General features: G+C 60.8%; 52 protein-coding genes and 2 pseudogenes. 27 read left to right on the top strand and 27 right to left on the bottom strand.

From position 1 onward, the window contains the following. Positions 1–66 precede the first annotated feature (66 nt). Both ACSQ3Z_RS32030 and ACSQ3Z_RS32035 read right to left on the bottom strand, forming a co-directional pair. Positions 67–1,092: an RcgR family putative quorum lactone hydrolase gene (locus ACSQ3Z_RS32030; protein ID WP_436175223.1), complete on the bottom strand. Its 1,026-nt coding sequence runs from the start codon at positions 1,090–1,092 to the stop codon at positions 67–69. Further along, entirely contained in the window at positions 1,082–2,695 is a 1,614-nt protein-coding gene (locus ACSQ3Z_RS32035) for an RcgA family putative transporter (RefSeq protein ID WP_436175435.1), read from the bottom strand. The genes ACSQ3Z_RS32030 and ACSQ3Z_RS32035 overlap by 11 nt, the downstream gene beginning before the upstream one ends. 338 nt (positions 2,696–3,033) lie before the next feature. Here ACSQ3Z_RS32035 and ACSQ3Z_RS32040 point away from each other — a divergent pair, with 338 nt between their 5' ends. Further along, complete coding sequence (locus tag ACSQ3Z_RS32040; RefSeq protein WP_111542654.1) at positions 3,034–3,378, top strand: hypothetical protein; 345 nt, start codon at positions 3,034–3,036, stop codon at positions 3,376–3,378. On the opposite strand, the gene ACSQ3Z_RS32045 is transcribed toward ACSQ3Z_RS32040, so the two are convergent. The 3 genes from ACSQ3Z_RS32045 to ACSQ3Z_RS32055 are packed head-to-tail and all read right to left on the bottom strand — an operon-like array spanning position 3,375 to position 4,683. Then, entirely contained in the window at positions 3,375–3,539 is a 165-nt protein-coding gene (locus ACSQ3Z_RS32045) for a hypothetical protein (protein ID WP_164753924.1), read from the bottom strand. The genes ACSQ3Z_RS32040 and ACSQ3Z_RS32045 overlap by 4 nt on opposite strands. Beyond that, complete coding sequence (locus ACSQ3Z_RS32050; RefSeq protein ID WP_095776128.1) at positions 3,536–4,084, bottom strand: thermonuclease family protein; 549 nt, start codon at positions 4,082–4,084, stop codon at positions 3,536–3,538. Before ACSQ3Z_RS32050 ends, ACSQ3Z_RS32045 begins: the two co-directional genes overlap by 4 nt. Further along, a complete protein-coding gene (locus ACSQ3Z_RS32055) occupies positions 4,081–4,683 on the bottom strand; it encodes a hypothetical protein (protein ID WP_436175224.1) in 603 nt (200 codons plus the stop codon). Before ACSQ3Z_RS32055 ends, ACSQ3Z_RS32050 begins: the two co-directional genes overlap by 4 nt. Before the next feature lie 138 nt (positions 4,684–4,821). Here ACSQ3Z_RS32055 and ACSQ3Z_RS32060 point away from each other — a divergent pair, with 138 nt between their 5' ends. The 15 genes from ACSQ3Z_RS32060 (at position 4,822) to tnpC (ending at position 20,265) form a co-directional block, all read left to right on the top strand. Continuing rightward, positions 4,822–5,424 carry a lytic transglycosylase domain-containing protein gene (locus ACSQ3Z_RS32060; protein WP_436175225.1) on the top strand — a complete coding sequence of 201 codons (603 nt, stop codon included), beginning with the start codon at positions 4,822–4,824 and terminating at the stop codon, positions 5,422–5,424. A gap of 12 nt (positions 5,425–5,436) precedes the next feature. Beyond that, positions 5,437–5,751 carry a TrbC/VirB2 family protein gene (locus tag ACSQ3Z_RS32065; RefSeq protein ID WP_023720448.1) on the top strand — a complete coding sequence of 105 codons (315 nt, stop codon included), beginning with the start codon at positions 5,437–5,439 and terminating at the stop codon, positions 5,749–5,751. Positions 5,752–5,754: 3 nt separating this feature from the next. Then, positions 5,755–6,048 (top strand): type IV secretion system protein VirB3, encoded by a 294-nt coding sequence (locus tag ACSQ3Z_RS32070; protein WP_006339854.1) that lies wholly within the window; start codon positions 5,755–5,757, stop codon positions 6,046–6,048. Next, positions 6,045–8,447, top strand: a complete 2,403-nt coding sequence (locus ACSQ3Z_RS32075; protein WP_436175226.1) for a VirB4 family type IV secretion/conjugal transfer ATPase — start codon at positions 6,045–6,047, stop codon at positions 8,445–8,447. Before ACSQ3Z_RS32070 ends, ACSQ3Z_RS32075 begins: the two co-directional genes overlap by 4 nt. Before the next feature lie 40 nt (positions 8,448–8,487). After that, the gene (locus ACSQ3Z_RS32080) at positions 8,488–9,588 is read left to right on the top strand and encodes a transglycosylase SLT domain-containing protein (protein WP_436175227.1); all 1,101 of its coding nucleotides are present in this window, start codon (positions 8,488–8,490) and stop codon (positions 9,586–9,588) included. A 9-nt stretch (positions 9,589–9,597) separates the two neighbouring features. Beyond that, a complete protein-coding gene (locus ACSQ3Z_RS32085) occupies positions 9,598–10,332 on the top strand; it encodes a type IV secretion system protein (protein WP_436175228.1) in 735 nt (244 codons plus the stop codon). A 182-nt stretch (positions 10,333–10,514) separates the two neighbouring features. After that, the gene (locus ACSQ3Z_RS32090; protein WP_436175229.1) at positions 10,515–11,558 is read left to right on the top strand and encodes a type IV secretion system protein; all 1,044 of its coding nucleotides are present in this window, start codon (positions 10,515–10,517) and stop codon (positions 11,556–11,558) included. An 83-nt stretch (positions 11,559–11,641) separates the two neighbouring features. Further along, positions 11,642–12,349 (top strand): virB8 family protein, encoded by a 708-nt coding sequence (locus ACSQ3Z_RS32095; RefSeq protein ID WP_436175230.1) that lies wholly within the window; start codon positions 11,642–11,644, stop codon positions 12,347–12,349. Then, positions 12,346–13,143: a TrbG/VirB9 family P-type conjugative transfer protein gene (locus tag ACSQ3Z_RS32100; RefSeq protein ID WP_436175231.1), complete on the top strand. Its 798-nt coding sequence runs from the start codon at positions 12,346–12,348 to the stop codon at positions 13,141–13,143. Before ACSQ3Z_RS32095 ends, ACSQ3Z_RS32100 begins: the two co-directional genes overlap by 4 nt. Next, positions 13,143–14,606 carry a type IV secretion system protein VirB10 gene (gene virB10, locus ACSQ3Z_RS32105; RefSeq protein WP_436175232.1) on the top strand — a complete coding sequence of 488 codons (1,464 nt, stop codon included), beginning with the start codon at positions 13,143–13,145 and terminating at the stop codon, positions 14,604–14,606. The genes ACSQ3Z_RS32100 and virB10 overlap by 1 nt, the downstream gene beginning before the upstream one ends. Next, complete coding sequence (gene virB11, locus ACSQ3Z_RS32110; protein WP_436175233.1) at positions 14,603–15,628, top strand: P-type DNA transfer ATPase VirB11; 1,026 nt, start codon at positions 14,603–14,605, stop codon at positions 15,626–15,628. Before virB10 ends, virB11 begins: the two co-directional genes overlap by 4 nt. A gap of 13 nt (positions 15,629–15,641) precedes the next feature. Further along, positions 15,642–17,789 carry a type IV secretory system conjugative DNA transfer family protein gene (locus ACSQ3Z_RS32115; RefSeq protein WP_436175234.1) on the top strand — a complete coding sequence of 716 codons (2,148 nt, stop codon included), beginning with the start codon at positions 15,642–15,644 and terminating at the stop codon, positions 17,787–17,789. A 140-nt stretch (positions 17,790–17,929) separates the two neighbouring features. Next, complete coding sequence (gene tnpA / locus ACSQ3Z_RS32120) at positions 17,930–18,310, top strand: IS66-like element accessory protein TnpA (RefSeq protein WP_436175436.1); 381 nt, start codon at positions 17,930–17,932, stop codon at positions 18,308–18,310. Then, on the top strand, positions 18,307–18,663 hold the full coding sequence (gene tnpB / locus ACSQ3Z_RS32125; protein ID WP_023709031.1) for an IS66 family insertion sequence element accessory protein TnpB: 357 nt from the start codon (positions 18,307–18,309) through the stop codon (positions 18,661–18,663). Before tnpA ends, tnpB begins: the two co-directional genes overlap by 4 nt. Positions 18,664–18,732: 69 nt before the next feature. Beyond that, positions 18,733–20,265 carry an IS66 family transposase gene (tnpC, locus tag ACSQ3Z_RS32130; protein ID WP_436175235.1) on the top strand — a complete coding sequence of 511 codons (1,533 nt, stop codon included), beginning with the start codon at positions 18,733–18,735 and terminating at the stop codon, positions 20,263–20,265. Between the two features lie 551 nt (positions 20,266–20,816). Here tnpC and ACSQ3Z_RS32135 read toward each other — a convergent pair. The 4 genes from ACSQ3Z_RS32135 to ACSQ3Z_RS32150 form a co-directional block, all read right to left on the bottom strand. Then, the gene (locus ACSQ3Z_RS32135; protein WP_436175236.1) at positions 20,817–23,117 is read right to left on the bottom strand and encodes a P-loop ATPase, Sll1717 family; all 2,301 of its coding nucleotides are present in this window, start codon (positions 23,115–23,117) and stop codon (positions 20,817–20,819) included. Between the two features lie 202 nt (positions 23,118–23,319). Then, positions 23,320–23,511 (bottom strand): hypothetical protein, encoded by a 192-nt coding sequence (locus ACSQ3Z_RS32140; RefSeq protein ID WP_436175237.1) that lies wholly within the window; start codon positions 23,509–23,511, stop codon positions 23,320–23,322. Between the two features lie 250 nt (positions 23,512–23,761). Beyond that, the gene (locus tag ACSQ3Z_RS32145) at positions 23,762–24,397 is read right to left on the bottom strand and encodes a LysE family translocator (RefSeq protein WP_436175238.1); all 636 of its coding nucleotides are present in this window, start codon (positions 24,395–24,397) and stop codon (positions 23,762–23,764) included. A gap of 44 nt (positions 24,398–24,441) precedes the next feature. Next, on the bottom strand, positions 24,442–25,578 hold the full coding sequence (locus ACSQ3Z_RS32150; protein ID WP_436175239.1) for a trans-sulfuration enzyme family protein: 1,137 nt from the start codon (positions 25,576–25,578) through the stop codon (positions 24,442–24,444). 87 nt (positions 25,579–25,665) lie between these two features. On the opposite strand from ACSQ3Z_RS32150, the gene ACSQ3Z_RS32155 reads away from it, so the two are divergent. Together ACSQ3Z_RS32155 and ACSQ3Z_RS32160 are read left to right on the top strand one after the other, a co-directional pair. Then, positions 25,666–26,331, top strand: coding sequence for a helix-turn-helix domain-containing protein (locus ACSQ3Z_RS32155; protein WP_436175240.1), 666 nt, complete (start codon positions 25,666–25,668; stop codon positions 26,329–26,331). A gap of 31 nt (positions 26,332–26,362) precedes the next feature. Continuing rightward, complete coding sequence (locus ACSQ3Z_RS32160) at positions 26,363–27,001, top strand: FMN-binding negative transcriptional regulator (protein ID WP_436175241.1); 639 nt, start codon at positions 26,363–26,365, stop codon at positions 26,999–27,001. Between the two features lie 255 nt (positions 27,002–27,256). On the opposite strand, the gene ACSQ3Z_RS32165 is transcribed toward ACSQ3Z_RS32160, so the two are convergent. After that, positions 27,257–29,476: a relaxase/mobilization nuclease domain-containing protein gene (locus tag ACSQ3Z_RS32165; protein ID WP_436175242.1), complete on the bottom strand. Its 2,220-nt coding sequence runs from the start codon at positions 29,474–29,476 to the stop codon at positions 27,257–27,259. Next, entirely contained in the window at positions 29,473–29,880 is a 408-nt protein-coding gene (locus ACSQ3Z_RS32170) for a plasmid mobilization protein (protein WP_436175243.1), read from the bottom strand. Before ACSQ3Z_RS32170 ends, ACSQ3Z_RS32165 begins: the two co-directional genes overlap by 4 nt. Before the next feature lie 503 nt (positions 29,881–30,383). Between ACSQ3Z_RS32170 and ACSQ3Z_RS32175 the strand changes: the two genes are divergently transcribed. Next, entirely contained in the window at positions 30,384–31,064 is a 681-nt protein-coding gene (locus ACSQ3Z_RS32175) for a division plane positioning ATPase MipZ (RefSeq protein ID WP_436175244.1), read from the top strand. Further along, positions 31,061–31,468 carry a hypothetical protein gene (locus tag ACSQ3Z_RS32180; RefSeq protein WP_436175245.1) on the top strand — a complete coding sequence of 136 codons (408 nt, stop codon included), beginning with the start codon at positions 31,061–31,063 and terminating at the stop codon, positions 31,466–31,468. The genes ACSQ3Z_RS32175 and ACSQ3Z_RS32180 overlap by 4 nt, the downstream gene beginning before the upstream one ends. 117 nt (positions 31,469–31,585) lie before the next feature. On the opposite strand, the gene ACSQ3Z_RS32185 is transcribed toward ACSQ3Z_RS32180, so the two are convergent. Further along, positions 31,586–31,927, bottom strand: a complete 342-nt coding sequence (locus ACSQ3Z_RS32185; RefSeq protein WP_436175246.1) for a hypothetical protein — start codon at positions 31,925–31,927, stop codon at positions 31,586–31,588. Between the two features lie 57 nt (positions 31,928–31,984). Then, the gene (locus ACSQ3Z_RS32190; protein WP_006205585.1) at positions 31,985–32,308 is read right to left on the bottom strand and encodes a DUF736 domain-containing protein; all 324 of its coding nucleotides are present in this window, start codon (positions 32,306–32,308) and stop codon (positions 31,985–31,987) included. 323 nt (positions 32,309–32,631) lie between these two features. Between ACSQ3Z_RS32190 and ACSQ3Z_RS32195 the strand changes: the two genes are divergently transcribed. Further along, positions 32,632–32,940, top strand: a complete 309-nt coding sequence (locus tag ACSQ3Z_RS32195) for a DUF736 family protein (RefSeq protein WP_436175247.1) — start codon at positions 32,632–32,634, stop codon at positions 32,938–32,940. A gap of 59 nt (positions 32,941–32,999) precedes the next feature. Here ACSQ3Z_RS32195 and ACSQ3Z_RS32200 read toward each other — a convergent pair whose 3' ends face one another. From ACSQ3Z_RS32200 to ACSQ3Z_RS32225, 6 genes are all read right to left on the bottom strand, one after another. Beyond that, on the bottom strand, positions 33,000–33,533 hold the full coding sequence (locus ACSQ3Z_RS32200) for a hypothetical protein (protein WP_436175248.1): 534 nt from the start codon (positions 33,531–33,533) through the stop codon (positions 33,000–33,002). Between the two features lie 290 nt (positions 33,534–33,823). Next, the gene (locus ACSQ3Z_RS32205; protein ID WP_137935457.1) at positions 33,824–34,243 is read right to left on the bottom strand and encodes a hypothetical protein; all 420 of its coding nucleotides are present in this window, start codon (positions 34,241–34,243) and stop codon (positions 33,824–33,826) included. Continuing rightward, the gene (locus ACSQ3Z_RS32210; RefSeq protein ID WP_057143280.1) at positions 34,233–34,493 is read right to left on the bottom strand and encodes a type II toxin-antitoxin system prevent-host-death family antitoxin; all 261 of its coding nucleotides are present in this window, start codon (positions 34,491–34,493) and stop codon (positions 34,233–34,235) included. The genes ACSQ3Z_RS32205 and ACSQ3Z_RS32210 overlap by 11 nt, the downstream gene beginning before the upstream one ends. 63 nt (positions 34,494–34,556) lie before the next feature. Further along, positions 34,557–35,498, bottom strand: coding sequence for a DUF2493 domain-containing protein (locus ACSQ3Z_RS32215; RefSeq protein WP_436175249.1), 942 nt, complete (start codon positions 35,496–35,498; stop codon positions 34,557–34,559). A gap of 247 nt (positions 35,499–35,745) precedes the next feature. After that, positions 35,746–36,801 (bottom strand): DUF7146 domain-containing protein, encoded by a 1,056-nt coding sequence (locus ACSQ3Z_RS32220; protein ID WP_436175250.1) that lies wholly within the window; start codon positions 36,799–36,801, stop codon positions 35,746–35,748. A 12-nt stretch (positions 36,802–36,813) separates the two neighbouring features. Beyond that, a complete protein-coding gene (locus tag ACSQ3Z_RS32225) occupies positions 36,814–41,346 on the bottom strand; it encodes a strawberry notch-like NTP hydrolase domain-containing protein (protein ID WP_436175251.1) in 4,533 nt (1,510 codons plus the stop codon). Positions 41,347–41,531: 185 nt separating this feature from the next. Between ACSQ3Z_RS32225 and ACSQ3Z_RS32230 the strand changes: the two genes are divergently transcribed. Then, complete coding sequence (locus ACSQ3Z_RS32230) at positions 41,532–42,725, top strand: DUF1173 domain-containing protein (RefSeq protein WP_436175437.1); 1,194 nt, start codon at positions 41,532–41,534, stop codon at positions 42,723–42,725. 36 nt (positions 42,726–42,761) lie between these two features. On the opposite strand, the gene ACSQ3Z_RS32235 is transcribed toward ACSQ3Z_RS32230, so the two are convergent. Then, the gene (locus tag ACSQ3Z_RS32235; RefSeq protein ID WP_436175252.1) at positions 42,762–43,445 is read right to left on the bottom strand and encodes a transposase; all 684 of its coding nucleotides are present in this window, start codon (positions 43,443–43,445) and stop codon (positions 42,762–42,764) included. Positions 43,446–43,689: 244 nt separating this feature from the next. On the opposite strand from ACSQ3Z_RS32235, the gene ACSQ3Z_RS32240 reads away from it, so the two are divergent. Then, on the top strand, positions 43,690–44,148 hold the full coding sequence (locus ACSQ3Z_RS32240; protein ID WP_436175253.1) for a hypothetical protein: 459 nt from the start codon (positions 43,690–43,692) through the stop codon (positions 44,146–44,148). 183 nt (positions 44,149–44,331) lie between these two features. Here ACSQ3Z_RS32240 and ACSQ3Z_RS32245 read toward each other — a convergent pair whose 3' ends face one another. From ACSQ3Z_RS32245 to ACSQ3Z_RS32260, 4 genes are all read right to left on the bottom strand, one after another. Then, positions 44,332–44,979, bottom strand: coding sequence for a DUF1419 domain-containing protein (locus ACSQ3Z_RS32245; protein ID WP_436175254.1), 648 nt, complete (start codon positions 44,977–44,979; stop codon positions 44,332–44,334). Between the two features lie 84 nt (positions 44,980–45,063). Continuing rightward, on the bottom strand, positions 45,064–45,468 hold the full coding sequence (locus ACSQ3Z_RS32250) for a hypothetical protein (protein ID WP_436175255.1): 405 nt from the start codon (positions 45,466–45,468) through the stop codon (positions 45,064–45,066). A 103-nt stretch (positions 45,469–45,571) separates the two neighbouring features. Continuing rightward, positions 45,572–47,722: a ParB/RepB/Spo0J family partition protein gene (locus tag ACSQ3Z_RS32255; protein ID WP_436175256.1), complete on the bottom strand. Its 2,151-nt coding sequence runs from the start codon at positions 47,720–47,722 to the stop codon at positions 45,572–45,574. Between the two features lie 285 nt (positions 47,723–48,007). Further along, complete coding sequence (locus tag ACSQ3Z_RS32260; RefSeq protein WP_436175257.1) at positions 48,008–49,204, bottom strand: DUF932 domain-containing protein; 1,197 nt, start codon at positions 49,202–49,204, stop codon at positions 48,008–48,010. Between the two features lie 372 nt (positions 49,205–49,576). Here ACSQ3Z_RS32260 and ACSQ3Z_RS32265 point away from each other — a divergent pair, with 372 nt between their 5' ends. From ACSQ3Z_RS32265 to ACSQ3Z_RS32275, 3 genes are all read left to right on the top strand, one after another. Then, positions 49,577–49,819, top strand: a complete 243-nt coding sequence (locus ACSQ3Z_RS32265; RefSeq protein WP_436175258.1) for a DUF982 domain-containing protein — start codon at positions 49,577–49,579, stop codon at positions 49,817–49,819. A 303-nt stretch (positions 49,820–50,122) separates the two neighbouring features. Further along, positions 50,123–50,803, top strand: a complete 681-nt coding sequence (locus tag ACSQ3Z_RS32270) for a hypothetical protein (protein ID WP_436175438.1) — start codon at positions 50,123–50,125, stop codon at positions 50,801–50,803. 247 nt (positions 50,804–51,050) lie between these two features. Then, positions 51,051–51,515: a MucR family transcriptional regulator gene (locus ACSQ3Z_RS32275; RefSeq protein ID WP_436175439.1), complete on the top strand. Its 465-nt coding sequence runs from the start codon at positions 51,051–51,053 to the stop codon at positions 51,513–51,515. 131 nt (positions 51,516–51,646) lie between these two features. On the opposite strand, the gene ACSQ3Z_RS32280 is transcribed toward ACSQ3Z_RS32275, so the two are convergent. Beyond that, the gene (locus ACSQ3Z_RS32280) at positions 51,647–51,859 is read right to left on the bottom strand and encodes a cold-shock protein (RefSeq protein ID WP_095777381.1); all 213 of its coding nucleotides are present in this window, start codon (positions 51,857–51,859) and stop codon (positions 51,647–51,649) included. 428 nt (positions 51,860–52,287) lie between these two features. On the opposite strand from ACSQ3Z_RS32280, the pseudogene ACSQ3Z_RS32285 reads away from it, so the two are divergent. Next, a pseudogene (locus tag ACSQ3Z_RS32285) lies at positions 52,288–53,154 on the top strand (3-oxoacyl-[acyl-carrier-protein] synthase III C-terminal domain-containing protein); the annotation flags it as partial. Between the two features lie 180 nt (positions 53,155–53,334). On the opposite strand, the pseudogene ACSQ3Z_RS32290 reads toward ACSQ3Z_RS32285, so the two are convergent. Together ACSQ3Z_RS32290 and panB are read right to left on the bottom strand one after the other, a co-directional pair. Further along, positions 53,335–54,169, bottom strand: a pseudogene (locus ACSQ3Z_RS32290) (4-phosphopantoate--beta-alanine ligase). After that, positions 54,169–55,008, bottom strand: coding sequence for a 3-methyl-2-oxobutanoate hydroxymethyltransferase (panB, locus tag ACSQ3Z_RS32295; RefSeq protein WP_436175440.1), 840 nt, complete (start codon positions 55,006–55,008; stop codon positions 54,169–54,171). Before panB ends, ACSQ3Z_RS32290 begins: the two are co-directional and overlap by 1 nt. Positions 55,009–55,951 lie beyond the last annotated feature (943 nt).

Below are 55,951 nucleotides of genomic sequence, written 5' to 3' on the forward strand. Positions count from 1 at the left end.
TCATCACCTTAGTGTCGTGATGCCCACCAGAGAATTTGCTGGTGAACTGACCGGCCAACGCCAAACTCATGCTTGCCGGGCAGACTTGTCAGCACGCGACAGAAACCGCTTCAAGCTCAAACCGGCCAACAAAATGTATGGCGGCATGGCGAGCGAATAATGACCACAGTTTAATTCCAAAATATTTGGCCTAGCTCCGGCGTCCTTCAGCCTCTGCATGAACCTCTCCGATAGCTCTGGCAACACCACTTTGTCTCTCTTAGCCAACACAACGTGAAGACCGAGATCAGGCCGTGCCAAACTATCTGCGTAATTCTCCAAGTTAAGTGGACCCCAAGCCCTTCTGAGCTCGGTCAGCTTAATCGCTGGCTCGAGACTAGCACGTATCAATCGTGTCGCGCGACCCGTCCAAACCATATCCGCTAGACTCCCCGCCGTGAGAAACAACGAGGCTTTCGACACAGCCGAGTCGTGCGCCGCGAGAAGGCCCGCAACCCAGGAGCCTAAGCTCATACCGAGAACTGAAATCTCTCGATAGCCTTCGATCTTCAACCAACGTATGAGCTTTCGCCCATCTAACACTGCCTGCCTTACAGATTGAATCGTTCGACCGAGATTAGGGCTAAGCATATAGTCAGCGTGCGCGGAGCCGGGACGGCTGCGCTCGAAGTGATAAGGCATAGCGATCTCGACAACCGTGATGCCACGTTGCGAGAAAAAGTTGGCGATCTGACGATTCCGGAAGGTTGCATTCCAATGGTGAAAAATCACCATCGCCTGATCGAACGACCCGCTTTCTGTGATTTTCGCCGAGACGACATTGTTCTGTTCGATATCAGTAGATATGTCCGATGGAAATTTGAGCCACCCATCTAGCCTTTCAAACCCCTGAACACTCACATTCGGGTCATCGAAAAAGGCTGGATCAGCCACGGCTTGGTCCGCAAGGGCACAGAATTCCTCGATACTTGCTATCTTATCCGCACCTGGAAAGGCGCGTTCCGCGTCAAGGGCGAAATCGGTTGATTTCTTCCCTTCCTCACCGCGTCGCGCCCGCCGCTCATCCCAATGATCAAGCCAACTATGATACACTCTGATTGTTTCCCAACTTAATCGCTTGCCGTCGCCCCAACCCTGGATCAAACAAGCCATATATTGCGAACAGCACTCCAACGCCCAGAAGGATCGAAAAGCCAGCAAATGCATCGATCAGCAAGTAGCTAGCCACGAGTAACGCTACGATCGCTGACATCTTACACAAAGACATACGAAACCGAGGTTCGACACCTACACGGATGGAGCCGTACAGAAATACAGCACAGGTCGAAATAGCGATAAGAAGGCTACTATAATGGGTCGGCCTACGGTAGCTGATCACGGCGCTCACATCATTTCGCCCATAGAAGGCGGAAGACATATCGCCGACCAACCACGCCACAATATTCTCCCCACGCGATGTCAGGTAAGCACTCTGGAGCTTCATGACTATGGCGATCAGAAGCCCCAAAACAGTACACCGAAAAATCGCGCGCATAACCCTGAGGCTGGCTTCATGGAAGCCGTATTGATAATCCACCTCGGGCGGATTACTCGCTGCTTTTCCAATTTTCCAAAGATCATGGATCACTGTATAAAGCAAAATTAGACCTACGAAGAACAGATAAAAACATAGGCACATGTATAGGTAAGCGAGCCCCGTGAACACGATCGCTTCCGGCACCGATATAACTTCAGGGCGCACAATCGCTAACGAGCCCCAGTCCGTCGCATAGCTGCCACCACCTTTGAGCAACGGGATTAAAGACACGCCGATCCACTGAAAAAGGCCGGCGAATACCACACAAATCAAAAGAACCGCCCAATATGAATACGAAGAAGCTTGTACGCTGCGCGCCCAGGCATCGTCGCTTTCCATCTTGTCGCCCTGCGCTACAAGCTTTGGGCGGCCTTCATCCTTCCAAAAGGTCACCAGCTCTGTCACGAAGGCAAAAAACAGTGGCAAAAATACCATGAAGACGAATGTCCAATTCGCTGTCCAAAGAAACCCAACCTGCTTGACGACGCCATCCGCCCGGCCATATGTCACGCTGTGAATCCCCGTAAGATACGACAAAAACCCAAGAGCGGTGACACCCGCAAACACCGACGCCGGTAAATTCAGGGGAGATCCGCGACTAAAAAACGCCTCCGATTTCCTCGCCAAACTAAAACGCCGGCTCGGCCCCTTGGGGTCAGTATCCCGTGTCAGCACTGCTGGGGAGTCTGTCTCGTCGTCGAAGGTCGCAGTCAGTGCCGTATCTGGAATCTCCTGTGCAACGCTGCTTCCGGCTGTCTTCCATCCTCGTCTCTTGATCGATAGCCGCGATTGCGCCGTACTAAGCTCTATCTGCCATTCGCTAGTTGCGACCGGATCATCGCATCCAAGAATCCTCGCCAGCCAACGAATGTTGGCAGTGCTAATGCCCTTCTCGTTCTCTTGAAACCAAAGCTGCACCGTTCGTAGATCGACCCCAACCCGGTTGGAATCAATCTGTGAAATCGCCTCTGCAAGGAGCTCGGGCGTCCATGGGCCGGCAGGAAACCCGTCTTTGCCCAACAGTCGACCCGCGCCCGCCGCCGCCAATCGTTTGAATAATTCTTTGAAATCACTCCCGTCTCTGGGCGGAGGGAGAAATAACTTTCCGTTCTTAAACAACAACTTATAGGCTCTAGTTTCGTTCCGCTTCGCTAGGCTTCGTATCTTATCGTGCCTTCGTGCTCAATCAACGCTTTTATCAACTGGATTTGGCCGGCACGGGAGACGATCGATGACTGGTGACCCGCTGGAGAGGCTGCACACGGTTGTTGCGGGGGAGATGTTTCGCAAACCGCCAGCCAGGGCACTGAGCTGCCCGGATCGGTCGCGACCGCATGAGCGAAAAGTAGGGGAAGCCAGGGCTTCGGCAGCCTGAGAAGCAGAGGGATGAAGCCATCCCTATTTTTCTCGCCTCCCCAGGTATCATTTACGAATTGTCATGAGCGTGGAGCCAATCGATGCCCATTCAAGTGGTCTGTAACAACGGAGTGGTGGAAGAGGCAGACGGGGTCCCGAATCTGATCGCGGCGCATCGTCAAGCAGTCGCCATGGTTGAACGTCTCGGCAAGCGATGGATGGGGGCAGAAGGGCCGGACGCGACCCTGACCGGCCGGCGATTGGATTCGGTCATGGCGGAAGAGGTTATCGCGCGTCGGCGCGCGGCCGCTGCGCCGGTGGCCGATGTCGTTGAGATGAAAATGAAGGCAGCTTATTTCTGTCGGTTGTTGGGGAACGACTGGTGCGAGATTGACGTCGACGATTTGCGCGCGTTGCTCGGTTCTTTCGCGAAACTGCAGGCCTAGGAGAAGAGCGCTGAAATCCATGAGGCCACGGTATTCCAGGCCGCATAGAGCCCTGCAGGCACCAAGATGATTGCCAAGAACGCCGCGGCTCCGCCAATAGCGCCGTCACCGCGTCCTTCCACGGGATAGTAATATTTGTGCGCCTCATCGTCGTGCTTCATTCTTGTCTCTCCGATCGCTTATTTAGCAGCAGCTGAACAGGGTGCTGAAACGTCGTGCCCCACAAACCTGCACGTTTCATCTTAGCGTTGATTTCCGCGACGAGGTAGTTCTCATTGACGGCTTTGCCCTTTGCTGTCGTTGCGGCAAACGCGTATCCGGTCGCTATGAGCGCGGTACCGACGTCGATTGTGTCGCCATTCAACTGCGCACCGCAGACGACAAAGGCCGCCTTGTCGAGGGCGTAGCCGATTGGCTGGCATGTCACCGCCGCGCTATCGAACAGTGCTGCCAGATGCGCCAGCGAGATGTTCCCGCAATCGAGTTTGTTCCCATTTGGCTGTTCAGCCGACGTGCCGCGAAGACATGACTGCACGCCATAGAGGCGGAAAAGATGGTCGCCGTCACGCCAGGTATCTCCAGTCAGCAGTTGAGCCGATTTCGATACCGCGAAGGGCGTTTGCGCAGCAGATTCGGATGCATCCTGGGCCTGTGCCGATGCGCACAAACCAAAAGCGGCCAGCACTGCAAAGCGCGCCTGTTTCATTCCTGGAACTGTCCACCGAGGTCGGCGGAGTGCTCCAGATCGGGGCGCAGCGACTTGCCGTCCTTGTTGCGTCCGATTGCGGCCATGCCGAAGAAAACCATTTCGTCATCGTCGTAGGCGACGTTGTACGGGTCGTTTGTATTGCCCGCACCCACGAGAGAAAAACACGACACGGCGTCGGGTTCCCCCTTCCTGCTCTGCAGCACAAGCGTTTTGCAAAGCACGACAGAAGCACGATGGTTGTAGATTCCTTCTTCATAGTCCTGCGCGGCCTTCGTGCAGTCCCACTCCTGCGTCTTGTAGGTAATCTTTGGATTTGGGCAGGCCGCGAGGCCGCGCAGTCGATAGGCCACGCCGTTGATGACGCGCTCGGTCGCCGACGACGCCTTAACCGGCGAACTGAGGGTCGCCGCGTCGCGCTGAAAGAGCGCGCCTTTCGCATCGTAGCGCTCATAGACGAACACCTTCTCGCCCGGCTTGGCAAACTGGAGCAGGTAGTGTTCCGACGGCTGCGCGAAGGCGCTTGGGGCGTCGGTGCCGGCAGCATAAGCCGCGGTGCCCTGGAGCAGCAAAGCCGTGCAAAGGGCAATCTGTTTCATCGAAATCCGTCCCTGCGGTGCATATGGTGTTGACACTTTACTAGGGCTGCGTGTAGCCATAGTAAAGTATTAAATTTTGGCGACAGTATGAACACTCGAACAGCTCTTCTGCTCACCCTGTGTGCCGCTACAATGCCCTTGGAAGCGCACGGCCGGGATCTGGCATCAGACCGCGTCGCGGTCGCCTTTGCAACGCCGGCGCAAGCCCTTACCTCAGTCGGGGCGCAGAGGCCTGGGGCGTGCAAGACCGGAAACCGTACTGAAGTCGACGAACTTGTGCGTTCAGTCGCGCGGGACGAAGGCTTCGACGCCGATCTGGCCGAGGCGATCGCATGGGCTGAAAGCGATCTCGGCGCCAATCAGGGTCCGTCCAAGGCCGGAGCCCTTGGGATCATGCAGTTGATGCCGGGGACGGCGGCCGATCTCGGCGTGAGCGACCGTTGCGATACGCAGGCGAATGTTCGGGCTGGCTTGCGCTATCTGAAGTCACTCTATGACGAGTTCCAGGATCCGCTGCTGATGCTGGCGGCATATAACGCCGGGCCCAACAGCGTCTACAAGGCGCAGGGCATTCCGGTGAATCCGGAGACCGCGGAATACATCGTGAAAATCCTCAACCGCTGGAAGTTCGGCGGTGTCGCGAAGAAGCCCGTCCTGACCAAATCCGAAATGCTCGCGGCCGGTCCGCCAGCAAGCGGAGACGCTTGGCAGGAGGGTCATGTCATGGATTTCGGCAACTGAAAGGAGCCAAGGGTGGAATACAGGAAAGCAGGCAAATTTGCTCTGAAACTGGCCTTGGCCTCGGCGGTCGGAATAGCTCTGGCGCCAGCCACCGCATACGCCCAATCGGCGGCGCCAGTCGAAAACGTGCTGGAATGGTTCGTCGGCGTTCTGCAGGGCAACATAGCGCGCTCATTCGCCATCATCGCGGTCTGTTTTCTCGGCTTCCTCGCCATGACGGGGCGGCTGGCGTGGATGATGGCTTTTTCCATCATCATTGGCATCGCTCTTATCTTCGGCGCTGCCCAGCTGGTGGACGCGGTTCGCGCGACGGCAGGAGGCAGCTGAGCCATGGACGACGAGGAAGTCTATGTCGAGCCGGTCAGCCTGCCCCTGACACGCCCGCCGATGAAATGGGGGGTGCGATATGAAGTTTTTGCATTGAACGGCATCCTGGCGGTGATCGGCTTTATCGCCACGAGCAGCTTCATGCTCGGTCTTGGCGTCTTCGGCGTGGTGCATCTGGTAAGCGCATATCTGTGCCAGCGCGATCCCTACATCTTTCATATTTTCGAGCGGCGCGTCTCCAAACGCGGAGCGGTGGCGAATCTCACTTTCTGGGGGGCGAGGAGCTATTCGCCATGAGCCTCGATGCAGAGCTGAAGTTTGGCCGTGAGCGCCGCCGCGAAAAGCCGGCTGCGATGCACATCCCCTACCTTCGCCATGTCGATGACAATCTGATCGTGACGAAGAGCGGCTTTCTGGTCGGCGCCATCCGGCTCAGCGGCCTGCCATTCCAGACGATGGACCAGGCCGAGTTGAACAGCCGAATGTTCAACCGCAACACCACGTTCCGCAATCTCTCGACCTCTCGGTTTGCGGTCTACACAACGATCATCCGCCGTCACGTGACCCCGGAAATCGAAGGCGACTTTGACAATCCTTTCGTGGCCGAGCTCGACGCCCGCTACATGGACGAGCTTGGCTCGAAAAACCTCTTCGTCAACGAGGCGTATCTGACGGTCATACGGCGCCCGATGGTCGGCCGGGTCGGCTGGGTGGACAAGGCGCTCAATGCATTCCGTATCAGCACCGCTGGCGAAGAAACCCGCGAAGAGGCAATAGCCGAACTGCATGACATCCTCGACGGCATGGTCAAGGATTTCAGCGCATATGGGGGACGTCTTCTCGGTGTCGTGAAGCGCCGCGACAGCTTCTTTTCCGAGCCCGCCGAATTTCTGGCGAAAATCCTCGCCGGTGGTGGCGACGTGGAAATGCCTTTGCCGCGCATGTCCCTTGGCGATGTGCTGGCGACGCGGCAGCTGTTTTTCGGCAAGTCGGCGCTGGAACTTCGCGGTCCGGACCAAGCCAAGCTCGGCGCCATGGTGTCAATCAAGGAATATCCGCCGTTCACCGCGCCGGGCTCTTTGGACGGTCTGTTGCGACTGCCGCATGAGTTTGTCCTGACGCAAAGTTTCGCGATCGAAGACCGTGTCACGGCGATGCGCAGGATCAACACTATCGCCAACCAGGTCGAGGGTTCCGACGAGGCGGGCACGACGGTCGAGGTCTCCGTCCACGACGGTGCCGACAAGCTGGCTGGCGGCGAAGTCGTATTCGGACAACATCACATGAGCGTCATGGCATTGGCGCCGGACATGACTGGTCTCAATCGTGCGCTATCCGACATCACGGCCGAACTTTCGCGCATGTCGATCGTGCCGGTCCGCGAGACACTGAACACGGAACTGGCCTTCTGGGCGCAGTTGCCGGGAAATTTCAGCTACATCGCGCGACGTGCGTTGATCTCGTCGCTGAATTTCGCCGGCCTTTTTTCAGGACACAATTTCCCGTCCGGCCAACGTGAGCGGCTGCATTGGAAACGGCCCATCGCCTTGCTCGAGACGACCAGCCAGACAGCCTACTATTTCAATTTCCACGTACACGATGTCGGGCACTTCACGGTGTTCGGCCCGACCGGCTCAGGCAAGACCGTGGTGCTGTCGTTCCTGATGGCGCAGGCCATGCGCATCATGCCGCGGCCGCGATGTGTTTATTTCGACTACATGCGCGGCGCCGAGATCTTCGTTCGGGCGCTCGGCGGTCGTTACGAGGTGATGGAACCCTCTCAGCCGACCGGGTTCGCGCCATTGCAGCTTGATGACACGGCGGAAAACCGTTCTTTCCTGGAAGATTTACTCCTTTACATTCTGACGCCGGAAGGCGGCGCGCTTGATGTGGCCGAGATGCGCGTCATCAACGCGGCCGTCGACATGATCTACAAGATACCGCGCGAACAGCGGACCTTCGACCTGCTGCCGGAAGTGCTGCGGGGCTCGCTCATGCCTGGCATGAATGATCTGGCGGCGCGGATACAACCCTGGCTCGACCCGAAGGACAAGGGCTGGCTTTTCAACAATCCCGTCGATCTGGTCGATTTCTCGAAACCCGTTGTCGGGTTCGACATGACGAAGATCCTGGGCGACCGAAAGCTGCGCTCGGCGGCGTTGCTCTACATCTTCCATCGTCTCGAGGACGTCATCGACGGCTCGCCGATCATGCTTTTCCTCGATGAAGGCTGGAAGCTGTTGGACGACGAGGTTTTCGCTGCCTTCATCAATGAGACGCTGAAGACCATTCGTCGCCGCAACGGCGTGGTCGGCTTTGGCACGCAGACAGCGGAAGACGTCGTCAGTTCCTCCATCTCGTCGTCACTGATCGAGCAAACGAAGACCAACATTTTCTTCCCCAACCCGAAGGCGAGCAAGGAGTCCTACATGGAGCGCTTCTCGCTGACAGCGAAGGAATTCGAGTTCGTGCGCCGAACCGCGAAGGAAACACGCACCTTCCTCGTCAAGCACGACAGCGACTCGATCGTAGCGAAGCTCGATTTGTCGGCGATGCCCGATCTCATCAAGGTTTTGTCCTCGAACGAAGCCAACAGCAAGGAATGCGCACGGCTCCGGGAAACCTTCGGCGATGAGCCGGAGATGTGGCTGCCATACTTCTGCGGATGGGAGAACGAGCATGACGAAGCGGCTTAGCAGCTTTTGTCTGGCCGTTGCTCTCGCGACGGCGGAAAGCATGAGCGTGGCTGTCGCTCAGATCGCGGTGATTGACGGGGCTAACCTCGACAAGCGGCAAGAGGACGAGCAGCACAGCACGAAGTCGGACGAGGCCAAGAAGGATGAAACCGACAAGAAGAAAAGCGTCGTCTGCACCTATTCGAACAAATACCGATCACAGATGTTTCGCCGATCGCCGGCCGAAGCGTTGCAGCGCGACGCGGGCAACGTGAAGATGATCCGCTATTATGCGCAAAAGTACGGTGTGCCCGAAGGCCTGGCGCTTTCCGTTGCCTATCAGGAATCGCGCTTCGACACATGCGCCGGGAGCCACACCGGCGTCAAAGGCGTCATGCAGCTGACCAAGGGCACCGGTAAGTCCATGGGACTTGACCGCGACGTGAACGAGCAGAACGTCGAAGGCGGTGTCAAATATCTCGGGATGGGTGTCAAGCAATGCGGGGCGACGAATTATAGCTGTCTTGCCTCCTTCTACAACGGATCGGACGCTGCCGAGCAAAGAGGGTGGGCCGGCGGTGTCGGACGCTGGAACGGCTACTTCAACGACTATGTATCGAGCGGCAAGGCTCCGGCCGCCGCACCGCCACCCTTCTCGATCGTCACCGCCGACGGCGCGGGCGGCACGGCGCAGGGCGCGGCTATGGGTGCGGTGAGGAAGGCGGCTGGCGGTCTCGATGCAAGTTCATCGCAGATGGGCGCCAACGACGCGACAATCGACGCGCTGGCGGGCAATGTCGGCCAGGTGACCGAATACAAGGACGCTTGGGAGCTGAACTCGTCGGCTCGTGGGATCAACGCCGATGTCACCAACCAATACCTCGCCCAGGCCGGGGATTTTACGGCGTTGCTGGCCCAACTTCTGTCGTTGCAGAACGTTCACGCATCGCAGTCGTCCAAGCTGATGCAACCGCCAAAGAGCGGCTCTCCAAACCCGCTGTCTTGTGATCCCGCGGAACTGGAACGGTTGAAGATCGATCGCCGCCGGTCGCTACGATGCGCGGTTGAGAACGCGGCGGCGAGCTCGGCCGACAGCCGCTCGACGATCATCGCCAGCGACCCTGCTGGTGCTGCCAGCGTGATCGATTCCCTACAGCAATAGGAGGCTGACATGAAGAAATTGGCGATTGCTGCCGGCATGGCGCTTTGGACGAGCGCTAGCTTTGCACAGATTGCGGTCATCGATGGCGCCAATCTCGATGTCGCCCGCAAGAATGCGGAGAACACCAACTCCATCATGGACTCGAACAAGGATATCCTGAAAAAGAGCGAGGAGATATTGCAGGCTCTTAGTGGCAGTCGTGATGGTTCGCTCGGCATCGGACAAATGGGCCTTGGCGGCAACATGTCGATTGCGCAGGCTCCGTCGTTCGGATCGATCCTGAATGGCGGCGCGCTTTCGTTTGGTGGCCTGTCGCCCGAAATCCAGAAAATCGCCGGCGCCGTCATCAATGGGCTGCAGCTGGTGAAACAACTCCAGCAGATTGCCGGCAAGGAGACAAGCGCCGTCAACACAGCCTATGGCGGCAGCGTCAACGTGGCCTCGCTGCTAAGCGCGCTGACGTCGCAGGCCTCGCAGGGCGTCACCCAGCGCCAACAGTCTCTGCAATCCGCGAGTGGGCAGATCGGGCAGTCGCAGGACGTCAAGGGATCGGTGGACCAGAACACCCGAATGCAGCTGGAAAATGCGCGCGCGGTCAACGAATTGATCGGTGTCCAGAACGGCGCGGTCGCGGCCCTGAATGAGAAGCTGAAGGGGGACCTTCTTCGTCAGAGCCAGGTGCAGAAGATGATGACGCCGCGCAACGTCAATCCGTTCGCGGAATTTGGCAAGAGCGGAGGCTAGCGCTTGTCGAGGCGAGTGCTTTGCATATGCGCTTTGATTGGGCTCGGCGCAGTGCTGTTTGGATGCGCAAATCGCGAACGGAAAGCGCCGTGCGGGCCTTTGGCGTATGCCGCCGCTGACGAATGCGGCGCGCTAAAACCGGTCAATTCAGCGCCGTTCGCCAACATCATTGACGAGGATCCATGAACGGTCTCGCCGCAAGCATTCTCGGTGGCATTGACAACATCGGTGAGGACTTCGTCCGCACCGTCTATATGCAGTTGGGCAATGCGATGGGCAACGTCTTCACCCTCATGCTGACCCTCTATATCGTGTGGTGGGGTTATTCGATCCTGAGCGGGCGGGAGTCAATTTCGCCGCTCGAAGCGGCCTATCGCCTCGGCCGCGCCGTCATCATCTATCTGCTGCTGACCGGATGGGGCACATTTTCCGCGACGATCTACCAGCTTGTTCAAAGCATTCCAGATGAGGTCGGCAAGGTGATCGTCGGCGCCGTGTCGCGAGCCACCGGCAATCAGCTCAGCGACCAGGCGGCAATTCCAGCGCTTATCGACAACCTCTATCAAGGGGCGCAGGACGTCGCCAATCAGGTCTATAGCGGATCCTTCTACGACATTTTTGGCGCGCTCTTGTCGCTGCTCGTCCTGCTGTCGGCCATCATCTTCGCAGCGCTTGCCATTGCCGCGATCATCGCCGCCAAGGTGATGTTGTTCATCACGCTCGCCCTGGCGCCGATATGGATCATTCTTTGGCTTTACCGCTGGTCATCGCGCATGAGCGAAGGCTTCCTTTCGCTCACCACCTTTCTCATGATCCAGCAAATCCTGATCTACGGCTTTCTCGGTTTCTACTTCTCGCTCGTCAATGCGGCGCTGAACACCGCCACGTCCGGTGGAGCGACCATGGACAGCAAGATGTCGCTGGTGCTGCCCCTGGTGCTGGTGACGATCATCGGGATCTACGTTCTCATGCAGATACCCTCGATTGCCTCCATCCTGAATGGCGGCGGGTATCTCAGCACCGTGGGCGCATACAACCCTTATAGAAACTTCGGCAGAAACGCGGTGCGCTACTCCGGTGCCCGATGGGCCGCCGGCCGCGCCGCTCGGGGCGCCCGGCAGCTCGCAGCAAACAGCTTCCGGTCTCCGCGAGCAGCAAGGGCGGACGACGCAGCTCGGTCCGCCATCCAGCAAGGTGCGCGCGATAACGCCAAGCCTCTGGCCTAGAACACACGAACGATCACCGATCGCGGCCCTCGATCGGATCGGGATCGTCGCGCAAACGAGGCAATACTAAAGTGTCAATCTCAATGGAAACACCTGCTAGCAGCCGCCGCGAACTCGTCGACAAGCGCTATTACAGGGCAGGCGCGACCTGGGAAGACGACACGCACAGGTCAATGCGTCGATCGCGCACATTGGCCTGGATCGTCAGCGGCATTTCAGGGCTGGTTGCTGTGCTGTCGCTGTTGGCGCTCGTGCTGATCCTGCCCCTGCGGCAGTTCGAACCGTACGTTGTCGAGGTCGACAAATCGACGGGCTACCTCGAGATCATGCGCGCGCTCAAGCCTGGAGATTTGTCACAGGACGAAGCCGTCACGGCGGCAAATCTCGTCCGCTACATTCGTGCCCGAGAAACATACGATTCCCGGGAACTGAAACAGAATTACGACCTGGCGCAGCTCTACTCAACCGACGCGGCGTCCAAGGATTTGACTTGGCTTTTCACGCCTGCAAATCCGCAATCCTTGGACAAGACCTATGGCCGCAATGTCACCGTGGCGGTCGAGATCAAGTCGGTTTCCCTGCTCAATCGCAATACAGCTTCGGTGCGCTTTGCCACGACGACGCGGCGGGACAATTCGTCCACCGCCGACAGTTGGGTGGCGGTGATAAAATTCCGCTACACCTCAACGCCGCTCAAGAACGAATGGCGTTTCGACAATCCGCTGGGATTTCAGGTTACGGATTATCGCCGCGACCAGGAATCGGCCCCGGCCGCGGGGAGCCTGCAATGAGACGGCGCGCGGGCCTCGTCCTATCGGCCGCCCTTCTGCTCGGCGCGATGCACAGCGCGGCCGCACGCGACGGCCGCATCCGATATGTCACCTTCAACAATGACGACGTGACGTCGGTGCGCGCCGCTCTTGGCATTTCGACCATGGTCGAGCTCAGTCCGACCGAAGTCATCGAAACTGTCTCCGCTGGCGACACGAAAGGCTGGTCAATCATCCCCAAGCGCGGATCCCGGTTCCTCTTCGTCAAGCCGCTGGAGCGCGATGCATGGACCAACGTCAACGTGGTCACCAACCGGCGCGTCTATTCCCTGCTGCTGCAGGCGACTGACAATAGCCGTGACCGGGCATCCTTCCAGGTCCGGTTCAAATACCCGGACGAGGATATCAACGCGCGCCTGCTCTCGCAGGCCAAGGAGAGCGCCGCCGATCCGGATTTGAAGGACCTGAACTATGCCGCTCTCAACTACGACTATGCCTACAAGGGCGACGACAGCTTGAAGCCGCGCACCGTGTTCGACGACGGCACCAAGGTGTTTTTGGAGTTCAAGGGTGACATCCCGGCGATTTTCGTGGTCGACGACAAGCGCCATGAGTCGCTGGTCAACGTTCGCACGCAGGGCAAATACACCGTCATCGACAAGGTGGCACGGCAATTCACCTTGCGAGCCGACGGCAAGACGCTCTGCCTGTACAACCGGGCTCGACCCAACGCCATCGATCCAGTCGAGCAGGTCTACGGTCCAACGAAACTGACACGCGGTTCCACCCTGTTCGGATCCAGCGGGGGGCGGTGATGACGCAGATCGACTATAACCAACTGGACGGCAGCCCGACGGTGGCGCGCCGCGGTGCGGGTGTGGGTACCAAAATCGCCCTGGTCGGCCTCGGCGTGGTGCTCGTGGGCGCGTTGATATGGCTGAACTGGCCTCGAGAGCCGATATCGCGCGATCTTCGCAGCGATGCCGAGGAAAACTTCAACCCGCCAGAGTTTCGCCCGCCGGCGTTGAACGAGCCGCCTCAACCGGCCGACGGCACGATCGACCAGATCGTGGTGCCGCCACCGGCCGCCGACCAGAACGGCACGCAGCAAGCCGACAATGTCGATCAGACCGTGCAGGAGGGTGCGGATCTCGATGCGCAGCGGCGGGCGCTGGAGGCACAAATGGCGGCCGAGGAAGCTCGCCGCAAGGCCGAGGCGGAAGAAGCCCGCCGCAAGGCCGCGGCCGACGACGAGGCTCGCCGCAAGGCTGAGGCCGCCGAGCATGAAAAAGCCGTGTGGGAACGGCTGCGCTCGAACCAGATGGTGACGAATGGTGAAACCGGCTCGACGGACGCCGGCGCCCAGGCGGCACAGGTCGAAATCGCGCCCGACGGTCAGATCATCCCGGTCCCCGGCGCCGACAGCGATCCCAACAAGGCATTCCTGGCACAGTCAGAGGCAAGCTCTTCCAGCATCGTCAAAGCCAGGGTCTTCCGACGCACCGATGCGTTGATCCCTGAAGGAACGATCCTTCGCGGCTATTTGGAAACCGCTGTTAACACCGACCTTCCCGGCGCCGTGCGCGCTGTCGTGCGTGAGGATGTCTTTTCGCTCGACGGCAGGCGGATCCTTATTCCAAAAGGCTCGCGCCTGACCGGGGAATACCGCTCTGGACTCGCGCGCGGTCAAAAGCGTGTTTTCATCGTCTGGAACAGGGTCATTCGCTCGGACGGTATTTCCGTCGATATCAAATCGCCTGGCGCAGACGCGCTTGGCCGCGGTGGCATGGGCGGCCGTGTCGATACGCACTGGGTTGAAAGGTACGGCAACGCCATCATGCTTTCCGTCGTTGGCGGCGTCTCTGAATATCTGTCCTCGCTTGGCGATAGCGGCCAGGATGGACAACAGCGCCAGGTGTCGACGATCGATCCCGTAACCGGTGAGACCACGACCGTAACTTATGGTGGCAATGGGTCGCAGCGCGACGCCCGCGGCATCGCCTTCGACAAGTCATCGACCGCCCTGCAGCAACTCGCGCAGGAGGCGTTTCGCGACACGCAGAACATTGGCCCGACAGTCTACGTCGACCAGGGCACATCGGTTGTCGTGCTGGTGCGGCGAGATCTCGATTTTTCGGATTTGTACGCCGATCCCGTCCAGGAAGAAGTGGCGCGCCTGAAGGCAGGAGGGCGGCCGAAGACGGCGATCGATCCCACGCCTCTTTACGCGACGCCAAAGGATCATTTTTATCCCAGCTATGGGAGGCCGGTGAAATGAACGCCGTGCATCCCCTCCCCGACCCTTGGGCAAGAGCCCCGGTGCTGCGCGCGCACCTGGAGCCAATATGGTCCTTTTTGAACGAAGACTCGGTTTCCGAGATTGCGATCAACAGGCCAGGTGAATTGTTCATCGAACGCCTCGGCGCTAAGGAAATGGAGCACGTCGTCAAGCGCGAGGTCACGCCCAGCTGGATCCGCAACATCTCGACGGGCGTCGCCTCGGCGACAAATCAGGTCATCAACGAAGAAAAACCGGTCCTGTCGGCAGCACTACCCTCAGGCGAGCGCATCCAATGCATCTTGCCGCCCGCGGCTCCCGAAGGCGGGGCGATATCAATCCGCAAGCAGGTCATCATGGACATGAGCCTTGATGCCTACAAGAATCTCGGCGCATTCGAAAACACGGCGATGGGTGCCGGCCTGGCGCTTTCAACCGAAGAAAAGCGACTTGTGGAGATGTTGCAGGATACGTCGCCGATGGAATTCCTGCAGTATGCGGTGCGCAACCGCGTCTCGATCGTCGTTTCTGGCGGCACGTCGACCGGCAAGACGACGTTCTTGAATGCGCTCTTGAAGGAGATCCCGGCTCATGAACGGATCATCACGATCGAAGATACCCGCGAACTGAGGCTGCCGGCTCCCAACAATGTCACGCTGATAGCCTCGAAGGGCGACCAGGGCCTTGCCAAGGTCTCCGCCCAACAGCTGCTCGAAGCCTCGCTTCGCATGCGACCCGACCGTCTGTTGTTGGGTGAGTTGCGCGGCGCTGAAACCTTCGCGTTTCTCCAGGCGATCAACACCGGCCATCCCGGTTCACTCACGACTGTTCATGCCAATTCCGCCCGGTCCGCCTACGAGCGACTGGCGCTCATGGTCATGCAGGGCAGTACGGGCCTCTCACGGAGTGAAATCCTCGACTACCTGCGCGAGGTCATTCCGGTGGTCGTCCAGATGGTCCGCACCGAAGGCGGCCGGCGCGGCATCAGCGAGATCAAGTTCACCAAGGCGGAGACGATCTAGAGAGGCCCCATCCATGCAGAAAATCGCAACAGCAATTTTCATGATGCTTATGGCGATGGCCATGGGCGCCCTGCTCTTCACGGTCGCCTATGTCGCGACCGATTGGTACCGGACTGGCTCCCACGTCCTGTTCGACCAGCTGAACGCCAATCCCTTGCCGGTTGTTCGTCGGGCATGGTCGGACGTGATGGCGAGGAATTTTGGCAGGATACAATACGCCGTTGCAGCAGGAGCATTAGGGTTTCTCTTGCCACTGGTAAGCTTGTTTCTCATGCGTCCGAGAAAGCGCAATGACTCTCGCTTCATGACCATGAGCGACGTATCGAAAAGCGGCCTTACGAAAGTGGGCGGCGTCTTCGTCGGTCGAGCCGGCGGCAAGCTCGCCGAAATTTTGTCGCCCGGCCGCGATCAGCGCTCCGGCAAGATTCATCTGACCAAGCGCAAGCTGATTGGTGGCAAGAAATTGTGGATTGATGGCGATGATATCGGCGGCTTCGTCATAGGGCCGCCGCGCTCCGGTAAGGGCACGTCTCTCATCATCCCGAACGCCTTGACCTGGCCGCATTCGCTCGTGGTTCTCGACCTGCGGGGCGAGACCTATGCGGCGACTGCTGGTTACCGTTCGACCATGAGCCGCGTGGTGCGTCTCGCGCCGGCTGATCCGGACGGCAATACCGCATGCTACAATCCGATGGACTTCATCTCGCTGGACTCAGCACAGCGCGACATCGACCTTCGCAACATCGCAGCGGCATTGTTTCCGCGCCCCCCTTCGAACGCGGACCCTTATTGGGTCAACGATGCCCGCCTCCTTTTTACGGGCATTGCGTCCTTCGTCATGGAGGCGCCTGCAATCCCGAATGAGAAGAAAACCTTCGCCACAATCCTCGAGATCATGAACGGTGCCGAGCAGCCGCTCCTGGACTTTCTCGGCTCGCTACGCGAGGAACGCCGCCGCGAATGCTCGCATTTCACGCTGCAAACCCTGTTGCCCTATTTTGAGATGTCTGAGCGGCAGTTTTCCGGAATCTACGCCGGCGTGCGGACCGGCATGGCCCCCTTTCTCAACGAGCGCCTGATGCGAGCTACCTCGCGCAGCACGTTCGATATTCGCAATCTGAAGCGCGACCGGATCTCTCTTTATCTCGACGTACGGCGCGAGCAGATCACCTCACTTGGACCGTTGTTCAACGTCCTGATTACGCAGATGATGAACTTCATGTCGGAAACTATGCCGCGTCCGGATGAGCATCCGGTGCTTGTGCTGCTCGACGAGTTCCAGAATCTCGGCAAGCTCGAGAACGTGACCGAAATGGCGAGCGTGCTCGGCGGCAACGGCGTTTCCATGTGGTTTTTCGTGCAGTCGCTGAAGGCCGTAGACGAGATTTATCGCCAGGAAGGGCGCAAGACGCTCATCAACGCTGCTCGCGTGCAGATCTTTTTCGGCGCGCAGGACGCAGACGATCTGCGCTACGTTTCCGAGCAGCTCGGCGAAACGTCGGACGTGCAAAAGGACGTGACGCGCACCAAGGCAACGCTGTTCGACACATATTACACGCGCTCGGAGCACCGCAAGGAAGTGCGGCGGCCCCTGATGCGGCCAGATGAAATCCGTACGCTCGACAAGAGCAGCGTCATCATATTGCCGCGTGGCGAACTGCCAATCCGCGGCACGCGCAATTTCTATTTCGCCGACGGTCAGCTCGCCAAACGCGCGTTCATGCCCCTGCCCGCCTCTATCGAGGTTTCGCGCACGAAAAGACCTGCGTTGGACGCTTCCACGGCGGTTCCATCTCCCGCGCTCCCGACGATTGTGCCGACACCACCCGCGTACCGCTCAGGCCTCTTGCAGACCCGCCTGCGGCGCGGCGCAACATTTGCCGCAAAAGCAGGCCCTATAGCTCCGCCGCCGGGCCGGCTTGCAATCGTAAAAGAACGGCTGAAAGCAACAGACGCTGGATCCGTACCAGCTTATGCCACCGTCGATTTTTCCGCTTTGGCCGCCAAAGCGGTGACAACACGCATAGCGCCCGACAAAGAAGCGGCGGTTGCGGCGATCCTGAAAAAGGTGCGGTCTCTGCGCGCCAACGCATCCGACAGCGAGACTTTCGATCGAAATCTCAGCATCGTCGAAGATGCTTTGCCTGATCTAGTCGATTAGCCGTAAGCGGTGTTTCGGGACCACCTTTCGGGAGTGGTCGCGATCTGTGAGGTTGCCGGTTCTGCATTGGGATCGGAGATCGGCTTGTGTCTGGACTTGACCTTACGTTTGCTCCGGAGCGGCAACCTCGACGTTTCGAGGTGATCAACGGTGCTGGCGGTCGGCGGCAGTGGTCGATGGATGACAAAGCGCGGATCATCGCGGAGACGCTGGAGCCGAACGCAATCATTTCCGAGGTCGCCCGCCGGTATGGCCTCAGGCCGCAGCAGGTCTTCGCCTGGCGCCGCGAAGCGCGCAAACAGGTTGCTTCGGTGCAGCAAGATTCTCCTGCCTTCGTGCCGGCGGTTGTGGCGGCGCCGGAACCTGTAGCCAGGCATCCATCGAAGCAGCGGAAACGGAAAGCCACCCGAGACGCCGGCGTGATCGAGCTTGAGATCGACGGCATCGCCATGCGCGTTGGCCGGGGTGCGGATGCGAAGACCGTGACCGCAGTGATCCGCGCGCTGAAGGCGACGACGTGATTGGGCCGACGGGTGCGGTCAAGGTCATGGTGGCGACGAAGCCGGTGGACTTCCGAAAGGGCGCGGAGGGGCTGGCTGCGCTGGTGCGCGAGACGATGGGGGCCGATCCGTTCAGCGGGGCCGTCTACGTCTTCCGGGCGAAGCGGACTGACCGGATCAAGCTGATCTTCTGGGACGGCACCGGAGTCTGCCTCTATGCCAAGCGTCTGGAGGACGGCGAGTTCCGCTGGCCGAAAGTGCATGACGGCATGATGCGGCTGACGGCCGCGCAGCTCTCGGCGCTACTCGAAGGTCTCGACTGGCGGCGGGTCCACGAGGCGCGCCGGACCCGCGTTCCAGCCCAGGCGGGCTGACCCGCGACCAAGTGAATCAGCCTGGATTCCGCTGTCGCGGGCTGTCGGCGAATATGGTCTGATCCGCTCATGGCGATGACGGATGACCAGCTTCCCGACGATCCGGACGCGCTGAAGGCGATGGTCCTGGCGCGCGACGTCGAGAATGTCCGTCTGATTCAGATCATCAAGGAATTGCAGCGTCACCGCTTCGGCCGGCGTGCCGAGACGCTCCCCGAGGATCAATTGCTGCTGGGGCTCGAAGAGGCCGAACAGATCGAGGCCGCCGGTGACGAAGAGCAGGCACAGACCGCTCTTGGCGAACGTCAGGCGCGTGTCGCCAAGCGCAGGGCGAACCGCGGCGCGCTGCCACCCCATCTTCCTCGCGTGGAGATGGTCGTCGACATCGAGGATCATGCCTGCCCGTGCTGCCGCAATGGCTTGCATCGGATCGGCGAGGACATGAGCGAGCGGCTCGACATCGTTCCGGCGCAGCTGCGTGTGATCGTCGTGCGCCGGCCCAAATATGCCTGCCGCGCCTGTGAGGATGTGGTGGTTCAAGCTCCGGCGCCCGCCCGGCTGATCGAGGGCGGCCTGCCGACCGAGGCGACGGTCGCCCAGGTGCTGGTCTCAAAATATGCCGATCATCTGCCGCTCTATCGTCAGGCGCAGATCTACGCCCGGCAGGGCATCAATCTCGATCGCTCCACGCTCGCCGACTGGGTCGGCCGCGCTGCCTGGCACCTGCGTCCGGTGCATGAGCGGCTGCTTGGCAAGCTGAAGTCCTCGCCAAAACTCTTCGCCGACGAGACGACCGCGCCAGTGCTCGATCCCGGCCGCGGCAAGACTAAGACAGGTCAACTCTGGGCCTATGCCCGCGATGACCGACCATGGGAAGGGAGCGACCCGCCGGGCGTCGCCTATGTCTATGCGCCGGACCGAAAGGCCGAGCGTCCGATCGCTCATCTCGCAGGCTTCACCGGAATCCTTCAGGTCGACGGCTATGGCGGCTATCGCGTGCTGGCCGACAAAAGCGGCGTGACGCTCGCCTTCTGCTGGGCACACGTGCGCCGGCGCTTCTATGAACTGGCCGTGTCCGGACCAGCGCCGATCGCCAGCGAGGCGCTCAGACGGATTGGCGAACTCTACAAGATCGAGGATGACATCCGTGGCCGATCGGCCAACGAGCGCCGCGCGATGCGCCAGGAAAAGAGCGCTTCAGTTATCGCCGACCTCGAACCTTGGCTGCGAGAGAAGCTCGGCCTGATCAGCCAGAAGACAAAGCTCGCTGAGGCGGTCCGCTATACGCTCTCGCGCTGGGAAGGTCTCTCGCGCTTCCTCGACGACGGTCGCATCGAGATTGACAGCAACACGGTCGAGCGGTCCATCCGACCCATCGCACTCAGCCGCAAGAATGCGCTCTTTGCAGGCTCCGACGGCGGTGCCGAGCACTGGGCCTTCATCGCGTCATTGATCGAGACCTGCAAGCTCAATGGTGTCGAACCGCTCGGCTATCTCACTGACGTCCTCACCAGGATCGTCGATGGTCATCCCAACAGCCGGATCGACGATCTCCTGCCATGGGCCTACGTCACAAAGCCAGACCTCAAGGCCGTGGCCTGAGAACAGCGCTTACGATTAGCCGAGAATCTACGGCGATCGCCGACAACGAGCCTCCCGCCCAACACAGGCCGCATTTGATGCGCTAGCCGCCACGGTTTAAACTGCGAGGTCAAAGTAGCTATTCCCGCAGACGTCCTCAGGCTAGCTCAATCGCCTTGACCAGGGCAGTAGGGAGCCAGCCCTTGCCATTGAGCTCTTTTTCCCCTGAAACACTCCGCCGGTCTTCGGGGCGCGCTCCACCGCCTTCGCTGCATGTTCCGGGCAGCCTGCCTCTCGCATCACCCCGCCGATGTCGGCTTTCGACAGTCGCGAGAGGAAGGAAACGCCGCGCCGCGAATGCGGCCACCACCAAGGAGGGCGTACAAAGTGGAGGCGATGAAATGCACGTAAGTCGGGCAAGTTGCCGGAGCCGTTTCGTTGAGGCCGAGAGCTGCTTAACAGGGCGGCCTAAGGGCGTCAGCATAGCGCCCCTGAAGGCGGGACGCAGGACTGGCCGCCCCGGAAAGGTGCTCCATCCGCATCACCGTAAATGGGTAGGAACCGAGTAAATCCTAATTCAGGCCTGCGTGGAATGCCGGGCTCAGCGTATAAGTCACATTCGCACCCGCTTTTTTCTCTAACACCCTCAGATGCTTCATGTCGTAATTGACATCAAATATATATGTCGTTCTCTCGGCGTGGTGGATCCCAATGAAACCATAATACAGAAGAAATTCGATTACGTTTTCAACGCGGTTGGGAGCGATATCGGCCCCAAGGACGATCTTCTCAAGGTGATCGCGACTGAAGCTCTCGCCTTCTCCAATGAAATGGTAAATCAGGGTGGTATCCGCTCCGAGAATATCGGTGAGTTCTTGATCAGCGTCGGTAATAAGATCGAGGGAATAGCTCCTGAGGCCCTTCTCGATGTCGTCCTGCTCGATTTTTTCGTGCCCAAGCCCGACTGCGAAACCGCGGCAATGCCCGATCAGCTTGATAAGATTGCGTGGCCGCATCAACGACCTCTCAATCAGAAAGCTTGATGTCTCCTCGCCCTTAAAGTGGCTGATAGCGACACTCGACCACACCTTATCGAAAGGGGTTTTGGGCGGGAAGAGGCCTGATATAAGCCGACGGCGCAACATTTCGCGCAGGACATCTGGCTCGGTCCAATCCAGCACCGCGCGGCTTTCTTTGCCATAGTCGGCAGATGCCTCAACAAGGAGCTGGTAGACGTCATTCCGCACGAAAACAACGCAGTGGAAGTCGTGCTCGTCCGATTGCATTTGGCGCTGGATCTTACGCGCTGCGTCGATCAAGGCTCGGAGGATTGTGACGTCTTCGTCGTTGAGCCCGTGAGCCGACCATCCCTTATCGAGATTGTCGAATAGCACCCACACGCTGTCCTTGAACTCGAGATATGCTGAGAGCGCATCGCGCACATCCTTGATGTTATGTTTGTAAACGAGCTCTGTAACCTGGGCCGAGGTCAACCGTTGTTCCCGGTCCGTCTGGCCGTAGGTGCGCTTGAAACTATCGACAAGCGACCTGGACAGAGATTGCAGCCGTTCCGAAAAATCACCTTCCCCGGCGTCGCCCGACTCGTAGGCTTTCTGCAGGGCCAGATACGGCTCATAGAGCCTGCCGTCGCGCATATACTTGGTCTTGTCCTTTTCGAGGACCTTATAGCAAATCTCCAAGTAGAGGACGTACTCGAACAGAGCAGTGATGAGGTGGGTTCGGGCACCCTCGGCCAGGTAATCCAGAACGTCCTCTTTAAGACGGATGAGCTGGTAGCCCTCGGGCTTCAGGTCGACCACAATGTTCTGGACCTTGGCGCGCTTCTCGTTTCGGAGCTGTGAGAATAGCGCGGTCTTTCCGGCCCCTTTTCGCCCAACCACGAGGTTCACCTCGCCACGGGAAGCTCGGCCATATTGATCCGTCCTTAGGTAATATCTGGCAAGCGTCTGGAATTCGTTCTCTGCAATGGCATCGCCTATGGACAGCTCCGACAGAAAAGAACCTTTTGGGGCAGCAAGCGGGTCATCTGCTTGCATTCGCTCGGTCACGTCGAGCGCAAATTCATTGATGAGCTCGGCGATATCTTCGGCTTGAGAGAACGTTTTTACCATGTCCCGCACATCAAGCGGCGCAGGTCCATCCGGAGGCTGGAGGATCAGGGTGACTTTGCCCAGCCCGAATGCCAGACCGGCTATAAAAGCTGCGCGTATGTTGTGTACGTCGGCGTCGACGAAGCTAGACGGCAACAGCGGCACGATGGCCCCGATACAGGCCGAGATGTCGACCACAGCTTTGCTTGCCGACATCCTGATTTCCTCTTGGGGTATGAAACTCCGAAACCCTAAGCGAGATTTCTTGACCCTCGCGCCGATCGCCAGCATCGGTGCGTTCGACGCCGGGGTGTTCAAGATATAAACCGGCGCCTTTTTATTCGGTTCGACCCGGAGGGGTAAGGGATTGTTCGGCGTTGCGCCATGGAGAATCCTGGCTAAGCCTTGGCCTTCGGAATAGGTGGTGAAGCCCAAAGTGTCGAAGATCCCGATTTTCGTTATCAGCGAGGCCTCGCGGGCGATGTTCTGGTTGCGGACCAAGTGCACGCGTTTTCCGAGGCCAATAGCGTAAGCAATCTCAAACGTGACGTTGAAGTTCATTATTGTCACGTCGGCGAACAGCATGTCCGCATCGGAAATCGCCTCGAATATTGGGTCCGTCAATGGCCTGCCGGAAATGTCATTTTCCTGCCAAAGCGTGATCTCAAGGTCCCGGCGCGACTGACTTAATACCTGCTTGGCGGACCGGATCGCCTCAATCACGTCGCGCTCAGACGACGGATATGCAAAAAATGCCTTCATATTCCCCCCCAGACTTCTTTATAAATAATTATCTCCTTTTCAAAGTTCCAGCTGTTGATCCAGTTGAACACAAGAATTGACGGTGCGCAGTTCACCCAAGGCGCGCTCACACCTGCAGTAACAGCTGTGCCGTCGATCAGGCGAACACCTGTCTTACACGCGGGGCTTGTGCAACGTCCACGTCACCCCCCCAGATTTCAACCTAGGCAACCTCATCCATCGGGAACGCAGGCACGTCTTTGTTGGCACAAGTCAGGCTTGACGGATTGCCGCGCCGAAAAAGGTTCAGGCTGGTTTCGCCGTTGATCACGGCGACGAGTACGATTGATAACCGGGCGCAAATCACCACCATATTTTCGCGGTTGTCTCCCATCGCCTTTAACAGCGTGTTCATGGCCTCTTTGCATGCCTTGTCGTGGGGCGCACCCACTGGAATGAGTCGGTCATAAGGTTGAGCCCTTTGAGTAGCCGTGCGTGGGGATGGGAGTGTTTATTCCGTACATTCACAGCCGAATTGGCGTCAGGGACTGGTTCCGCCACGGCCTCTAGACTTAGCATCTTGGCCACAGCCTCGGTGACAAACGCTGTCCCCCCTTGGTTTTTCAGGAGGTAGGGCAGTAATCGGTCTAATGGTAGACGCTCTTTCAGATTCGAGAGAGCACGAGCCTTAGACCCGCATAGCCGAAACTGACTGCCAAGACTCCCTCAATTCCCCGCCGCGCCCGCCGATACATCCTGACCATGGGTTGCGTGGAAAACACGACTGCATATCCGAAAAAAATCGTCACGCTCAGCACCGCACATCCTGCGAGAATGAGGATTACGTCCGTCGCCGAGACATCCAGGCAGAGTCCAAGTGTGACCAGCGCTATCCAGGCAAGAATCGCCTTGGGATTGCTTAGATGCATCAGCAAACCGCGCCTGTAGAGACTGAGCCCTGATATCGGCCGGCGTGCTGTACCAGGCGCGGCATCAGGCTGGTCCGGTGTCAGGGCACCCCTTCCTGCCTTGAAAGCCAAATAGAGCAGATAACAGCCTCCGAGAACCTTTAGAATCACGAGCGCCTGGGCGTAGCTTGCCAAAAGCGCGGAAATGCCTGTCGCCGCCATGATACCCAAAAAAATCGATCCGGTGACGACGCCGGCTGACAAAGCAAGGGCCGCTTGGCGCCCTTGCTGCATTGCCGTTCCCATGATCCGCATTGTGCTGGGACCCGGGCTCCCCGCTGCAACGACGTAGGCCATATAGACAATTAGCAGGTGGTACAGATTGTTGAGCATCTTGGATCTTTCGCCGGTCTCTCACGCCTGATTCATTTCGGGGACTACGCCCCAGACGTCACACTGAGAGCCTGCATAAGGTCGTCAATAAAGTCCTGAGGGTGCTCGAGCCCCACGGACATTCGTAGCAATCCGCTTGGCGCTTTGGACTTCGCACCCTCCACGGATGCACGATGCTCGATCAGAGAGTGCGTCCCGCCAAGGCTTGTCGCCCGGACAATAAGCTTGAGGCGGCCGGCGACAGCCATTGCAGCATCGGTTCCACCTTCGACGATAAAGGAAAGCATCGCTCCGTAACCGCTCATTTGCCGCGAAGCCAGATCGTGTCCCGGATCATCTTGCAGGCCTGGAAAGAGCACTTTCTCGACGCGTGGATGAGACGCCAGGGCCTCCGCAACCTTCTGGGCGCCTTCGCAATGAGCGCGCATGCGTATCGGCAATGTCTGCAGCCCCCTCAACGCCAGCCAACAGTCGAAGGGTGCCGCGACGCTGCCCTTGTGTTTCTGGACCATCCGTAACGGCCGTCCGAGTGGCGACGCGTGGGGGACAACAACGACGCCCGCCATCAGATCCGAGTGGCCGCCAATGTACTTTGTCGCCGAGTGCATGACTGCATCCGCGCCAAGCTCAAGCGGCCGCTGAAGCACGGGAGTGGCCCACGTGTTGTCCACCACCGCCAAGGCACCCGCGTTGTGCGCGATTTTGCAGATGGCCGAAATGTCGACGACGCGGATCATCGGGTTCGACGGCGTCTCGACCCAGACGAGGCCGGTCGGCTTTGAGGTGACCGCGGCGCGCACCGCATCCAGATCGCGCATATCGACCGCGACAAAATCGAAGCGAGTGCCGATATCAGTTTCGTCCATCAGCGAGCGGATGCCAAAATACATATCGTCGGGAAGGACGATCCTTCCCGTCGACGGATGGCTCTCAAAGACTGCAGCTATTGCAGCCATGCCCGAGGCAAAGGCTATTCCTTCGTGTCCTCCCTCGAGCGCGGCCATCGCCGACTCGAATGCATTGCGCGTCGGATTTGCATCACGAGTGTACTCGAACCCAAACGGAAACGAGCCGTCGGCACCGCGCTCGAACGTCGTGCTGGTATGAAGCGGTAATGAAACCGCGCCCGTGGATGGATCGACAGCTCGACCGCTATGGATTGCCTTCGTTTCAAAGCGCACTGGCTAGTTCCTCGGTTCAGACGCAGTTGCAATTTCGCTCCGGTCATTATATTGACCGTAAGCGAAGCGAGAGCTGAAGTCAATATAATGACCGACACCCCGACACCTTTAGAGACCGAGCAGGAACTAAGCCAGGCGATTGCGTTCCGGATCCAGGATCTGAGACGCGACCAGAACCTGACATTGGATAGACTGGCCAAACTGACCGGCCTGTCCAAGGGGACGGTTGTCGCTCTTGAACAGGGCAAGGCAAACCCGAGTATCGCCATCCTTTGCCGTCTGGCGGCGGCGTTCTCGCTATCGGTTGCCGATCTGCTGAATGAGGCACCTTCCACGGCCCCCGACCACCCGATCGAACGGAGTATTTCCAGAACGCTTTGGACCAGCGCCAAAGGCAGCCAGGCAAAACTTCACACCTCAACCTCGGGACGCACGATGTTCGAACTTTGGAGCTGGGTCCTCATGCCGGGCGATGTGTTTGCCGCCGACGCGCACAGTCCCGATACGCGCGAACTGATCTCGGTTGCCCAAGGCTCGCTCAAGGTCACGGTGGGCAGTGACGAGATCCTTCTAAATGCAGGCGAGAGTGCGCGCCTCGTTACAGATCAATCCCACTCGTATGCCGCGGCATCCGACGTGCCCGCCCACTTCGCGATGGCGGTGCTTGAGCGCGGCGGACAGCGGGGTCCGGCCCTCTCTTCGCCGGCACCGACGTCGCCCCTGGCTGTTTCGCAAGACCTCGCAGACCACTGACAACTGCCCCTTCACCACAGGAGATCCGCCTTTGTACGTTCCTCCGCATTTCGCCGTACCCGATCAGAACGCCCTCTTCGATCTTATCGAAAAACACCCGTTTGGTATTCTGATCACCCACAGCAATGGCTCCCTCGACGCGAACCATATCCCCTTCGAGCTGGATCGCTCAAAGGGCGATAAGGGCGTCCTCAATTGCCATGTCGCTCGCAAGAACCCTGTCTGGGAGGAAGTCGCCAATGGCGACGAAGTCCTCGTCGTCTTCCGAGCCGCCGACGCCTACATCTCGCCGAACTGGTATCCCAGCAAACACGAATTCCATAAGCAGGTGCCGACCTGGAACTATCTCGTTGCCCACGCCCATGGTCGCATCACTGTTCGGGATGATGAGCGCTACGTGCGCCGCAACGTCGCGAAGCTTACTCACATGCAGGAGGCCACCCGGCCGGACCCGTGGAAGATGGGCGACGCGCCGAAGGATTTCATAGACACGATGACCAAAGCGATCGTGGCCTTGGAGATCGAGATCACCAGCCTGGTTGGAAAATTCAAGCTCAGCCAGAACAAGGAGCTGCGCGACATCCAGAACGCCGGGGAGACGCTGATTGCGCAAGGCGCTGACGAGGTGGGACAGGCGATGCTCGCGGCTGCAGCGGCCAAATCCCAATAGCAGCTATCTTGTCCTGACAAAGCACAGGTGCTGGATTTCCCAACGGGGGACCTGGAGCGACAAATGCGTCGGCTCGCCGGAAACGGGACCAGCATCTGACCACCCGCGATGCGGCAGGTGGCGGATTTCAATATCATGCCCCGACATGAGATGCGTGGCTATTGATCCTGAACCTCGGAGGCACGAACAAGCCTCGGAAATATTTTGGTTCCCTGCGCCCTTCCGCGCTTCGGAGGCCCGGCAAGCAATCTTCGCTCAGCGCTCATAATCGTTATCGTTCGAGCGCTGGGTCTTGCGGTCCTGCTCTTCAGCCTGCTGAGCCTTCTGTTTGTTCGCGTCCTTCTGCTTGGCTGTCATCTCCTGCTCGGTGCCGGTGCGCGGCTGCTCCGGCTGGCGGGAATCGGCCCGGCTTGGAAGGTCTCGCCCCCGGGCCTCGCGCTCGGGGATCGGTTCGCCACTGCCACCACCGCGACGCTGTTGCTGCCGCTCGAATTGCAGCCGCGCGAGACGGTCGTGCATCTTGTCGTTGACCTCGTCACGATACTGTTCGAACTGTCCTTGATGCGCCGGCGGCAGCGTCTCGCGCATGTTGTCCAGAGCCTGATTGACGCGGGCCATCTGACGCCGCATTTCCAAGGGGGTTTGCGCCATGTTCAAATCTCCTATCAGTGCATTCAATTCTCTCATACCGGGATGGGACAGGAAAGACTTCTGCCCCGATTGATCAGCTCCGCGACCCGCGGCAGGACCCGGCTGCCCCTCCCCTGTCCGATCGCGACGGAACTGCAGAAAATTGTTGCCGATCGACTCCGCTGCCGTGAGAGCCTGACCGACCACGCCCGCGGTCCGCATCGTCGTCACAGTCCTTTGCCATGCGGCAGCGATTGCATCGCCGTTCACGACAAGGGATTGTCCATCCAAACGGCGTTGCCGCTTGGCCTCCACCCGCTCGATCGTCCTGGCGCTGACCTGGTAGCGCGGATCGCTCTGGGCGCGGCTGTAGGCTCCGGCATGCTCCTTCGTGAAGGGCCGCGTCATCGCATGATCCATGCGCCGCGTCGCCACCATCGCAATGCCGTTCTCGCGTGCTTTTTCCGCAAAAGTCTCGCGCCAGGCGACCAGATCTGGCTTGTAGAATTTCAGGCGCTCACCGTCGGCAGAGCGCGCCTGCACCATCGCATGGATATGGACGTGCTTGGTGTCCTTGTGATGCGCCAGGACGAACTTGTATCCTGGCGCTCGCTCCTCCATCACGGCGCGCGCCGCGGCCATGACGGCGTTGGCATCGGTGCCGGCCTTTGCCGAGAAAAGCAGGTGATAGGCATTGCGGCGCTCCCGCCCTGAAAACTGTGGGCGCCATTGTTCGTAGACCGAAGCCGCCGCCTTGGTGGCATTCTTCGCCCCGGGCACGGGCTCGCCATTTGCGTGGCGGACCTGGCTGTGGGTACGGATAAACTTTTGCAAAAAGTATTTCGCTTTGAGCTCACGGCTGACGGCCGCCGTCACCTCTGCCTTGGCTACCACCCCCGCCGCGCCCATGGCCTCGGACAAGCGCGCCTCGATCTTGTCGAGCGCCTTGCTGCGCGAATTCTCCCGACCACCGGCCAGGACTCTCGCAAGCGGTCCGGCCCGCTCATCGGTGTGCGCGTATACCTCCACCGCCTGACCATCCTGTGCATAGATGAACGGTTTTGCGCCGAAGGCCTTGTTCAACGCCTCGCTCAAGGCGGCATCGGTGACCTCGCCGGCGAGATCGAAACGAACCTCGATGAAATTGGTATTTTCCAGGGGCAGTTCGAACGTCTCGCAAAATGTTTCCAGGAACGCTTTTCGTGCGCCGCCTGTCGCAAGGACCTGCCCATCCTCGTCAAAAATCTCGATGTCGTGTTTCTCGCCTTTTTCGTCCTCGCGCTTTCCGATGTAATTGAGCAGCCGGGCGCCGGCTTCCCTGGTCGACGGAGGATTGGGCATGACCTTGAACACGGCAGGTTGCGCACCCGCCGCATAGCCTGCCCGTGCCGCCACGGCCCGCGCCTGATAGGCGACCAGCGCCGCTCGTCCAGTACCGCTTGCGCGACCTGCACCGCGGCCGCCGCCGCCGCCGCGCCGCTTCCAGTCCTCCTCCTCTTCCGGCCGGAAACCGGCGAGCGTGGCGCCATAGACCATGATCGGTGCGCTAGAGGTCGCAGCCGCCGTCGCGGATTTCGGAGCGCCGCTGGGGACGGAGCCTCCCACAACTCCTGTCCCTCCCGGCCACGAACGAGTGGCGCTCCTGCCGGCACCTAGCGTGGAGCCGGCTGGTCCTTGCCTAAGGCGCCCGCCGCCACCGATCCGCTTCATCGCCTGGAATTCACTGGCCTCGCGTCGGGCGCTCGTCGCTGACTTGTCGTCGTCCAGCTCCTCATGCTTCACGCCGGCAGCGCCACGTAGATAGCGTTCGATTTCCGCCGCGTAGCCAGCAAGACGACCGCTCATGGCCTGGCCTCCCTCGCTTTGCGGGACCCGCCAGTCATCGCCTTCAGTTCGTCGCGGAACTTGCGCACCAGGTCGCCCACGGCGATCAACGCCTGCTCAAGATCCTCATCCTGGGCAACACGGCCGTCGTTCATGGCGCGCACGGCTTGATTGAAATTGACGCCGACGCGCCGCAGCTGCTCGGTCATCTCCACGATTGCCGGCCGCAACGCCTCTGATGCGATAGGCAGATGCCCGACCTCTGCCCGCACGAGACGCCGGACGACCTCGCTGACGGTAACGCCGTCCCGCTCCGCAATGGCTTTGAGGTTGGCCAGCTCGTCAGCCGAAAACCGGATGTGTGTCACCTCGCCATAGCGTCGTGACGCGCTCTTCATCGCTGCTTTCTCGGCGTCTGCATCCATCTCTCAAGCCCGCTTGCGGGCGCTAAGGCCCGCCAGGGCCGCGCCGCCTATTTTGTGTGTATCACAAAATAGGCTATCCTGCCAATAAGTGAAGAGGAAAGGAAATTTATGGGCGAGCCTTCTCAAGCCCAGTTGTCGGCGGCAACAGCGTAGGCGAACAGCAGCGTGGGCGAAATGTCCCCATCGTGATTTGATGCGATGTGTCTATGATGCGTTGGCGACTTGTATCCATGTTAACATGGATACATCGGCCCTATCGCAGCCGCCAAAGCTTAGTCGGAAATGCGCAGTCGATGGGCCACCGGACCTTCTTTTCTGACGAAAGCAGCTGCGCATAAACTGCATCTTTAGCGAGCCCTTATCTATGCGCGCTGGGTTGCCAAACCAGGCTTCCCCGTCGACTATGTCATGATGTTTCGACCGTGATTTTGTTTCATGTGTCCATGATGACTTGTCTCCGTGTTAACATGGACACAAGGAGACAACACCGGAAGGAGGCCCCCATGATCATCTCCGCTGCGATCCCCAAGGGCGGCACTGGCAAATCGACGCTGCTGCGCACTCTGGCATCCGTCGCGGTGCATCGCGGCTATTCCGTCACTCTTATCGATGGCGACCGGCGGCAGAACATGAACCGCTGGTTCCAGATGCTGGGCGAAGCTGGCAATCGTCCTGACAGGCTCCAGATGGTGAGCGCGATGACCCCGCAGGAAATCCTTCGCGCGGCAGCCACTCACAACGGGGAACGCTCGGTCGTCTTGATCGATACGGAAGGCACCACAAATGACAACCTCATGGCCGGGCTCTTCGCCGCCGACATTGTCGTCGTGCCGGTCTATTTTGCCCTCGATGATGTGACCGCCGCCATCCAGATCACCGACCACTACATCCCGCTGGCGGTCGAGAGCCGGGGGAGACCGCTGCCTGCGATATTCGTGCTGACCAAGCAGACCATCATCGATGGCAGGGCGCGAGCCCTGACCGAACTGCGCGCCATCATCCAGGCCAACGGCACGCCGATTGCAGAACACGTCCTGCACAATCGCGTTGCCTACCGTGACCTCCAGACCGGGCAGACCCTTTACAGCCCCGATGTGCCCGATGCGAAGGCGATTGCCGAGAGTGAAGGGGTCTTTGACGACCTTCTGCAAACCTTCATCGCAGCCACAAGGAACGCGGCATGAGCGAAGAAACCGCACCGAAACCCGGTGACGACAAGAAGGCCCGCATGATGAAGGCGATCTCCACGCAGCCTCCGGCGCTGCCCAGCATGTTCATCCCGCCGAAGGCCGAGCCGTCAGGGAACAAGGAGCAAGCTGCGCCACAGATGCAGGTACCGACAAAGCCCTCACCGGCAGCCGGGCCCGATTTCCGCAAGCTGCTGCGGCAGGGTCAGAAAAAGGACCCCATCGCCGGAAAGAAGATTCGCGAGGAGGAGATGATCCGCTGCGGCTACTACCTGACGGCTGCGGAGCAGCGGCAGTTCAAGTTGCTGGCGATCAGCAACGGGCACAGCATGACCGAACTGCTGCGAAAGGCCGTGCAGGATTATATCCGCATACATAAGCACAAACTGCCGAAGGAATAATCGGCGGTTTTTGAGTCGCTCTCGCATGCCGTGACGGCTGATGTTCGGGGCTCTTTGCAACGTGCAAAAAAAGGGCCCGCGACGGAACACTCCGTCGCGGGCCCTGAGATGTGTTGCCTACTTGGGTTGGTTGAGGTGTTTCAGCACCTGGCCGAAGATTGTGTCTCGCACCGGACGCCCGCTGGCTGCCGCTTTGTCGTCGACCAGCTTTGCGGCCAGTTTGGGCGACAGCGGGATGAAGTCGTAGCCGTGTGAGATGGCTGCATGGCGAAGATCCTCAAGCGTTTCGAACGCGCGATCGTGGGTGCCGAGCCAAAGACCGGGCTCGTCGGTTTCTTCGTGCGGGAACGCTTGCAGGAAGTAGGTCCGGAGTGGTGGATCGTAGCCGATGACAGCGTCTGGGTCCGAGCGACCCTGTCCGGTGACGGTGCTAGTGACAGTGATGGTGTAGCGGCTCATTGCAACCTCCTATTGCCGGTGGGGAGCCGGCCCCTTGCGGGGCCGGCCACCGATGCCTCACTGGGGGTTGTTCCAGAGGATGACCTTCTTGTTTTCCTCGCCACCCGGGGCGGGAGCGAGATTGCCGAAGATCACGCCGATCTCCGGGGCTTCCAGCTTGACCGAGAGGTATTCCTCGCCCGAACGCTGGGAGATGCGGTGCCAGCCGGCTCCGATCTCGAAGCCCGTGCGCTTGTTGACGATCCGGTAGTCGGGGGCGTCCTCGCGCGACTTGTTGGTGTTCGGAATGAGGGTGATCGGGGCATTGACCCGGAGCGTGGCAAAGACGCCTTCCATCGAGCCGTCGGCCTTGGTGGTGAGGTTTGCGATCGTGGTGGCCATGGTAGTTCTCCTTCGGTTGCATCGGGACCATTCCCGATGGCGCCAAAGGAGAGGGCCGTCCTGCTGCGGTCATCTCGGCGAAAATTCTGGAAAATTCTATTTGCCGAAGAATAGCGGGCAGGCCCTTCGCCTGCCTGCAGACAAAAACAGAAATCGAATTTTCCTGAATATTCGCCGAGTGTACCCCCAACGGGGGTTGACCGCACAAAGCAGGCGGTCGTCTACAAAGGCGACATGAAACGGGAATGGCCCCGGATGCGGCAGATGGACAAGAACCCAGGCCGCCATCGCTTGACGACGCAACGCTGCCGGATCGCAGGAACATGCTGCAGCCTCTCGGGTCATGTCGTCGGCATTGCAACACATCGAACAGCAGCCCGGCGCGTGACCTCCTTGCGTGTTCGGAATGGCGGCATAGCGGTTTCGAGATCGGAGCCGGCTGGCAGCGAACTTCACGCCCCTCGGGACGATACCGCGCAGTCAGGTTGGATGACCCGGCAAGCCAGGATGTTGTTCGGCAGGCTTGCACCCGCTTCAGAGGCGAGACGGGTCAAGATGATCATCCGCACAACGCCCGGCGGCTCTGCGCGTGGAAAAGGGGCCGGCTCCGTCCGCTCATACAAGTGGATTAGGCGGCGAGGAGCCGGATGAACATAAGGAACCCGCCGGGCTGTCGGCTGGACCGCATCCATCATCCTGGCAACGCCAGACGCTCGTCCGGCATCATGCGGGCTTCGACCTGGCGGCGAATGTCCGGATCGACATGGCGGAGCATGGCACACCAGTCCTCCACATTGTACGTCGTCGCCATCCGGCCCCTGGCCAGATCATAAATGACGCACGGCTTGTTTGCGATGGCGAGCCGAAGCACGTTGACGGCCGTGCCGGGTGACGCGCCGTCCCAGACCATCATGCCAAAGTCCGCGCGCTGCGCCATCTCCCGGTCCTTTGCGGCTTGGAACCAGTGCTCGTGAACTCCTTCAGGAGAAGGAACATGGTAGGCGGCCCAGTCGCCGAGATTGTTTCGGGGTTCCTTGCCGGCATGGAAGACCCCGACATGCTCGTACTTGTACCCGGCGAGCAGGCCCTGCGCCTCGGCATCGGCTCCAGGCGCGTCGCCAACCAGCACTCCGTGCTCGGCAGCAACGATTGCGCCGATGCGAGCGATGGCAGGTTCCGGCAGCTCGAATATCTCGCGTGATCCGCCTATGAATATCATCGACATGGTGGCCTTCCCTTCTCTCCAGCGCCCCCGCCCCGCGCCGGCCGCCCTCTCCCCTGACCTTGCGCTAGGGATCGTCACCCGAAGGCCGAGACGGCAAAGCCGGCTCGGGGAGCGGCGGGACGCCGCGACGAGAGCCCGGCCGGCCGCAGGCCGGCGCGCCCGGACCTTGCCGCTGCCGGAGGCGCTAGGCGCATCTGGCTAGTGGCGCTTCGCGCTTGGAGCTAGTTGTCTTTGTCGGCCAGCCAGAGGCTCACGTCCTGGATCGAGCGCATGGCGCCGAAAAGAGAACGTCAATCCAGACGGCTGACGCGGCGGCCCTCGCTGCGCGCTTCGATAAAGGCGCCTGCGATCTTCATCATGAATGCCTTGCTGAACCGACCGAGGGGCTTGCCGTCGGCTTCGATGTACCAGGAGCGTTCGGCAATATCGTAGTTGTATTCGTCAACCACGATCCAGCAGCGTTTGAGATCGGTCAGACCGGCGCGCCGACACTCGATAGCGGAGACTTCCAAACCGATCCGATCGCTGGTCGGTGGCTGGGTGGTTATCGCCAGGAGCGCGAGATGGGTCAGGCCATCTCTTGCGCCGCGGACAGCGATGACCACGCAGGTCGGTCGGCTCTTGCGGCCTTCCGTTTCGCCGCGCTCGTGTTGCCATGCCCAAAGATAAGGATAGGAGATCACCTGACCAGGCAGAAATCTACCGCTCATCATCGTATCCTTCCCCGCGCGCCAATCGGTCGATCTCGGCGGCGAAGAGCTCCGTGTGTTCCTCCGGCATCTCGGAGACATGGTATGCGCGGCGGGGATCGCCGCCGATGCGCATCCGTTCGTAGTGCTCGTAGCTCATCAGCACGAACCGGGGTTTCCGGTGCTTGGTGAGAATAACGGGTTCGCGGCTGGCAACGTCGGTGACGTCGCCTACCTGCTTGTTGAGATCCCCCGTCGTGAACTGGCGCATGGCTGGACTCCTTGACCAGTCTCCATATTATCTGGATTTTCTGGATTTGCAAGAAAACGGCGCTCACGCGCCGCCCTCCGCGAACCGCCAGACGGGGATGCCCAGCCGACGCGCCTTGTCGGCAAGGTTGTCGGTGATGCCGGAGCCGGGAAAGACGATCAGGCCGTAGGGCACCACCGAGAGAAGCTGGTCGTTGCGGCGGAACGGGGCTGCCTTGGCGTGCCTGCTCCAGTCCGGCTTGAAGGCGATCTGGGTGACCTTCCGGTTCTCGGCCCAGCAGGCTGCGATGCGCTCGGCGCCGCGCGGGCTGCCGCCGTGGAGCAGAACCATGTCGGGATGCTTCTCGCGAGCCTTGTCGAGCGCGTCCCAGATCCGGTCGTGATCATTGCAGTCGAGGCCGCCGGCGAAGGCGATCTTGGTCCCGGCTGGAACGAGCACCTCGGTTTCGGCGTGGCGACGGGCGGCGAGGAAGTCGCGGGAGTCGATCACCGCCGCGGTCATCGCCTGGTGGGAGACCTTGGAGCCGGTGCGCGGCCGCCATGCCGATCCGGTATGTGCCTCGTAGAGGTCGGCGGCCTCATCGCGCATGATTTCGAGCACGTTGCGGCGCTCGATATAGGTGATGCCCTCGGCCGTGAGCCGTTCGAGCTCGACCGACTTCACCTCGGAGCCGTCCTGCTCCTGCTGGCTCGAACGCTGCGCCTCCTCATTGCGGTCGAGGCTGCGGGCGACACGCTCGGCGGCACGGTGGAAGACGTTTGCGAAGGACCAGAGCAGGTCGTCGAGATCGGGTTCGAGCCTCGTGTCGCCGAGCATGCCGGCGAAGGTTTCCACGATCCCGGCGAGGCCGGCCCGGATCACTTCGTCGTCGGGAAGTGGCCGAGGATCAGGTTCGTCCTGATGCGGGCGATGGCCGTACATCTGCAGTTCGAGGATGACGCGGTCGGTCGGCGAGGAGGCGTGGTAGGGCTCGTAGGCGTCGTCGAGGGGAAGCTCGTAGGTCATGGTTGTCTCCGTCGGTTATGGCCGCGCCCTTCGCGGCCTGACAGCGCATCCCGGCCGCGCCCCGGGCGCGGCCGCACCGAAGGCCGGAGCGCGAGCGAAGGACGGCGCAGCCGTTGCGGCCGTGACCGGGGGGTGGCAGGGGTCGCCTCTCAGGCAGGCCGCGGGCGCGGCTTTCTCTGGTGGAGCGCCGCCATGTCTGCAGGCTGTCTGGCGATGCCGCGCCGGCCCGCGTGCCGGCCCGACGCGCTCATCCGAGCGGCAGGAAGAGACGGGCATCCTCCGGGACGAGCTGGTCGCTGAGCCATGCCGCGAGATGGGCGGGCCCGAGATGACGCAGGTCGTCGTTGAAATCGCCGAGCTGCGGCCGCAACACCAGGGCGAGGATTCCGGCTTCGCCGGCTCGCTGGCTGAGACGCTCGATGCCGTGCCGGCCGGCGGCATCGGCATCGGCCGCGATGTAGAGGCGACGGCAGCCAGGCGGGAAGGTCAGGCCGGCGAGGTGATTGGCCGAAGTGGCGGCGGCAACCGGCAGCGCCGGCATCACCACCTTAAGCGACGCCATCGTCTCGAACCCCTCGCCGGCGGCCATGACCGGGGCGAGCTCACCGGGCTCAAGGCCAAGCCAGATGGCGTTGCCCAGGAGATGACCCAGTGAGCGGCGTGGATCGGCGAGTTGCGCCTTGCCCTGACCCGAGGGATCAAGCCAGGTGCGTTGCAGGCCGGTGATCTTCCCGTCGAAGCTGGTGACAGCGGCAATGAGGGCAGGAAGGGTCTGCGTCTCGCCGGTCACGAAATCCCGGTAATAGCAGCCGGGATGGAAGCGCAGCGCACGCTCATGCACGGAGAGCAGAATGCCGCGGCCGGCGAGGTATCGTTCGGCCAACGTGCCGGCGATCGGCTGCGACATGGCGAACAGGCGACGCGCGGCCTCAGGCGAGCCGCGTGACGCGGCAGGCTGGCGCTGCGCGCCAAGGGACTGGGGCGGGGGCTGGGACGGTGGCCGCGGCATGGAGAGGAAGCGACGCGCTTCGTCCGCGACCTCGCGGAAGTCGACCAGACCACAGCTCTGCTCGATGACGTCAAGCAGGTCGCCATGTTCCCCCGACGACTCGTCGACCCACTTTCCGGCTGCCTTGCCGCCCACCGTTTTGAGCCGCACATGCATGGAGCGGCCGCGCGTGTTGCGGACATCGCCGACCATCCAGTAGTTGCCGGAGCGATGGCCGTTGGAGAGATATTCGCGGCACACCGCCTCGGCATGTTCGCCAAGGCGGCGTGCCAGCTCGGAGGCCGAGACGGTCATGATCGTCTCCCCTCACGCCGCTGCCGCGCGGTCGGTGACGCCGACCAATGTGTGGCGGTCGAGCAGCGCGGCGAGGATGGACGGCCCTTTCTCGCTCGTCGGGATGAACAGTCGGAGCTTCCATGAGATGATTTCGGAGATCAGCCCCAGCGCCTTCAGCCGGGGAACAAAAGCGTCGGTAAAGCCGATCAGCTCGATACGGTGGTCGTTCATGACCCGACTGCGGCGCAGGATCAGGCCATCGGCGAGTTGCAGTCCGATCCTGCCTTCCACGAGCCCGGTCCAGGCATCTTGCGGGGCGAGCCCCGGTACATGATCGATACCCAGATTGCGCAGCATGGTCGCGACAAGGGTCGGCGCGATGTGACGCCCGATGATACGTTCGCCGGCATCGGTCTGGATCCGGTAGACTTGGCAATCATGATCCGGCAAGCGGCGCCAGATCGGCAACAGCAGACCCGTCACGATGTGAAAGGTGCTGGTCGTGAACTCCGGGACGGCGGCGACTTCAGCCTGCCAAAGGTCGCAGAACAGATTCCGGTCGGCGGGCTGCCAGTGGGTCTCGGCAAGGGCGTCGAGCCCGAAGCGCTGTTCGTCCGTCGGCCGCAGCAGGCGCACTCGGTGTTCGATGGTTCCGTCGTCGAGCATCAGGCTCGCAGTGGGCAGCCGGATCGCCGCACGGTTGGAACGGGCGTTCACCAGCAGAACCGCTTGCGGCTCCGCCCGGACGATGGCCAGCGCGTCGACGAGGCTGAGCGGCCGAATTCGGTCCTTGCGCGCGACGGTTAGCACATGCGACTGCGCGCCCGAGACTGGGTGCGCGTAGACGGTGCGGCGATCGGTGACGACGATACTCTCCGCCGTGATCGTCTCCAGGCCTTTGTCATAGGAGCCGGCAGCGATCGCGCCCTCCACCTTCGCCGTCATCAGTTGCTCGAACACCTCGAACAGCAGGTTTTGGGTTTCGATCCGCAACGCCAGCAGGCGATTGAGCCAGGTCGTGATCGGCGGCAGTTCGTCGCGCAGCCCGCCCTCGTCGGTCGTCAGCGACAGCCCGGTCACCGTCTCGAAGGTGGTGAGCGAACAACCTTCGATCCTGCCCTGATGCAGCAGCATGTAGAATTGTCGAAGTGCGGCCCGCGCGTAGGGGCTTTCGAGATTGTCCTCGGCACGGAACAGCCCGGCACCACCGGTCTGGCGCTGGCCACGCGTGATCGCGCCCAGTGTGTCGAGCCGTCTGGCGATAGTCGACAGGAAGCGCTTGCCGGCCTTCACGTTGGCGGCCATGGGCCGGAACAGCGGCGGTTGCTTCTGATTTGTGCGGTGGGTCCGTCCGAGCCCCTGGATGGCATTGTCGGCGCGCCAGCCGGCTTCGAGCAGATAGTGCTTGCGCAGCCTCTGGTTTCGCGCCTCGAGATCGGCGTGGTAGGAGCGCCCGGTGCCGCCGGCGTCCGAAAAGATCAGTATGCGCTTGTCGTCATCCATGAAACTCTGGGTCTCGGCGAGATTGGCCGAGCCAGGGCGGTTTTCCACGGCCAGCCGGTCGATGCCGTCGCGGCCGGTCTTCTTCACGATGCGGCGCGACCGGCCGGTCACCTCGGCGACGGTGTCGGTGCCAAAGTGGTGGATGATCTGGTCGAGCGCGCTGCCGACCGGCGGCAGCGATGCGAGTCTTTCGACCATCTCGTCGCGCCGGCGAACGGCCTCGCGGCATTGAACCGGATTGCCGTCCGCGTCGTGGACGGGCCGCGAATAGACGTTCCTCTCGGCGTCCGAATATTCCTCGAACAACTGGGTGGGGAAGGAGTGCATCAAGTAGCCGCCGACGTACTCGCGCGGCGTGACGTCGACATGCAGGTCAGACCATTCCTCGGTCGGGATCTCGGCCAGCCGTCGTTCCATCAGCGCTTCGCCGGTCGAGACGATCTGCACGACCGCCGAATGACCGTCGGCGCGGTCCTGCTCGATGGCGCCGATCAGCGTCGGCGTCATCATCGAGGTGATGAGGTGGCTGAAGAAGCGCTGCTTGGTGCTTTCGAAGGCTGAACGCGCCGCCGATTTTGCGTCGCGGTTCAGCGTGCCGGCCTTGCTGGTGATTTTGGTCGCCTCGAGTGCTGCGGTCAGATTGTTGTGAATGACCTGGAACGCGTCGGCATAGGCGTTGTAGATGCGGATCTGTTCGTCGCTCAGTGCATGCTCGAGCAGATCGTATTCGACCCCGTCATAAGAGAGCGAACGCGCCGCATAGAGGCCGAGCGATTTGAGATCGCGGGCGAGTACTTCCATCGCCGCGACACCGCCATCCTCGATCGCGCCGACGAACTCGGCGCGGTTGGCGAAGGGAAAATCCTCGCTGCCCCAGATGCCGAGACGCTGCGCATAGGCGAGGTTCTCGACCGCCGTCGCACCGGTCGCGGAGACGTAGACGACCCGCGCGTCGGGAAGGGCGTGCTGCAGCCGCAGTCCCGCCCTTCCCTGCTGCGACGGGGCGACGTCGCCGCGATCGCCTTTGCCGCCCGCCGCGTTTGCCATGGCATGGGCTTCGTCGAAGACGATGACGCCATCAAACGATTTTTTCGCCCCCGACGGGTTTTCTCCAATCCCCGTCGACTTTTCTCCGTTCCCTGTCGGGCCTTCGGCCCTCCCCGCCTCTTGGCCCACCCAGTCGAGGATCTGGGCAATCCGGGATTTCTTGCCTTCCCGCTCCTGCGAGCGGAGCGTCGCGTAGGTCGTAAAGAGAATGCCTTCGGCAAGGCGGATCGGCGTGCCCTGGCGAAAACGCGACAGCGGCTGCACAAGAAGTTTTTCCTGGCCAAGTGCCGCCCAATCGCGCTGTGCGTCTTCCAGCAGCTTGTCCGACTTGGAAATCCAGATCGCGCGGCGTCGCCCTTGCAGCCAGTTGTCGAGTATGATGCCGGCGACTTGCCGTCCCTTGCCGCATCCGGTTCCATCGCCCAAAAACCATCCACGACGGAAGCGGACAGCGTTCGCAGCCCCTTCTGGTGCGGCCGAGACGACATCGCAGGTCTCGTCAACCGTCCAGGTGCCGGCGAGATGGCCGCAATGGGCTTCGCCGGCATAGACGACGCTTTCGAGCTGGGCGTCCGACAGCAGGCCTTCGTCGATGATCGCATCAGGAAGAAGCGGCCGATAGGAAGGTTTTGGCGGCGCGACGGCGGCCATTGCGGCTGACTGCACGAGCGGCGTCGGATGCGGCTTTGCGCGGGGAATGTCGATCGACTGGAGCGCGTAGGGTTCGTAGATCGTGTCGGTGAGCCGGCCGCCGTCCTCCGGCATCCAGTCGCGCAGCTCATAGGCGAGGGGAACAGCCGGGGTGGTGCTCGCGATGATGGAGCGGGTGGGCTTTGCCCGGAGGACAATAGGGCGGACTGGCCGGATGACCTGCGGAACGGCCGCAACGGGTCCGGCTCTCGCCGCGGATCGGGCGGCCATCTGCATGGCGGCATTGCGCAGGATCCCGTTCGATAGGGTGCCGATCGAATCGGGAAAACCACCCGGTGTCCGGGGCGGCAGATCCGTGATCCAGGCGAGCAGCGTTTCGACATCGGTGGCTTTGCCCGGCGACCGGACGAAGTTTTTCGGTTCGGCGGCCGGTACCTTGTCGATAACTGTCAGGCGCGTATCAGTGGTGGTGCCATGGCGGGCGTAGACACGGCCGTCGATCGCCGCGGTGAAGATGACGATGCCCTGCTGCTGCAGGCGTTCGAAGGCCGGCCGCCATTTGGGGTTTTCGGGAGACAGCCCGGTGCCGGTGATGGCGACCAGGCGCCCGCCGGCGCGCAGGCGGGCGAATGCGGAAGAGAGATGCCGCCATGCCGCGTCAGTGACGTGGCCGTCGACATAGGCGCCGACGCTGAACGGTGGATTGATCAGCACGACGGACGGCTCGATGGCCGCGTCGAGATGATCGTCGATATGGGCCGCGTCGTGCCGCGAGACGGGGACCCTTGGAAACAGCAGTCCGAGGAGATCGGCCCGCGTCGCGGCAAACTCATTGAGGGCGATCGAAGCGCGCGCCATCTCGGCATGGACAGCGAGCAGACCGGTGCCGGCCGAAGGTTCGAGAACTAGGTCGCAAGATGCGATCGCCGCAGCGTGCGCCGTGACGAAGGCGAGCGGCAAGGGCGTCGACATCTGCTGCATGGCCTGGCTCTCGTCGGACCGTCGCGTATGGGTGGGAAGAAGATCGGCGATGCGCTTGATCATCGCCAGCGTTGCCTGGGGCGTGGTGGACCGGGACAGGATCGCAGGGCCGAACCGGCGCAAGAACAGCACCTGGGCGACTTCGAGCGCCTCATAGGCGTCCTTCCAGACCCAGAACCCCTGAGCATCGCTGCCGCCAAAACCTGTCGTCATGGCGGTGCGCAGTGCGGCGGTGGTGACAGGCTTGCCCTGCTCGAGGAAAGGCAGAAGCAGCGTTGCCCCTTGACGAATCGGCTGGGCGGTGTCGATGGAGGCCGGCGTCGGCGCGCCGATTGGAGTAGCCGTCCGGGCAACGGCAGGTGTGGTCGGAACGATGTTCATGGAAATGTCCTTCGCGAGAGGGGAATGGCGCCCGGGCCGGCACTCTCTCCGCGCCAGCCGGGCCACGCTCCTCCCGGCTCCCCTCTGCCTCTGGCGCCGATGCACCAAAGGGGTTGCGCTCTTTGCAAACCCATGACTTGAATGCGCGCACAGGGATGCGGCGGCGACCTGGAGCTGTGGAGGGGATGCGACGGTTCAAAATTGGCAGTGCGGTCTATGAGGAGGCAGCGCCTGACCTGCAGGCGGCGCTGGCGAATGCTTATGCCCGCACCGAGCGTCCGCTATGCCTGTGCCGCGAACCGGGCTGCCCGATGTACATCGCCCGCATCGGCGACCTTCATCTGATCAAGCGCATGCCGCTGAGCGGCGGCGGGCATGATCCATCCTGTGATTCCTATGAGTCGCCTTACGAACTGTCCGGGCTGGGCGCCTTGATGGGCAGCGCGATACAGCTCGATCCGCAAAACGGCTTGGCCGCCCTCAAGTTGGACTTCAGCCTGTCGAAGACGGGGAGCCGCGCGGCATCGGTGCCTGCGGGGCAAAGTTCCGCCAGCGTAACGGCCGATCCCAGGAGGATGTCGCTGCGTGGCCTGCTTCATTATCTCTGGCACCAGGCCGAACTGACGGTCTGGACATCGAGGTGGGCCGGCAAACGGCATTGGTGGAATGTCCGCTGGCATCTGCTCGAGGCTGCCGGGCAAATGACGGTGAGGGGCGACCCACTCGCGGATATCCTGTTCGTGCCCGAGCCGTTTCGCGCCGAGAACAAGCAAGCCATCGAGCAACGTCGCAACGCGGTTCTCGGCACGGCCCTCCCGCCTAAATCAGGTCCCCGAAAGTTGCTCGTCCTGGTGGGCGAGATGAAGGAAATGGTTCCCGCCCGCTCCGGTCAGAAACTCGTCATCAGGCATTTGCCCGGTTTTCCCTTCATCATCGACGATGCATTGCATCGCCGCTTGCAGGCGCGTTTTGAAAAAGAATTGTCCCTGTGGGCAGCGGATTCCAGCTCGCATCTCATGACGATCGCGACGTTCGGACTGAACCCGGCCGGCCTCGCCATTGTCGAGGAGATTGCGTTGATGGTGGTGTCCGAGAACTGGATTCCTTACGAGACGGTCCCGGAGAAAAGGCTCGTCGATGGGCTCGCCCGCCTTCGCGAGAAGAGCGTCAAGGGGTTGCGCTTTGACCTGCAACCCGACCAGCCGATCGCCAATGCGTTGCTTCAGAACAGGGACGAGCCGATCGCGCTCTTTGTCGTTCCGGCCGGAGCGGACGAAAACTACGAAGCGTCGCTCGACGAAATGATCGCCGCGCGACCGGAGATCGGCTCCTGGGTGTGGCGGGTCGGCGAAGGCGATATGCCGCCGCTACCCCTTTGAGCGTCGGGCGGAATTTCCAACGCGCCTCAGTATGCCTTAGGCCAGGCCCAGCTTCTTCTTGAGCTCGGCATTTTCCTTGCGCAGACGGTCGGCAAGCAGGCTCTTGAGGCGCTTGTTCTCTTCTTCGAGCGCGACAAGATCACGGAGATCGCCGCTGTCTGAAGAAGGTGCGGCAGCCCTCTTCCAATAATAGTAGGTCTGCTCGGATATGCCGGCCTGGCCAACCGCAATCTTGCTGGTCGCGCCGCCAGCGATCGATTTCTCGATCTGGGCAAGCTTCTGGGCGCGTTCATTCTCGGAATATGTCTTGCGGGCGGTCTTCGCTGCCACGGGAGCTTCCGCCGCCTGGGGTGTAGGTTTCGCTCCGTTCTTGCGGACCGGCTTTACGAGCTCTGCCTTCGCTTTCTTTGCTCGCGGAACTTTCTTCTTCGATTCAGGCACTTCCACTTTGGCTGGCGCTACTGTCGTCTGAACAGTCTGAGCGTCCTGAAAATCGGCCATCATATACTCCGCTTGTGGTTTATCCCCTTCTTCAGCATCAAGGGGTCTTATACTGAAGTCAATGACCTGGGAATTTGGAAGCGGAGCAGCATAGCCCGGCTGCGTCATCTCCGTGGCAATCTTGGACAGGTCGAGATCGCCCCAGATCGAATGGCTAGGCTTCTGCTTACCGCGCCTCTGTTTCATTTCCACGATGAATGGCCGGATCTGGCGCTTCATAGTCTGTTCCTTAATGTGAGCATGACTTGCAAGTCAAGTCGCTGTTCGTGTTAGCGAGTATCCGACCTATCTTATCGCTCTCGTCGTGCTTTATCGGAGAAACCCCGCAACGAGCAAGCGGTGTGTCATGGGCCTTGCGCAGCCGGCTCAATCAACGGGAGGCGAACATCCCTACTGAGAGGTGATGGGCTGATCTTCAGAGCTGCGTCAACACCGATGCTCAGGCGTCCAGCCGGCGAGTGCGATGACTGTGCACAATCCGGCTGGAGCGATTGCAATCCCTATTTTCTTGGGAACTAATCTTCTCATGGCGGCGGATGAGCTGGACGCGCTTGTTTTCGGGATGGCGGTCGACAGCGTCCGTGCGCTTTCTGTTCCTTTCGCGGAAAAAGTCGCGGAAGTCGCCCACAGAAGCCAGGGCGTGCTGCTTTTCAATTTGCGCATCGATGGCGACATGGAACTTCAGCGCGTCGCCGCCATCCGGTATCCAAGCAATCAGACAGGGGTTCTGGCGCTGGATAAGCAGGGCTTGTTGACCAGCCATTGCATGGTCAATGGCACTTTCTCCAACTTTATCGCTCCGTTGGAGGACTGGAACACGCTGCCGCTCGCAACGCAGGCCAGGACGAGTATCGCTGGCCCGGCCAGCCTGTTCATCGGCGCTTTACGCAATGCCGGGTACTTCCCGCGTGGCAGGCACTGAAGTTTTGCTGAAGGCCGGATGCTTGTATCCTCGTTGCAGTTGGCCATACGGTTTCGCATGTCTCAACAGCTTGAGGATGGGCCGTACGCGGGTGCATCCATTGAGCGAAAGTCGGTCACCGTGATGGAGACGCTTTGCCGCCGAAGCGCGGTTCTTATAGATGCCCATCGTCGCCTTCCTTCGTCAGCTCCGACGCAATCGCACTTTGGACAGGAACTCGTCGATCTCGAGATCCGACAGATCATCGAGCGGCTTGAAGGCAGCATCATGCCTTCCGGCGTTGACGAGAATCGTGCGTTTGCCGCGATGTTCGGCCCACCCGGTCTCGGGGTCTGCATTGCGGGCGGTGCCCCTGAGCTCGACAGGGGTTATGTTCCAGATCGCCTCGAGCTTTTCCGCGCGGGTCATGCTGTCGCTCGCGCCGGTCTCGTGGGCGATGATGGCGGCGCGCATCTTGTCTGGCGACTGCCGATCCGTGAGATCGCAGAAGCCATGAAACCAGCGCTCGCGGCCCCGGATCCGGATCGCGAAGAATACGCTGGTCACGTTGCCGGCCTTATACTCCGACATTCCGAACATGCCGGTGCGCATGAAGAGCGGCGGCAACAAATCTAGCATGAAGTGGTATTCGGACGCGGTGATCTCAAACCACTCGCCTGAATAGGGAGTGCCTGAATTGGGATCGATGCCGGGAGTGTCTTTGTGACGGCTGAACAGTTGGAACATCTGCTCGCGGGTGGCGACGCCGTCGAGCACCTTCCTGAAGGGTGGATGTGCGGTCATGAGGTTCTCCTGAAGGCAAGTCGGCCACGCGCGGCATCGCCGCGCCATGGCAACTGCTTGCTGTGTTGTGGCTGGCGACAGGCCGAGCCTGCGGCCGGCACGTGCACTGGCGATGATGAGGTTTGCAGGGGTTTAGGCGGCGCGTCGCTCGGAGGAACACGAAGCGTCTCGACCAACCCCGGTGATGGCACGGACGGCGGCGGCGAGCGCCGGGATATCGTCGAGCATGCCGAGTGCGACGAAGTGGTTGGCCCCGCCGATGTAGTCTTTACGGCCCTCGCAGGTGCGGATCAGGATACCGTGACCTGAGGACAAAACGAACTGGCCGACCTGGATGTAGGCGTCGTCGTGGTGCAGGGTAATTTCACCGCAAACGGCGATGCCCGCCCTGTTGGAGCGCAGGTCGAAGCTTCCCTGCGGCAGCGCAAGTTCGGTGGCGAGTTTCTTCAGCCGTGAACGGGCTGTGGTGTGGAAACGTCTCTTCTGCTGCTCGTCGTAGGAGCAGGATCTTTTCCAGTCGAACATGTCGATCTCCATGAAACAAAAACTCCCCGGGCGCGCTGTGGCGAGGGCTTGAGGGTGAGTTGGAACTGGATTGGGCCCGGCGGGAGTGCCGGGCCCGGTGCGAGCGTGAGGCCGGTTATTCGGCGGCCTGAAGGTGGTCGGCCTCGTCGCTGTCTATGGTCACCGGCTCATCGGAGGACGGATCCGCATCGTCGGCGAGGAAGGCCGGCAGCTCGGCGGCTTCGCCGTCGAGAGCCGCCTCGTCCGACATCTCGCTGGCGGCCGCGTCGCCAGCATCGGCAGACACTTCATCGACCTCAACGCGCAGCGGCTCTGGCAGCCAGTTCGAGCCTTCGAGAAGACGGGCAGCTTCACGGGCCATGATGTCCTTCTTCATGTGGTCGATCAGCTGCGCGGAGTCTGCGCCACGCGCTTCACGGACAGCCTGTAGAATCCGCGCCTTGGTGAGCCTCCCGAGGAACTCGACCGTGGGCGTCCAGCCGGCGTCGACCATGTCGAACTGGAGCGAGCGGCCAAGCACGTCTACATGCTCGAGCGCCTTCGCTCGCCTGTTCCAGGGTTCGACCACCGCATTGAGGGTCAGCGAGACGCAGTGCGCGAACAGCGCCTTGCGGCTTGCTTCATCGAGGCCGAGGAGGAAATCCCACAGGCCTTCCGCCTCATCGGGCAAATCGCGGTCCCAGGCTTCGTGCCGCTCAGCGATCTCCTTGGCCCAGGAGGTCTCGGCAAGACCGTCAACCTGGCTGAAGCTGCCGCTCTTCATGCTGATCTCCAGGCACGTGTCCGGCGCGAAGCGATAGAAGACCTGCAGGACGAAGGCATGGAGTGCGGCTATGATGGCGATGTCGACGTCGCCGGCGAGCGCGTTGCGTAGCGCCAGCGTGCGCTGCGCGGTCAGGTCGAAGACGAGCCGATCGGGCAGTGGCTTGATGCCATCGTCCTCGCCGTCGTCGCCAGAGGCGTCGTTCACCGGCTGGCCGTTGACGACGACACCATCGCCGTCGTCGTCGCCATTGGATCGGGTTCCGCCGTCGGCGCTCCCTTCCTCGCCCTCATCGACATCGCCGGTTTCGGTCCGCGGCTCGTCCTCGGACCGCACGAAACCGGCATCGACCTGGAGCTTGCCGTTCGCGGCAAGCGTAACGAACACACCGGCAAAGGCCTTCTGGGAGGGATCGTAGCTTTGAGGACGATCATCGATCGCATCGAGCTCGGCACCCAACTGGTCGAGCTTCGCCTCGATTGCTTCGTCGGCATCCTCGGCCTTGGCATAGTCCGCATCCAGCTTGTCGTATTCGGCCTTCAGCGCGTCGTAGCGTTCGATCTCCTCGGCGCTGAGCTCCTGCGCCTCGGCGTAGATGCGCCGCATTCCGGAGGTGTGGCCATAGGGAAAGCTGATCGCCGCCTCCACCCATTTCCAGCCTTCAGCGCGGATCGCCTCGGCATCCACCTTCAGCCTGTCGAAGACAAGCTGCTCGAGGAGTGCGGCATCCTGGAACCAGCCGCCGGAATCCTGCTCGAACAGGTCGCGCAGGATGACGCCGCCAGCCGCTTCATAGGCTTGGGCGCCGACATAGACCGCCCGGCGATCGTCGGCGCGAACCGTGGTCTCGGTCAGCAGGCGCCTGATGTAATAGGGTTCCTGCGTGTGCGAGCTGGAAATCCGCTCCCAGACCTGTTCCTGGCGCGCGTGATCGTCCGAGATCGAAAACGCCATGATCTGTTCGAGCCGGATTTCGTCCTTCTCGTAGAGCTCGAGAAGCTTTGGCGATACCGATGCCAGCCGCAGACGCTGTCTCACTGTGGCCGGCGACACGAAAAAGCGGGCGCCGATCTCGTCTGGATCGAGGCCCTGGTCGCTGAGTGTCTTGAAGGCCCTAAACTGGTCGAGCGGGTGCAGGTCGGCGCGCCGCAGGTTTTCGGCAAGCGAATCCTCCTCGGCCGAGGTCTCCTGCCCGCGGTTGACGATGCAGGGGATCGGCTCGTTCTTGGCGAGCCGCTTCTGCTTGATGAGGATGCCGAGCGCGAGATAACGCCGGCCGCCGGCGGGCACCTCGAACGTGCCGGTCTCCCCGCCCTCGCCGTCGAGCACGGGACGGACGTTCAGGCTCTGGATCAGCTTTCGCCGTCCAATGTCGTCGGCCAGCTGCTCGATCGACACGCCGTCCTTGATGCGCCGAACATTCTTCTGCGACAGCATTAGCTTGTCATAGGGAATATTCTCCGCGGCGTTCATCGCGATTTTCTGAATGGCGTTCTTTGCCATGGTCAGGTTCTCCATGACGGGCGGCCCGGGGCCTCTCCCCGAACCTCCAAGCCCGTCAGCAACCCTCCCCTCCCCCCTCTGCCTCCAGGCCTCACGCCGACCCGGCCCACGGCTTGCGGATCTCGACGCGGCCGAGCCGCCGGAGGAGCCCGCAGCACGTTGGCGTCACGGGTAGCCCACGAAAAAGCGCCGTCCTCGTTCTCGGAGGGCTGCGCTGGGTTGATGGAGAGGGGGAAGCGGACGTGAGGCCAGCAGCGAAAGTTTTTGCTGCCGGCCGCCGCAAGATTAGGCTGCGAAATCGAGAAGCTTCTTGGCTTTGCCCTCCATTTCCAGGCGGACATCCTGATGCGGCTTGTCGCGCGCGACCCGCGTGATGCCCTGCACGAAATCAAAGATCGATTCCGGTGGTCTGCCTTCCTCCATGAGAACAGTATCGATGATCTTCGTGGTCTCGGACTTGGAGAAGCCCCGCTTGCGCAGGAAGCCCTGGCGATCTTCGTCGTCTCTGGCAACGATCCGTTGCCGCGCCGTCTTGATGCCGTTGACGAACGGCAGGGGCGAGGAATCGGCAAACTGGATCAGCGCCGGCTCGGCTTCCAGGGCGAAACGGGAGGCCGCGTATTTTGAATGGCGGATGGTGATTTCCTCGAAATCTTCCACCCCCCACAGATTGCGATTCTGGCACACCGCGCGCAGATAGAAGCTGGCGATCCCGAGGGTGCGGGCACCGACTTCGGAATTCCAGCAATAAAAGCCGCGGAAATAGAGATCCGGTTCCCCATTCGGCAGCCGCCCGGCCTCGATCGGGTTCAGATCGTCGACGAGGAACACGAAGATATCGCGATCAGACGCGTAGAGAGTCGTGGTGTCGCTGGAGATGTCGACGTGCGGATTGTAGATCCCCGTTGACCAGTCGAGCATCCCGGGCACTTTCCAGCGCGTGTCGCCGGTACCGTTGCCGGCGATCTTTTGCACGGCGTCCACCAGTTCTGCGTCAAATATTCTGCCGTAATCAGGGCCTGTTACCGCCCGCAACTCCACGCGTCCGTTCTCGATCTCCAGCGTCTTGACCTGCTCGGCGCGATGGTTGAGGAGACCATGCTGTAGGTTGATCGCCGCGAGCGGGGCCGGAAGCTGGCGCAGATAAGTGGCCGGCGCGCCGACCAGGCTGGCGAGCTGGCCAAAACTCCAATGCGTGGGGGCAACAGGCGCACGCGCATCGGGCAGCATTAGTCTCAGGCGCTCCGGATCGTCGCGGCTGGCCTCGACGCGGATCAGCTCACTTTCGACGATGCGGGTCTTGCTGCGCTCCGATCGGCTCTTCACCGAATTCCGGAGGTCGGTCAGCGACAGGTATCGCTCGTCCGCCGGCCGGTTGAACCATTCTGACGAGACGCGGCCGATGCGCTGGCCGCGGCCGACGTCGACCTTGTAACCGGCACGCTCGTTGCGCTTTGGCGTGTGAATTTCCATCTGAGTCATGGGTGTCGCTCCTCGGCGGGCGCCGGAAGACTCTCTCCCGGACCTTTACCCGCCACCGCAACTCGCCCGCCCTCTTTCTCTCCCGGCGCCCGCGCCTAGATCAGGAATTGCTCGGCCTTCAGGAAAGCCCGAGCCTGGGGCCAAACGCCGCTTCACCTTCCGGACGCTACGGAATTCCGCTGTGCTTCCTTGCGCAAGAAGACCGAGGCCCATCCGGATTCAGGTAGCGGCCTGCTGAAATTGGATAGGCAACTTTTCTCGAGATTGAGCAACTACAGTTTCTCTTCGGTGCCTAGCCAATACCTGTGTAAACTGACCCGACGTCATGATACGCGAAGTCCGTGTCATGGTCTGAATTGAAAGTGTGATTGCATGTCGAGCAAGTTCGTCCGGCCCGTGGTGGTGCAAGTTGTCCGCCAGGAGCGTGAGCGCGTCATCTTCGATGTGAACGACGCAGCCGCGATCCTCCTGCGCAGTTTCCCTCATCAGACGGAGAAGCGAAAACTGGCGATGGATGCATGCCTTCAGGTTCTGCGTGGTGAAGCTCAACCGCCGGTAGCCAGACGGGCCTTCGTTGCAGCGGCGTTGGAAGCAAAAATCCTACGCAGCGACTGAGCTCCAGATTGACGGCCTCGATGGCTTCCAAAGTGACTGGGGGAAGCAGAGCTTCATGCCATCGGAGACTCTGAAAGTAATTGCCAGCCTGGCACTTGCCAAAGGACGTGAGTGGCGGTGCCTCCTGAACCACAAGGCTTATAACGTCCACCGTACGAAAAAGGCCGGGCTTGCAGCACCCGGCCAAGCAAGAGGTCAAAAACCTCCAGAGGGGGAACGCATCGAACGCAATGGGAGGAGAACGCCCGACGCGCCGCGCATATAGGTCAGCAAAGATGACGCTTCAATGACACCGACTTGATCATGTTGGTGCACTCAAGCTTACAACTCCGGGGCGCGCTTGCCGAAAAACTCTTTCTGTCGGCGGACGCGTTCGGAGCGATCATCCGTTCAGGATGTCACGGTGTGCTATACGGCTTTGATGGCTATTGGTTCGATGTTGCGCTGGCGCTGGCCGCCGGAAAAGAGCTTTCCATCCTATGCGTATCTGCCGGGCAGGCAACTAATCCCGTGCGCGAGCGGGGTTTCGCTATTGCTCCCTGCAACCATCCAGAAGTTCGAGAACCGGTGTCACGACACGAGAGCGTCCCGGTTGTTCTCTTTGAAAGCAGTCCAATCTGTCCGAAAACCTTGCTATTCTTCGGCAAATTGGACATTGCCCGAATTCAACGGGAAAACGGACACGTAATGCCTCATGACCGCCATCGGCTGGCAAGAGTCTCCAAAGGCGACCAGGAAACTGCCCTGCAGCTTCGACGCATTGCGAAAAGCAGGGTAACGGCCGATCATAGCTTCGAGCATGCGCTCGGCATGTCACCCGCAGCACTTGCCGAACAGGCCGAAGCCGCGGCAAGAATCCCAGCAGCCTTGCAAGCTATCGGTGAACCCCAACCGGTGTTTGACTTCATTCTCGGACCAAGCTCCAGAGGGCCGGTCAAATCGCGAGAAAATCAAACAGTCCGTGGAAGACGACGCCAGACATAGAGCAGCTTCCATTCACCAAGCCGCATTTTCATGGAGCGCGGAATTTCGTCACGTTTTGGAACCACAGAAGCTCAAAACGGCTCGGCCGGACATCGGTTCCGGGCGCAGCCGACGATCACCGGGGCCGACGTATTAGAGTTAGCTTATGGCGATACTTAGCCTGCCGAGACCGTTTATTGCTTTCAGCGACAGCCACCACTATGTAGCAGGACTTCGCCTGCTGTCTTCAAGCCACCCGGAGAGTTTCATGACAGAAGAAGCCAATCACAATCTCGACACCCTCATCGACCTTACCGCCGATGTCGTCTCAGCCTATGTCTCGAATAATCCTGTCCCAGTGGGCGATCTCCCGGCCCTGATCGGCCAAGTGCACGCGGCTTTGAAAGGCACAGCCGGAGGCGTCTCCGCAGCAGAGCCGGAGGCTCTCAAGCCTGCGGTCCCGATCAAGAAGTCGGTGATGGCGGACTACATCGTCTGCCTTGAGGATGGGAAGAAATTCAAATCGCTAAAGCGCCATCTTTCAACCCACTATGGGCTGACCCCGGACGAATATCGCGCCAAATGGGGCCTGGCGGCAGAGTATCCGATGGTCGCGCCGAACTACGCCGCGGCGCGCTCGATGTTGGCCAAGACCATGGGTCTCGGCCGCAAACCGAAAGAGTCGGAAACGCCGGCGCCGGCGAAGCGGGCCCGCAAGCAGGTCGCAGCCTGACTTTATCTCTCAAGGGTCGTTCTGGAGCGCGCAGCTGCTGCCGGCATGATCCGCGCGGATCAAGAAAGGGCGGGGACCAATCCCCGCCTTACCTCGCGTTCCTTCGATCTTGCCGGGGCGCAGGCGAAAATTCAGCCGGCTTTGCTGAGGCTGCCGGCAGAGGACTTGCCTGTGCGGCGGTCCTGTTCGATCTCATAATTGATTTTCTGACCTTCATTCAGCGTCGAGAGGCCCGCGCGCTCGACAGCGGAAATGTGGACGAAAACATCCTGACCGCCATTGTCGGGCTGGATGAATCCAAATCCCTTGGTGCTGTTGAACCACTTCACCGTTCCAGTCGCCATGCAGTTTTCCTTTGATCAGTTGCGGCTTTGGTTTGCCCAAGCCAGTTGACATTCTGCCTTGGGGATTGGCGCAGTAAAAGAGAGAATCGCAAGGCCGTGGATCGGCCGAAGCAAAATCAACTGCCGGATACCGGCTCTGAACGGTCCGGAACCTACCGGTTTGTCCTTGTTTCCTCTGCTGCTGCGGCCCTCGCTGGTATGGCGAGTCCGGCCGGATAGTTGGTCAAAAGCGTAGTGGGAATGCGCCGCGGGAGTACCGATCGGCGAACAGCCTGCAAAGTCGCTCTGACGAGCAGATTGACCACGCAGATTATTCCGCATTGCACCCGGGCTAGTCCGCCGCAAAATCTTCGTAGCGTTCCCCGCGCCTTCATTGTCGGCAAAATGGCCCTGATCATCCCTGGCGTCACCCCTTCGCTGATGTCGCAGGCTGGATCGAGGGACGGACCGGAATTCGCTCGCGTTTCTGGGCGGAGTCCGGCGACACGCTGTGCGGGTTAGGCGACGAAGGCAGGCGACATGGCGCTGGGGGCGGCCGGCATTGATCGCCAGGACGTCGGGCTGCTGCTGCTACGCTACGTCGACGCCTGACCACCTGCTGGCGCCGACCGCGCCGCTGGTGGCGCACAGGCTCACCCTCGAAAGGCCGGCGGCGTCGACCTAGCGGGTGCCTGCGCGGGATTCATCTATACCATGACCTTCGCCGACGGCTTCATGCGCCTGCACAACAAGCCGGCCATCGTCATCGCCGCCAACACACTGAGCCGTCGCATCAATCCGGCGGATCGGGCGAGCGCAGTGCTTTCGCCGAAGCCGCGGGCGCTGTGGTACTCGCCCCATCCAGCGATCCCGCCCACGGCATCCTCGGCTCTTCCTTTGCCCCCGATGGGTCCGCTTATGGCCTGATCCAAATCCCCGCGGGCGGCAGCAATCGTCCGTTCTCCGACGAAATCGATATCGCGGAAACCCGCATGACCATCGCGAACGGCCGCGAGGTTTTCGTCAAGGCGGTGGAAATGATGAGCCGCTGCTCCTTAGAGGCGCTGCAGGCGGCCGGCTTTTCGGCCCTGGACGTCGCTCGCTTCGAGCCGCACCAGGCAAGTGCCCGCATTTTCAATGCTGTGAACAAGTCGCTCGGCATCGACGACAAGCGCATCGTCAAGACCATCGCCGATTATGGCAACTCATTGACCGCGACGATTCCCCTCTCGCTGTCGGTCGCGCACCGCGCCAATCCCTTTCGATCGGGCGAGAAACTCTTACTTGTGGCGGCCGGTGCCGGCCTGACCGGCTGAGCGCTGGTGGCTGGCTTGTAAACCCGGCAATTCCCACCGATCCGGCACAACGCAGCGCCGAAACAAGGTCAACTCAACATTGAGGACTCACTTGCGCAGCCATACGAGTTGCCAGCAGGACGGGCGGAACGCCAATGCAGTATCTCTACGATGCCGGAGCGTTCTGCCACGTTCGCTCGATCAGGCAGCGGCTTGATGCAACACTTCAGGACGGGGCAACGCCACCTCGACATTGTCGATCAGCCGGGTTTGGCCGAGCCAGGCAGCGGCGAGCAGCCGCGCTGGTCGAATCTATTTTCACGAGCGAAGCAAGATCACTATCCGCGCGCAGTTCCAGATACTCGACTTTGGAGAAGCCGGCCGCGAGGATCGCCTCGCGCGCGTCAGTCAGCGCATGTTTTATAGATTCTACCGAACTCAGCTGCTTGGCCGTTTGGACCAATATTTCAGCCAGTCGGGGCGCCCTGTTGCGCTCAGTCAAAGACAGCCGCGTGTTGCGCGACGAAAGCGCCAAGCCATCGGCCTCGCGGACCGTCGGGCCTGCGATAATCTCGATCGGGATATCGAGGTCACGGACAAGCCGGCGCACGACCTGGAGTTGCTGAAAGTCCTTCTCGCCAAAAAACGCCAGATCGGCCCCGCTCTGCAGTAGAAGCTTCGTGACCACCGTCGCCACGCCGTCGAGGTGGCCGGGCCGAAACGCGCCGCAAAGCCCCTCACTCAAGCCGCCGACCGAAACTGTGGTCGCGAAGCCTGATGGCTGCGTTGGGAGCATAAAGAATATGGGCGCCGGCCGATGCGAGCTTCGCCGCGTCATCGTGTTCCGTGCGCGGATAGCCAGCCAGATCAGCGGCATTGTTGAATCGCCTCGGGTTGACGAACAGCGTTACAATCACCCGATCACCCTCATGCAGGGCGCCATTGTTGGAACAACAGCAATCTTTAGGCCTTCGCGGCGCCAAGCGACAACGATGCTACGCAGTTCGGAGACGATCCGGACGATTGCGGTGCCCATTAGATAACCTCACTGACTGTCCGCGGCTCATCGCCGAAGACGTGATCGAGTGCTGGGAAGCGGCGTTCGCGCACCTCGCTTGCGTATGCTGCGATCGCTGCGTCGGCAGCCGATCCCAGCTCCGCATACCGTTTGACGAAACTTGGCCGGAAGGCGCCAAACAGGCCCAGCATGTCGTCGACAACCAGGATCTGCCCGTCGCAGGCCGACGAGGCACCGATACCGATTGTGGGGATGGTCACTTGCTCTGTAATCAGCCGGGCAAGAGCTTCCGGTATCTTCTCGAGTACGACCGCGAATGCGCCAGCCTCAGCCACGGCCGTTGCATCGCGCAGAATCCGTTCGGCATCTTCGCCTCGGCCCTGAATGCGATAACCGCCAAAAGCATTGACCGCCTGCGGCGTCAGCCCCACGTGGCCCATCACGGGTATGCCGCGCGCAGTCAAGAACCGGATTGTCTCCGCGACGCATTCGCCGCCTTCGAGCTTGACCGCCGCCGCCCCGGTTTCGGCCATCACGAGGGCCGCATTGCGGAACGCCTGCGTGGGGCTTTCCTCGTAAGAGCCAAACGGCATGTCCACGATCATCAGAGCGCCATGAAGTCCGCGCCGCACCGCCTTGCCGTGCAGGATCATCATTTCGAGCGTGACGCCAAGCGTCGAAGGCATGCCGTGCAACACCATGCCGACACTGTCGCCGACCAGCACCACGTCGCAATGGCCGTCAACAAGCTTGGCGACGGGCGTTGTATATGCCGTTAGGCAAACAAGCGGCGCCTTTCCCTTTCGCGCCGCAATGTCTGGCGGGGTCAGTGCCCTCGATCCTCCGGTTGCGCTCACCGATCTCTCCTTCCGCAACGTCAGCGGATGCAAGCATGTGCCACATTCTTGTGCAAGTGCGAAGAGAGAATTTGCAGCGCACAATCATTTGCCGACGACATTCAATGTAAGTGGCAAAGCTGAGAGCTGGTATCATCTGATTGGGAACAGGCGTCACGGAACACTTGTCAGGGGCTGCGTACCGACACACTCTTGCCGTTCGGCGAAACCGACGATCGGCAAGGCCGCATTCGCTGATACGCGATCGTCATCCCGTCAATTCTCGGCTCAGGGCAAAAGCAGTGCGGGACCGGGCATACGATCCCTGTGGACTGCCGCCATCATCGGGTCAGATCTGATTTCTCTGTGCGCCGGACTCGACAAAGCTCCCGTCCCATAGGCGCGCGGTAGTCGCTTAAAGGGTCGCGGGTGAACGGACCGGCCGCACAATCAACCGTTTCGCGCAACCTGAGGCGTCCCTTTGCCCGGCAATCTCACACAGGAGGTCCCAAATGACGCAAAGAAGGCCCACTCCATTTTCTGGAGCGGGCCTTTTGCCTGCGGTACTTAGAACCTTGGCCGCGCCGTCCAAGTTAGCGGCAAATGGTAAAGACGGACTGAATGTGTCAGGGATCTCATCGATTGAATCCAACCGGACTGCGCCCAAGTGCTTTTCCTTAGCGCGTGCCAAACATATGCGTGCACAAGATCGATTGCGCATTTGGGTATGTTCCAGCCCCCTCTCAACTTCGGGGGAAGGCGGGCTGCCCGCCTCGATCACCGCAGAGTAAGTGCTGTGCTGGTCACATGTTGACCCACTAAGACCAATCTTTGCTTATGGAGGATGCGCGCTCTCTTGACCTGCAGTCGTCCCCGGGTGTTTCACTATTTCGAATTCAGGAACCTCTTTGGTTCCCAACCGGGTTGTCCAAATTTTGCGGTTTGAATTTACTTTTTCCGAAGT

It is taken from the genome of Mesorhizobium sp. LjNodule214, assembly GCF_964252735.1.
Taxonomy (GTDB): domain Bacteria; phylum Pseudomonadota; class Alphaproteobacteria; order Rhizobiales; family Rhizobiaceae; genus Mesorhizobium.

Excerpts from the sequence above, each read along its gene's own strand:
- ACSQ3Z_RS32040 (WP_111542654.1), top strand. The coding sequence starts at position 3,034 with ATGCCCATTCAAGTGGTCTGTAACAACGGAGTGGTGGAAGAGGCAGAC.
- ACSQ3Z_RS32070 (WP_006339854.1), top strand. The coding sequence starts at position 5,755 with ATGGACGACGAGGAAGTCTATGTCGAGCCGGTCAGCCTGCCCCTGACA.
- virB10 (WP_436175232.1), top strand. The coding sequence starts at position 13,143 with ATGACGCAGATCGACTATAACCAACTGGACGGCAGCCCGACGGTGGCG.
- ACSQ3Z_RS32075 (WP_436175226.1), top strand. The coding sequence starts at position 6,045 with ATGAGCCTCGATGCAGAGCTGAAGTTTGGCCGTGAGCGCCGCCGCGAA.
- ACSQ3Z_RS32140 (WP_436175237.1), bottom strand. The coding sequence starts at position 23,511 with ATGAACACGCTGTTAAAGGCGATGGGAGACAACCGCGAAAATATGGTG.
- ACSQ3Z_RS32185 (WP_436175246.1), bottom strand. The coding sequence starts at position 31,927 with ATGAGCCGCTACACCATCACTGTCACTAGCACCGTCACCGGACAGGGT.
- ACSQ3Z_RS32045 (WP_164753924.1), bottom strand. The coding sequence starts at position 3,539 with ATGAAGCACGACGATGAGGCGCACAAATATTACTATCCCGTGGAAGGA.
- ACSQ3Z_RS32100 (WP_436175231.1), top strand. The coding sequence starts at position 12,346 with ATGAGACGGCGCGCGGGCCTCGTCCTATCGGCCGCCCTTCTGCTCGGC.
- ACSQ3Z_RS32145 (WP_436175238.1), bottom strand. The coding sequence starts at position 24,397 with ATGCTCAACAATCTGTACCACCTGCTAATTGTCTATATGGCCTACGTC.
- ACSQ3Z_RS32245 (WP_436175254.1), bottom strand. The coding sequence starts at position 44,979 with ATGGCGCGGCGATGCCGCGCGTGGCCGACTTGCCTTCAGGAGAACCTC.
- ACSQ3Z_RS32210 (WP_057143280.1), bottom strand. The coding sequence starts at position 34,493 with ATGCGCCAGTTCACGACGGGGGATCTCAACAAGCAGGTAGGCGACGTC.
- ACSQ3Z_RS32095 (WP_436175230.1), top strand. The coding sequence starts at position 11,642 with ATGGAAACACCTGCTAGCAGCCGCCGCGAACTCGTCGACAAGCGCTAT.
- ACSQ3Z_RS32240 (WP_436175253.1), top strand. The coding sequence starts at position 43,690 with ATGACTGTGCACAATCCGGCTGGAGCGATTGCAATCCCTATTTTCTTG.
- ACSQ3Z_RS32135 (WP_436175236.1), bottom strand. The coding sequence starts at position 23,117 with ATGAAGGCATTTTTTGCATATCCGTCGTCTGAGCGCGACGTGATTGAG.
- ACSQ3Z_RS32080 (WP_436175227.1), top strand. The coding sequence starts at position 8,488 with ATGAGCGTGGCTGTCGCTCAGATCGCGGTGATTGACGGGGCTAACCTC.
- ACSQ3Z_RS32230 (WP_436175437.1), top strand. The coding sequence starts at position 41,532 with ATGCGACGGTTCAAAATTGGCAGTGCGGTCTATGAGGAGGCAGCGCCT.
- ACSQ3Z_RS32215 (WP_436175249.1), bottom strand. The coding sequence starts at position 35,498 with ATGACCTACGAGCTTCCCCTCGACGACGCCTACGAGCCCTACCACGCC.
- ACSQ3Z_RS32260 (WP_436175257.1), bottom strand. The coding sequence starts at position 49,204 with ATGACTCAGATGGAAATTCACACGCCAAAGCGCAACGAGCGTGCCGGT.
- ACSQ3Z_RS32275 (WP_436175439.1), top strand. The coding sequence starts at position 51,051 with ATGACAGAAGAAGCCAATCACAATCTCGACACCCTCATCGACCTTACC.
- ACSQ3Z_RS32180 (WP_436175245.1), top strand. The coding sequence starts at position 31,061 with ATGAGCGAAGAAACCGCACCGAAACCCGGTGACGACAAGAAGGCCCGC.
- ACSQ3Z_RS32205 (WP_137935457.1), bottom strand. The coding sequence starts at position 34,243 with ATGAGCGGTAGATTTCTGCCTGGTCAGGTGATCTCCTATCCTTATCTT.
- ACSQ3Z_RS32115 (WP_436175234.1), top strand. The coding sequence starts at position 15,642 with ATGCAGAAAATCGCAACAGCAATTTTCATGATGCTTATGGCGATGGCC.
- ACSQ3Z_RS32200 (WP_436175248.1), bottom strand. The coding sequence starts at position 33,533 with ATGTCGATGATATTCATAGGCGGATCACGCGAGATATTCGAGCTGCCG.
- ACSQ3Z_RS32055 (WP_436175224.1), bottom strand. The coding sequence starts at position 4,683 with ATGAAACAGATTGCCCTTTGCACGGCTTTGCTGCTCCAGGGCACCGCG.
- ACSQ3Z_RS32220 (WP_436175250.1), bottom strand. The coding sequence starts at position 36,801 with ATGACCGTCTCGGCCTCCGAGCTGGCACGCCGCCTTGGCGAACATGCC.
- ACSQ3Z_RS32270 (WP_436175438.1), top strand. The coding sequence starts at position 50,123 with ATGTTGGTGCACTCAAGCTTACAACTCCGGGGCGCGCTTGCCGAAAAA.
- ACSQ3Z_RS32255 (WP_436175256.1), bottom strand. The coding sequence starts at position 47,722 with ATGGCAAAGAACGCCATTCAGAAAATCGCGATGAACGCCGCGGAGAAT.
- ACSQ3Z_RS32190 (WP_006205585.1), bottom strand. The coding sequence starts at position 32,308 with ATGGCCACCACGATCGCAAACCTCACCACCAAGGCCGACGGCTCGATG.
- ACSQ3Z_RS32170 (WP_436175243.1), bottom strand. The coding sequence starts at position 29,880 with ATGGATGCAGACGCCGAGAAAGCAGCGATGAAGAGCGCGTCACGACGC.
- ACSQ3Z_RS32280 (WP_095777381.1), bottom strand. The coding sequence starts at position 51,859 with ATGGCGACTGGAACGGTGAAGTGGTTCAACAGCACCAAGGGATTTGGA.
- virB11 (WP_436175233.1), top strand. The coding sequence starts at position 14,603 with ATGAACGCCGTGCATCCCCTCCCCGACCCTTGGGCAAGAGCCCCGGTG.
- ACSQ3Z_RS32235 (WP_436175252.1), bottom strand. The coding sequence starts at position 43,445 with ATGAAGCGCCAGATCCGGCCATTCATCGTGGAAATGAAACAGAGGCGC.
- ACSQ3Z_RS32195 (WP_436175247.1), top strand. The coding sequence starts at position 32,632 with ATGCTGCAGCCTCTCGGGTCATGTCGTCGGCATTGCAACACATCGAAC.
- tnpC (WP_436175235.1), top strand. The coding sequence starts at position 18,733 with ATGGCGATGACGGATGACCAGCTTCCCGACGATCCGGACGCGCTGAAG.
- ACSQ3Z_RS32165 (WP_436175242.1), bottom strand. The coding sequence starts at position 29,476 with ATGAGCGGTCGTCTTGCTGGCTACGCGGCGGAAATCGAACGCTATCTA.
- ACSQ3Z_RS32250 (WP_436175255.1), bottom strand. The coding sequence starts at position 45,468 with ATGGAGATCGACATGTTCGACTGGAAAAGATCCTGCTCCTACGACGAG.
- ACSQ3Z_RS32085 (WP_436175228.1), top strand. The coding sequence starts at position 9,598 with ATGAAGAAATTGGCGATTGCTGCCGGCATGGCGCTTTGGACGAGCGCT.
- ACSQ3Z_RS32265 (WP_436175258.1), top strand. The coding sequence starts at position 49,577 with ATGTCGAGCAAGTTCGTCCGGCCCGTGGTGGTGCAAGTTGTCCGCCAG.
- ACSQ3Z_RS32090 (WP_436175229.1), top strand. The coding sequence starts at position 10,515 with ATGAACGGTCTCGCCGCAAGCATTCTCGGTGGCATTGACAACATCGGT.
- ACSQ3Z_RS32050 (WP_095776128.1), bottom strand. The coding sequence starts at position 4,084 with ATGAAACAGGCGCGCTTTGCAGTGCTGGCCGCTTTTGGTTTGTGCGCA.
- ACSQ3Z_RS32155 (WP_436175240.1), top strand. The coding sequence starts at position 25,666 with ATGACCGACACCCCGACACCTTTAGAGACCGAGCAGGAACTAAGCCAG.
- ACSQ3Z_RS32225 (WP_436175251.1), bottom strand. The coding sequence starts at position 41,346 with ATGAACATCGTTCCGACCACACCTGCCGTTGCCCGGACGGCTACTCCA.
- ACSQ3Z_RS32175 (WP_436175244.1), top strand. The coding sequence starts at position 30,384 with ATGATCATCTCCGCTGCGATCCCCAAGGGCGGCACTGGCAAATCGACG.